Consider the following 54,775-nt stretch of genomic DNA (forward strand, 5'->3'; position numbering starts at 1 on the left):
GAACCCGGTCCCCGTCCAGCCCGGACAGCTCGATCCGCTGGTGGTCGTACAGCCCTTGCGGCTCGTCGAGGAGGCCGCGCTCCGCCCAGAGCAGTTCGGCCGGGCAAGGCAGCCGATGCACGGCCCCGGCCGCCTCCCGGTCCAGCAGGACCTGGGCACCGTCGGTCTGCACGGCCTCCAGCACGCAGGAGGAGCGCAGTTCGGGCTCGGCGCCGACGAGGTCGCGCTGGGTATAGGCGTCGATCCCGTCCGACCAGCTGCCGTCGAAGGCCGGATGACGCTGCCAGAACTCCCGGTAGGCGGCCCGGTCCGGGAAGGTCATCGACAGCCGGGCCAGTGCGGGGCCGAGCACCGCTGCCAGGGCGTCCTCCTCCCGGACGCCCTCCGGGAGCGGGAAGCTCAGCGCACCGTCCACCAGCAGAACCCGGCGCACGAGTTCGGGGTACCGGACGGCGGTCAGGGCGGTGACCCAGGCCCCCATCGAGTGGCCGACGACTGTCACGGGCCCCGCGCCCAGGGCGGCGACCAGCGCGGCCACGTCGTCGGCGTGCCGGGCCAGCCCGTACGGTCCGGCGACCGAGCGGCTGGCGCCGCGGCCCCTCAGGTCGGGCGCGAGCAGGGTGACCCGACCGGCGAGCCGGCGGGCGATCTCGTACCAGGCCAGGCCGTTGGCGGTGATGCCGTGCACCGCCACAACGGTCGGGGCCCCCGGCTGGTCGGCGGGCCACCGCAGGACGGCGAGGTCCCCGCCGGGTACGGGGACGGTCAACTCCTCGGGCTTCAGGGGCGGCTGGCTCACGCGGGGGTACCTCCGGTGGGACGGGCGGCGGGCACGCCGGTCGGCGTGCGGACCGAACGGGCGGATCGGGCGGCACGGATGCGGGCGGGCAGCCCGGCCAGGCCGCCGGGGAGCAGGTAGACAACGGCGACGAACAGGGCGCCCAGCAGGAACAGGGGTTGGGAGAGCGGCACGCGCAGCACTGCGGGCAGGTCCGCGACGGCGTTCGAGTTGGCCAGGTCGCCGAGCCGGTGGCCGGCCCACGTGTAGAGCACCCCACCGAGCAACGGCCCCCAGCGGGTGCCGGTGCCTCCGAGGACCACCATGACCAGCAGAGCGAGCGTGGCGTCCGAACCGGCGGCCTGCGGGGTGGCCCCGCCGGTGAGCAGCAGGTAGACCACGCCGCCCACTCCGGCGAGCGCACCGGACAGCACGAAGGCGACCAACTTGTAGCCGTAGGGCCGCAGTCCGAGCACCTCGACCCGGCGCTCGTTCTCCTTGATGCCCTCCCAGACCCGGCCCGCCGGTGAGTGGACGGCCCAGTGGACCGCGGCGACCGTCAGGACCAGGTAACCGACGGCGATCCAGTAGAGGTTGGCGGTGTTCTCGATCCCGAGCAGGCCGGAGGGCAGCAGCTCGGCCGGGGCTGACCGTCCCTCCTCGCCGCCGGTGACGCCACCGGGGTTGCGCTGGACGAGGATGGCGCCGGCCTGGGCGAAGGCGAGGGTGACCATGGAGAAGCCGATGCCGGTGACCCGCAGGCTCACCGAGCCGAGCAGCAGGGCCAGCAGCGCGGTGCAGGCGACGCCGAACGCCGCGGCGGCGGCGAAGGGGAGTCGCAGTTCGAGCATGCCGAGGTCGGTGCCGTAGAGCCCGGTCGCGAAGTAGAGCGCGTGGCCGAAGGAGAGCAGTCCGGTGCGACCGAGCAGCAGGTCGTAGCCGGTGGCGAGGGCCCCGTAGAGCAGGCACAGGGCGATGAGTTGGAGGCTTCCCGGGCTGCCGAGCGGGCCGTCGAGCAGTCCCGGGACGGGAAGCGCACTGTATGGGGCGACAAGGAGCGTGATCAGCGGGGCGATCGGCCACCAGCGTAGCGCTGCGTGCATCCGTGTCCAGCGGTTAGTGGCCGAATCACCTGTTCGAGGGATGGCGCCGGTCTCGTCCGTTTGTTCACAATGGGTTCCGGCAAGGCTGGTGTCAGTCCCCCTTGCCACAGTGGCGGTGTCGGTGGAGCTGGTGTCAGTCCCCTCTGCTGACAAGGTGGTCACGGCAGGGCTGGTGTCAGTCCCCCCTGCCGAGATGGCGGCGCTGCGGGCGGCCGCTGGGCCACCGGTGCTCGTGATCGGAGTTTCGGCGCTCACGCGAGCCTCCCGGTGAGTCCACGGGGTCGGACCAGAAGCAGCACGGCGAGCAGGACGACGACCGAGAGGTCGCCGAGCCCGGTGCCGGTGTAGTAGTTGGCGAACTGCTGGACGAGGCCGACGCCCGCCGAGGCGGCGGCGGCCCCGGTTACGGATCCCATGCCGCCCATCACCACGACGACGAAGGCGAAGATGAGCAGGCTGGTCCCCTGACCGGGATTGACCGAACCGAAGTAGAGGCCGCCGAGGGCGCCGCCCAGCGCGGCGGCCGCCCCGCCGATGGCGAAGACGAGGGTGAACGCCCTCCGGACGTCGATGCCGAGCGCCGTGACCATCGCCCGGTCCTCGACGCCGGCCCGGACGATCAGCCCGTAGCGGGTGCGGGCGAGGAACAACCGAAGAGTGAGCAGCAACAGCGCGGCAGCGGCCAGGAGCACGAAGCGGTTGACCGGGACGGTCGCACCGAGCACGTGCCAGGTGCCGGCCAGCAGGGCCGGCTGGGGAAAGGGGCGGGCGTCCGCGCCCCAGATCCCCATGAGCAGGGCGGGTACGGCGAGCCCGACCCCGACGGTGGCGAGGATCTGGTCGCGCGGGCGGCTGTAGAGCGGCCGGATCAGGAAGAGTTCCAGCATGACGGCGGCGGCCGTCCCGACCAGGGTGCCGAACGGCACTGCGAGCCAGAAGGAGAAGCCGGCCTCCGTACCGGCCCACCAGGTGGCATAGGCGCCGATGGAGAGCAGGGCGCCGTGCGCGAAGTTGAGCACGTCCATCAGACCGAAGATCAACGAGAGACCGGAGGCGACCAGGAAGTACAGCGCACCGAGACCGAGTCCAGTACAGGAGAGGAGAACAACGGTGTCCATCAGGGCCTCACCTCCGTGGTGACGACAGGGGTGGCAGCCGGGGAGGCCGCCGACGAGGTGGAGGACGACCGGGGTCCGCCGGCGAGCGGATGACGGGAGCCGACGCCGAGCAGGCGGCGGGCGGCCTCCTCGTCGGCCAACAGCTCAGCGGTGTCGCCCCGGTGGGCGGTTCGGCCATCGGCCAGGACAGCACAGGTGCCGGCCAGTCGGCGGACGAGCGCGAGGTTCTGCTCGACCAGGAGAACGGGCACGGCCTCGGCCGCTCGCGCCAGTACCTCGGCCACCTCGGAGACGATCTTCGGCGCCAGGCCCTTGGTGGGCTCGTCGGCGATGATCAGCCGGTTCCGGTTGAGCAGCGTCCGGCCGATCGCCACCATCTGCTGCTGACCGCCGGAAAGCGTCCCGGCCAGCTGTCCGGCCCGCGCCTTGAGTTCGGGGAAGAGCTCGTGGACGAGCGCGTAGTTCGGCTCACCCGCCTCGGCTCCACCGCGGACTTCGCGCTCGGCGAGGCGAAGGTTCTCGGCCACCGTCAGGCCGGCGAAGATCCCCCGGTCCTCGGGCGCGTAACCAATGCCATGTCGGACTACCAGATGCGTGGAGAGCGAGGAGATTTCAGCACCGGACAGCCGAATGCTTCCGGTGCGCGGCACCAGGCCCATGACGGCCTTCACGGTGGTGGTCTTGCCGGCACCGTTGCGACCCAGCAGTGCGGTGACTCCGGCGGAGGCCACGTCGAAGTCGACGCCGTGCAGGATGTGCAGCCCGTCGATGACCACCCGCAGGTCACGGACGGAGAGGAGGGGTTCGACGGCGGACGAGGGCGAGGACGACGGCGAGGGCGACGAATGGGCAGTGGCAGAGGAGGACGGACGCGTCGAGGACGACGGAGAGGAGGTCACAACGCCTCACCAAGATAGGCCTGTTGAACGGTCGGATCGGCCATCACGGCCTCGGGGGTGTCCAGGGCGAGCAGGGTGCCGTGGTGCATCACCGCCAGGCGGTCGGCCAGGCCGAGCAGGACGTCCATGTGGTGCTCGACCATCAGAACCGTCCGGCCGAGGCCACGGTGCACGGAACGGATCAGTTCGGTGAGGGCCGGCACCTCCTCCGCGCTGACACCTGCCATCGGCTCGTCCAGCAGGATCAGCCGCGGATCGGAGACGAGCAGGACGGCGAGTTCCAGCTTGCGCTTCTCGCCGTGGGAGAGCGCTCCGGCCAAGGTATCGGCGCGGTGGCTGAGTTCGGTGCGGTGCAGGGTGTCGGCCACCTGCTCCGAGTAACGGTCGGCGCGGCGCCAGAGGCGGTACGAGGCTCGCGGTCCGGCTGCCGCCTGGGCGGCCAGCCGGACGTGGTCGGCGACGGTCATCCCCGGCCAGAGGGAGGAGGTCTGGAAGGTGCGGCCGATTCCACGCCGCGCCCGGGCGTGCACGGCCTCGGCGGTGACGTCCGTGCCGTCGAGGTGGAGGCTGCCGTGGGTCGCCGGACAGATGCCGGAGATCAGGTTGAAGAGGGAGGTCTTGCCGGCCCCGTTGGGCCCGATGAAGGCGATGAACGCGCCTTCGCCGACCGAGAAGGAGACGTCCTCGACGATCGGCACACCGCGGACGGACCAGCCGAGGCCGTCCAGTCGCAGCACCGGAGCGGAGGGATCCGGAGAAGGAGGACCCAGGGACGAGGAACGTGGCACGGAGGAGCGCCGGGCAGAGGCAGCAGAGACGGAGGTCGGAGGAGTCGAGGCCGGAGGAGTGGACGCGGCGGGAGCGGGCATCGGGATCAGCCGGCCATCGGGGTGACCGGGGGCGCCACCTCGTCGGCGGTCAGGGTCTTCTCCACCGAGGGCTTGGCAGCGGCCCCGGCTCCGGTCAGCCGGACCTGGAACATCGGCTGGAGGAGGGCGTGGTCCTCCGCCCGGACCGTGGTCCGGCCCTTGACGCCGTCGAAGCTCCAGCCCTCCAGCGCCTTGACCAGCGCCGAAGTGTCCTCGGCGGAACCGTGGTTGGACTCGACGGCGTGCACGATCATCTGAGCGGCGGTGAAGCCGTCCGGAGTGAAGATGTCGGGCCTGCCGCCCCCGGCGGTGACGGCCTCGGTCATGGCCTTCTCCACCGGGGTGCCGGCGGCGCCGTCGAAGTAGTGGTTCAGGAAGGAGATCTTGTCGCCGGCCGGGCCGAACAGCGGGTAGGAGGCGGCCAGGTCCAGGCCGGTGACGACCTTGGTGTCGGCGAACACGTCCTGCTGGTTGAGCGCCGTCCACAGGGCCGACGCGCTGTCGCCGGCCCAGGCGACGAACAACAGGTCGGGCTTGGCGGTCTTGGCCTGGGTCGCGAACGGGGTGAGGTCGGTGGCGCTCGGCGGGGCGAGCACCTGCTCCACCGTCGCGCCCTGGGAGCCGAGCACGGCCTTCACGGCGGCCACGTTGGCCTGCCCGAAGGCGTTGTCCTGAGCGAGCACGGCGACCTTCTTGCCCTTGGCGTCACCGATGAACGAGGCCGCCGTCCTGATGTCCTGGTAGGACTGGCGGCCGGAACGGAAGGTGTACTTGTTCAAGCCGGTGACCTTGTCGGCGGCGGCCGGTCCGCTGATGAAGAGCACTTTGTTCTGCGAGGCGATCGGGCCGACCTGGAGGGCGACGCCGGAGGCGGTGGAGCCGGCCAGGACCTTGTAGCCCTTGCCGATCAGGTCCTTGGCGGCGGACACCGCCTTCGCCGGATCGCCCGCGTCGTCCTGCTCCTCGAACTCGATCCTGTGCCCGTCGACCTCGCCGGTGCCCTTGGTCGCGTAGCTCAGACCGGCCTTGAAGCCGTCCAGGTACTGCTTGCCGTAGGCCGCGAGCGGACCGGTCCTGGAGTACACCAGGCCGACCTTGACCGGGGTCTTCGCGCCGCCTCCGCCCCCTGAGGCGGTCCCGGCGGTCCCGGCGGTACCGGCCTCGGCGCAGCCTGCGGCGAGCAGGGCGCACGCGGCCACCGCGGCGAGCTTCCGGGCCGGTCCGTCGGGCAGTGCCGCGCCCGGGCGGGCGCCGGAGGCGGTCCTGGTGAGGGCTGTGGTGCTGCGCATGGTGACCGACTCCTGGGGATGCGGCGGGGTGGATGCCGGAACCGTAGGTGTGCGGTGGGACCGGCAACATGTGCCCGGTCGACGTAGCAGCCCGCCGCGATGTGGCTCCGGTCGACATACCGCCCGCCCGGTGCCACGCTCCGGGCGTCCGGATGTGGCCCGCCGACACGGGTCCGCCCCCGTCCATGGCGGTGGCCGCCATGGCTGCGGCGCCGCGTGCCCGGCCACGGTGGAGAGGGCGCGGTGCCGGTTGGGTGCAGCCCCGGCCGCCAGCCCCCGGGGTACAGCCGTCGCCGCCCCCGCCCCCGCCGTCGCCCCCCCCGTCGCCCCGATCCCGATCCCGACCCCGCCACATCTTCCTCTCTCCCTCCCAGTCCCTCATGAGGTGATCCCTTGGACAAGGTCCTCGACTCCCCCGCCGCCGCGGTCGGCGACATACCCGACGGTGCGGTGCTGGCCGTCGGCGGCTTCGGCCTCTGTGGCATCCCGAGCACCCTGATCGGCGCCCTGGTGAGCGCCGGCACCACCGGTCTGCGCGTGGTGTCGAACAACTGCGGGGTGGACGACTGGGGGCTCGGCCTGTTGCTGCGGGCGGGCCGGATCTCCCGGATGACCTCCTCGTACGTCGGGGAGAACAAGGAGTTCGCCCGGCAGTACCTCGCCGGGGAGTTGGAGGTGGAGCTGACCCCGCAGGGCACGCTGGCTGAGCGGTTGCGAGCAGGCGGTGCCGGCATCCCGGCGTTCTTTACCCCGGCCGGGGTCGGCACCCAGGTCGAGGAAGGCGGGCTGCCCTGGCGCTACGCCGCGGACGGCTCGGTGGCGCTGGCCTCACCGCCCAAGGAGGTGAGGGAGTTCGGCGGTCGCCGGTACCTGCTGGAGGAGGCGATCACCGCGGACTTCGCGCTGGTCCGGGCCGAGGTGGCGGACCGGCACGGCAACTGCGCGTTCCACGCGGCCGCCCGGAACTTCAACCCGCTCTGCGCGACGGCGGGCCGGATCACCCTGGTCGAGGCGGACCGGATCGTCGAACCGGGCGAGCTGGACCCGGATGCGGTGCACCTGCCCGGCGTGTACGTCGACCGGGTCGTGGCCGCCGATCCCGAGGACCGCCGCATCGAGCGCCGGACCGTCCGCCCCGCCCTCCAGGAGGTCTGAACCGATGCCGGCCCCCAGCAACCCCGCCCTCGCAAGCACCCGCGCCTCCGCCCCCACCCCCACCCGCGCGAGCACCTCCGCCCCCACCCCCGCCCACGCGAACACCTCCACCCCCACCGCAACCTCCGCCTCCGCCCCGCTCGACCCGCGTAACGCCCTGGCCGCCCGCGCCGCCCGAGAGTTGCGCGACGGGCAGTACGTGAACCTGGGCATCGGTCTGCCCACCTTGATCCCCAACCACCTCCCGCCGGGCGTCCGGGTGGTGCTGCACTCGGAGAACGGCGTCCTCGGCGTGGGCCCGTACCCGGTGGAGGGTGCCGAGCACCCCGATCTGATCAACGCGGGCAAGGAGACGGTGACGGTCACGCCCGGAGCCGCCTACTTCGACTCCGCCTTCTCCTTCGGCATGGTCCGGGCCGGTCGGATCCACGTCTCGGTGCTCGGTGCGATGCAGGTGTCCGCCACCGGGGACCTCGCGAACTGGATGATCCCCGGCCGAATGGTCAAGGGCATGGGCGGCGCGATGGACCTGGTGCACGGCGCCCGACGGCTGATCGTGGTCATGGAGCACACCGCCAGGGACGGCTCGCCGAAGATCGCCCGGGAGCTCTCGCTTCCCGCCACCGGCAGGCAGGTGGTGGACCGGATCGTCACCGATCTGGCGGTCGTCGACGTGACCCCGGAGGGGCTGCGCCTGGTGGAGACGGCCCCGGGTGTGAGCCCTGCCGAGGTACGGGCGGCCACGGACGCTCCCCTTCTGTCGCCGCACTGACCGCACGCCGGCCCCCGTTTCCGGAATTCCGCCGCATTAGCACCATCACGGACCAGAATGGCCGGGAACCGTGGCAACTTCACGCTTGAGCGGTGATCGTTGCGCGGAGCTGTTGCCATCAGCGTTACGCTCCGGGAGAGTTGAGCAAGCCAAGGATCCCACCGCATCCGGAGGGGAAGCTGGACGGTGCACCGGGATCCCGCATTCGAAGCCGCCGCGCAGGCCCACAACTGAACCGGTCGCACACACTCCACGGGCCGGGTTCCGCACGGTGGATTCCCGGCACCGGAGTGCGTGTTGGACAGCCCGGAAACTGTGGGACGGCCCGCAGTTCACCGGGCCGCGTTCTATCGGCACGGCTCCGGAGCGAGGCGGACAACGCCGGGCACAGCATCCCGCAACACTCCGGGGGGAGCACGCCATGACCACGCCGTCCTCGCCGTCCCAACCGTACAAGCCGCCCTCGCCGTCCAAGGCGCCCAGGTCCAGGCCGCCCAAGCCGCCGTCGCGTCGAAGGGACGCCGAACCGGCCCAGCGGAGCAGGGCGCGCGAGGCTGTGCTGCGCGACGTGCCGGTGCCCGAAGCGCCCTATGACTACGGTCACTTCAGCCGGCTGGCCGGCCCTGCGGTCGATCCGGACGAGGACCGGGAGCTCGGCGGCGGTGTCTACCGGCCGGACCCGGGCAGCCCCCGGGACCCCACCGGCACGGAGCCGGCCACGCCGTACCGGGTCCAGTACCGCAGCCTGCTGCGCCACGAGCCGCACCGGATCCGGGCCGGCCTGCTGCTGGTGACCGCCCCGCTGGTGGAGGCGATCCTGCTGGTCTGGCTGCTGCTGCCGGAGCACTGGCCGGAGCGCGTCGACGAGACCGACGTCCTGGTGCTGCTCGGCGACAAGGTGATGATCGGGATCATCGCGGTGGTCGAGGTGTTCCGGCTGGTCAACGTGGTGTCCAACACCCACGCCACCCTGGTCGCCCGCGATCCGGTACCGGTGACGCCGGAGCCCGGCACCCGGGTCGCGTTCCTCACCACCTGCGTGCCGGGCAAGGAGCCGCCGGAGACGGTCCGGGCCACGCTGGTGGCGGCCCGGGCCGTCCGGCACGAAGGGCCGTACGACGTCTGGCTCTTGGACGAGGGAAACGATCCTGCAATGCGGGCCCTGTGCACCGAGCTGGGAGTCCGCCACTTCAGCCGCTCCGGCCGCCCGCACTGGAACCAGCCGAAGGGGCGGTTCCGTGCCGGGACCAAGCACGGCAACTACAACGCCTGGCTCCAGGCCCACGGCGACGACTACGACTTCTGGGTGTCCGTCGACACCGACCACGCCCCGCTGCCCGACATCTGCGAGCGCATGCTCGGCTACTTCCGCGATCCGGACGTGGCATTCGTGGTCGGCCCCCAGGTGTACGGGAACTACCGCAGCTCCGGCTCGGCCGTCACCAAATTCTCCGAGAGCCAGCAGTACCTCTTCCACGCCCTCGTCCAACGCGCCGGAAACCGTTACGGCGCACCGATGTTCGTCGGGACCAACAACGCCGTCAGAATCCGCTCGCTCCAGTCGATCGGCGGGTTGTACGACTCCATCACCGAGGACATGGCCACCGGTCTGGAGTTCCACCGGAGCCGGAACCCGGAGACCGGAGAACGCTGGAAGTCCGTTTACACCCCGGACGTGCTCGCGGTGGGCGAAGGTCCGTCCTCCTGGACCGACTTCTTCTCCCAGCAACTGCGCTGGAGCCGCGGCACCTACGAGACCCTGTTCACCCAGTACTGGCGGGTGCTCTGGCGGTTGTCGCCCGGCCGTCTGCTCAACTACTCACTGATGGTGGGCTTCTACCCGATGGCGGCGCTGACCTGGCTGCTCGGCGGCGTGTCCAGCGTGCTCTACCTGGGCTTCGGTGCCTCGGGCGTCCACGTCTCCTCGGAGATCTGGATGATGCTCTACAGCGACGCCGCCGCGCTCCAACTCCTGCTCTACACCTGGAACCGCAAGCACAACGTGAGCCCGCACGAGCCGGCCGGCTCCTCCGGGATCGCGGGCATGGTGATGTCCGCGGTCTGCGGCCCGGTCTACGCGGCCTCGCTGCTCCAGGCGCTGTTCCGGGTGCGCAGCCGCTTCGTGGTGACACCCAAGGGTCGCTCCGCCAGCGCCGACCGGATCGGCACCTTCCGCTACCACCTGTTCTGGGCGGTGGTGTTCGGCGGCGCCGTCGCCGCGTCCTTCCACACCGGCTACGACCACGTCGCGATGCGCACCTGGGCCTGCATCGCCCTGGCCCTGACCGTGCTGCCGCTGCTGATCTCGACCGGCGACGCCGTCCGCCGCCGTCGTACCCGGCCCACCGCCACCCTCACCGTGACCGGCGGCCCGTCCGCCACCCCGACGGTCGTCCTGGAGAAGCGCCGCCCTCGCCACGCCCGCCCCGCGCCCACCACCGACAGCGGCATCACGACGAACAGCGACACCCCGACGCCCGGCACCACGACGAACAGCGACACCGCCGCGCTCGACAGCCCGGTACTCGACAGCCCGGCACTCGACAGCCCCACGCTCCAGCTCCGCCTGACGCCCGCCCCGCCCGACCACGCCGGGAGCGGCACGCCCACCCGCTGAGCCACTCCCGCCCGCCTCCCGAGGGGAGCACCACCGTGAAGATCCGCAAGGCCGGCCGCACCAAGCGCCTCGCCCTCGGCAGCACCGTCGCGCTGACCGTCGCCGGGATGAACGCCCCGGCCGTGCTCGGCTTCGCCGGCGCCCAGTACCACCAGTACGTGATCAACCGCCCCGAGTACAAGGGACAGTACGGCCACTGGCAGACCCTGGCCCTGCCCGCCGAGTTCCGGGTCAACGCCGTCCACGCCACCCTCCTGCGCACTGGCAAGGTGCTGATCGTGGCCGGTTCCGGCAACGACGAGAAGCAGTTCAACGCGGGCACCTTCAAGAGCCTGCTCTGGGACCCTGCGAAGAACACCTACAAGCTGATACCCACCCCCGCCGACATGTTCTGCGGCGGTCACACCTCCCTCCCGGACGGCCGGGTACTGGTGGCCGGCGGCACCCAGCGGTACGAGAAGCTGGACGGCGCGGTGAAGAAGGCGGCCGGCGTGATGCGGGTGCGCAACGAGAGCCCGGAGCGCTCCCGCACCTTCCCCAAGGGCACCGTCTTTGTCGCCCCCAACGGTCGCGAGTACACCAGCACCGTCGAGGTGACCGTGCCCGCGGCGACCAAGACCGGCGCCGGGAAGCAGACCGTGGTCACCGCCGGCGAGCAGCACGTGTTCGTCGAGGCGGTCGGCGAGGGCCCGGACTATGTGACCAACTCCCCGGCCCAGTACCGGATCAAGGGCCTGACCGGGGCCGACGCCCACAACCTGTACGGGCAGAGCGAGAAGCTGACCCTGGACAAGCAGGACTACCAGGGCATCCGCTCCGCCTTCGAGTTCAACCCGGACACCGAGCTCTACGAGCAGGTCACCGACATGTCGCACGCCCGCTGGTACCCGACCCTGACCGGGCTGGGCGACGGCCGGGTGGTCACCGTCTCCGGCCTGGACGACACCGGGCAGATCCTCGACGGCAACGACAACGAGGTCTACGACCCGAAGTCCAGGACCTGGGCCAAGGCCCCCGACCACTACTTCCCGACCTACCCCTCGATCTTCCTGACGGCCACCGGCAAGCTCTTCTACTCCGGTTCCAACGCGGGCTACGGCCCCGCCGACAAGGGCCGTGAGCCCGGCCTCTGGGACCTGTCGAACAACTCCTTCCGGCCCGTCCCCGGCCTGCGCGACCCGGGCCTGACCGAGACCTCCTCCTCGGTGCTGCTGCCGCCCGCGCAGGCGCAGAAGGTCATGGTGCTCGGCGGCGGCGGGGTGGGCGAGTCCCCGCTGTCCACGGCCCGCACCGACATCGTCGACCTGTCCGCGCCCGGGCCCGCCTACACCCCGGGCCCGGACCTGCCGGCCGGCGGCACCCGCTACCTCAACAGCGTGATCCTCCCGGACGACACCGTGTTCACCACCGGCGGCTCCAGCGGCTACCGCGGCCGGGGCGGGAGCGACCTGCTCAAGGCGCAGGTGTACCACCCGGATTCCAACACCTTCAGCACCGCCGCGGAGCCCACCGTAGGCCGCGACTACCACTCCGAGGCGCTGCTGCTGCCGGACGGCCGGGTCGCCGTGCTGGGCTCCAACCCGCTGTTCGCCGACAAGGCCGAGACCCAGCCCGGCGGCTTCGAGCAGCGCATCGAGATCTACACCCCGCCGTACCTGTACCACGGCGACCGCCCGGAGGTGACCGCCGCACCCCAGTCGGCCAAGCTCGGCGGCACCCTGCGGGTCGGCGCCGCCCGGCCGGACGCGGTGACGACCGCCAAGCTGATCCGCCCGAGTTCGGTGACCCACGTGACCGACGTCGAGCAGCGCTCGGTCGCCCTGGACGTCACCGGGCGCACCGCCGACGGCGTCTCGCTCACCCTCCCGGGCAACCCGGATCTGCTCCCGCCCGGCTGGTACATGTTGTTCCTGACGGACGCCGCCGGCACCCCGTCGGTCGCCCGCTGGGTCCAGGTCACCGGTTGAGCCCGACCACCACTCAGTGCGCCGCCTGCGCCAGCCCGAGCGCGTACGGCAGCCAGAACTGGCCCGCCGGGGGTTCACCGCGCCCGCACTGGCCGTCCGACTCCCCCGGGTTCTTGATCCACAGGTAGGCGTCGACCCCGGGCCGGCCGGTCTCGGTGGTCGGCGCCTCGCCGAGCGCCCGGCCCGGCGGGTTGCACCAGGAGTCGGCGCCCGCCGAGCCGTTGCCGCTGCGGCTGGTGTCGATGACGAAGTGCTTCCCGCCGAGGGCGGCGGAGAGCCGGTTGCCGTACGCCGCGTTCCGGTCGGTCGGGTAGAAGTTGGCGACGTTCACCGCGAAGCCGTCGGCCACGGCGATGCCCGACTTGCGCAGCGCGGCAGCCAGGTCCTCCGGGTCCTGGGCCCAGCCCGGGTTGCCCGCGTCCAGGTAGACCCGGACGTTCGGACGCTTCTTCAACTCCTGTACCGCGAAAGCCAGCAGGCCGTACCGCTCGGCGGCCAGGTCACCCTTGACCCCGCAGCTGTCCAGGGTGTGGGCGACGGCGTCCGGCTCCAGCACCACCCAGGCCTTGCGGTCGCCCAGGGCTTCGGCGACGCCGGTGATCCAGGAACGGTAGGAGGCGGCGTCGGGGGCGCCGCCGGCCGAGTACTGGCCGCAGTCCCGGTGCGGGATGTCGTACGCGACGAAGACGGCCGTCCGACCCGCCTCGGTGGCCCGTCGGCTCACCTGGTCGGCGATCTCCCGGGCGCCCTGGTCGCCGAGCCACTGGGAGGACGGCTGGGCGGCGATCCGCAGCAGGGTGTCCGCCTCGGCCGACCGGCCCTGGCTGCGCAGCACGCCGACCTGCTGGGCGGCGTTGGTCCGGTCGGACACGTAGAAGGCCTGCCCCGGAAGCTGGTTGAGGACCACCGGCCCGGCCGCCGGGCTGCCCGCGGGTGTACTGGTAGGAGAAGCCGACCTGGCGCCGCTCGTCCCCCCGGCGCCGCCCGAACCGCTGCAGCCGGGCACGGTCAGCACCAGCCCCGCGACGGCCAGCGCCGCCCAGCGGGAGGCCCTGGCGCTCCGAAACGTTCCTGCCCGTCCCACCCCGCGCACGTACCGCCCCTCCGAAGCCCGCAACCGCCCCCGCCCCAGGACCGGTCCGGCCACCGGTCGGCACCAGCTAAGCACACCCGCCCCCGACCGACGGCAGCCATCGGTGAACGGCAAGTGGCCGTGGGCGAACGGGGATCCGACCCCGCCCACCCACGGCCACTCACCGCCCCCCGACGCCGGATCCCGGCCCGGCTCCCCCCACCACCGGGCCGGCACCGGCTCGGCGTCAGCCCTGCTTCAGGTCCGGCACCCGCCAGTCGATCGGCTCTCCACCGAAGTCGTCCAGAGCCGTGTTGATCTGCGAGAACGGACGGCTGCCGAAGAACAGCTTGGCGGACAGCGGCGACGGGTGCGCGCCCTGCACGACCACGTGCTTCCCGGTGTCGATCAGCGGCAGCTTCTTCTTGGCGTAGTTGCCCCACAGCACGAAGACCACCGGCTCCTCGCGCGCGCTCACCGCCTTGATCACCGCGTCGGTGAACTTCTCCCAGCCCTTCGCCTTGTGCGAGTTGGCCTCGTGGGCGCGGACCGTGAGCACCGCGTTGAGCAGCAGCACGCCCTGCTCGGCCCAGTGCATCAGGTAGCCGTTGTCCGGGGCGGGGACGCCCAGGTCGGCGTCCAGCTCCTTGAAGATGTTGCGCAGCGAGGGCGGCGTCTTCGTCCCGGGCAGCACCGAGAAGCTCATGCCGTGGGCCTGGCCGTTGTCGTGGTACGGGTCCTGCCCGAGGACGAGCACCCGGACCTTCTCGTACGGGGTCGCCTCCAGCGCCGCGAACTCCTGGCCGCTCGGCGGGAACACCTCGTGCTGCGCGCGCTCGGCCGCCACGAAGGCCGCCAGCTCGGCGAAGTACGGCTTCTCCGTCTCGGCGCCCAGCACCTCGCGCCAGGACTCGGGCAGCTCCAGCCCGCCGCCCCCGCCGGCCTCGACCACGCCCGCCTCGACCGTGTCCGTCACGACATCTACCTCCCACACCGCGGCTGCTGCGCCGCCCGCCCTCTTACACCCCGAACGCTACACAGCCCCACCGACAACTCACTCCACGGGAGCCGAGCCAGCAGCCGACTCGGGAACCGAGCCAGCAGCCGACTCGGGAACCGGCGAGGCAGGAACCGACGGAGCAGGAGCGGGAGCCGAAGCGGCGGAAGCACCCGCCGCCCGCACCACCCGCAGGTACTCCACCCCGTTGAGCGCCACCAGCAGCACCGCCAGCACCCCCAGCACCACCAGCGCAGGCAGCCGCACCATCGCGGGCAGCAGACCCAGCACCACCACCGCCGCGGCGATCCGGGTCGTCGACATCCGGCGGAACATCATCCAGCGGGTGTACCCGAAGGTCAGCAGGTACAGCCCGCACCCGCCGTACAGCAGCGCCACCGACCCGGCGCCGAGCGCCCGCCACGGGTCGGCCACTGTCTCCTCGAAGCCGACCGCCACCCCGATCACCCCGGCGGCCAGCGCCAGGTGCCCGTACTGGAAGATCCGCCGGACCACGTCCCGCCGCGAGTCGGCGACCTCCACGGCGTGCCGCATCGCGTCCGCCGCGAACACGAAGTACTGCCACCACAGGCCGGCCGAGATGGTGAACGCGGCAGCCACGGCGAGCAGTTCGGGCACGTCCAGCCGGGCCACGGCGGCCGAGCCGCCGATCCCGACGACCGACTCGCCGATCGCCACCAGCAGGAACAGTGCGAACCGCTCGGGCATGTGCGACGGATGGTAGGCCACGTCCGCGAGCCGCCGCCGGAACACCAGCGGCGCGGAAAGGTCGCAGAGCGCGGCCGCCGCCCACAGCACCAGCCTCGGGCCGTCCGGCAGCAGCCCGCCGACCAGCAGCAGCGGCCCGCTGGCCAGCACGCCCGCCCCGTACGGACCGCGCCAGACGCCCGGGACGCGCACCAGCAGGAGCAGCAGCACCACCCGGGCCAGCCAGTACGCGGCGCCGAGCAGCACGCCCCGGCGGCCGTACGCGCCGGGGACGGCGAGCGCCATGAACAGGCCGGTCAGTCCGACCAGCAGGATGCCGAGCCGGTCCCGCAGGTTGTCGACGTCCCGGATGTTGGCCTGCACGGTGGTGCCGACCCAGCACCAGTAGACCGGCACGAACACCACCAGTGCCCGGACCAGCCCGGTGAGGTCGTGCTGGTGGTGCAGCAGTCCGGAGACCTGGGTGATCGCGAAGACGAAGACCAGGTCGAAGTAGAGCTCCGCCCAGGTGACCCGCTTCTCCCCGGAGCCCGCAGCCTCCCCCGCCGCCGCGCCCGCCGCCGCGCCCGCCGCTTCCCCCTTCGCTTCCCCCGTCGCACTCATCCGCGCCCTGCCTCCCCGCCCTGCGGCACACCTACGAGACGAGCCCCGCCCCGGCGCTCGGCCGGAACGGGGCTCGCGACTGCACCGCAGAGGCTAGACCAGCTCGACCAGGTCCGCGATCGACTTGACCACCCGGCTCGGCCGGTACGGGAAGCGCTCCACGTCGGCGGCGGAGGTCAGGCCGGTGAGCACCAGGACGGTCTCCATGCCGGCCTCCATGCCCGCGACGATGTCGGTGTCCATCCGGTCGCCGATCATCACGGCGCTCTCCGAGTGGGCACCGGCGGTGTTCAGCGCCTCACGCATCATCAGCGGGTTGGGCTTGCCGACGAAGTACGGCTCCACGCCGGTGGCCTTGGTGATCAGGGCCGCGACCGAGCCGGTGGCCGGCAGCACCCCCTCGGTGGAGGGGCCGGTCTCGTCCGGGTTGGTGCAGATGAACCGGGCGCCCTGGTTGATCAGGCGGATCGCCTTGGTGAGCGCCTCGAAGGAGTAGGTGCGGGTCTCGCCGAGGACCACGTAGTCGGGGTTGTTGTCGGTCAGGACGTACCCGGCCTGGTACAGCGCGGTGGTGAGGCCGGCCTCGCCGATCACGTACGCCGTGCCGTTCGGCCGCTGGCCCGCCAGGAACTTGGCGGTGGCCAGGGCGGAGGTCCAGATGCACTCCTCCGGCACCTCCAGGCCCATCCCGGCCAGTCGGGCGCTCAGGTCGCGCGGGGTGTAGATGGAGTTGTTGGTGAGGACCAGGAAGGGCTTGCCGGACTCCCGCAGCCTGCGCAGGAACTCCTCCGCGCCGGGGATCGGCGTGCCCTCGTGGATGAGGACACCGTCCATGTCGGTCAGCCAGGACTCGATGGGCTTGCGGTCTGCCACGTGCGTGTCTCCCGAGGTGTTGCAACGTCTTGCGTGGGGCCCTGACCCGGCACAGCCTAATCCGCGCGGGTGACCGGGGACAGGACGTCCCGCTGGGCGGAATGCGGCGACCCGGCGGCGGGCGGGCAGCGACCCGACAGCGGCCGAGCAGCGGCCGTACGACCGCCGGGCGGCGTCCGTACGGCCGAACCGGGAGCAACCGGGCGCCTCGTGATTGAGTAGGCGGCATGAATCCGCAGACCCCCCGCGCCCCGCACGACCGCCCGCTGCGCGTCGGCCTGATCGGCTACGGCCTGGCCGGCTCCGCCTTCCACGCCCCGCTCATCGCCACCACCCCGGGGCTGCGGCTGGACGCCGTGGTCACCGCCAACCCGGAGCGCCGCGAGCAGCTGCGGCAGGAGCACCCCGACGCCCGCGCGGTCGACACCCCGGAGCAGTTGCTCGCGGACCCGGACGCGCTGGACCTGGTCGTCATCGCCTCGCCCAACCGCACCCACGCCCCGCTCGCCCGCGCCGCCCTGCGGGCGGGCCTGGCCACCGTCGTGGACAAGCCGCTGGCCGGCACCTCCGCCGAGGCGCTGGAGCTGTGCCGGCTCGCCGACGAGCGGGGCGTCCTGCTCTCGGTGTTCCAGAACCGGCGCTGGGACGGCGACTTCCTCACCGCGAGCCGACTGGTACGCGGCGGGGCGCTCGGCCGGGTGCACCGCTTCGAGTCCCGTTTCGAGCGCTTCCGTCCCAAGCCCAAGCCGGGCTGGCGCGAGCTGGCCGACCCGGCGGAGATCGGCGGCACCCTGTACGACCTGGGCAGCCACCTGGTCGACCAGGCGCTCACCCTGTTCGGTCCGGTCGAGACGGTGTACGCGGAGATCGACGTGCGGCGCGACGGCGCGGTGGTGGACGACGACGCCTTCCTGGCCCTGACCCACGCCTCCGGCACCCGCTCCCACCTGTGGACCAGCGCCATCACCCCGCTGATCGGCCCCCGGCTGCGGGTGCTCGGCGACACTGCCGGGTACGTCAAGCACGGCATGGACCCGCAGGAGGCGGAGCTGCGGTCGGGCCACCGCCCGGACGGCAGCCACCCGTGGGGCGCCGACCTGCCCGAGCACTACGGCACCCTGGGCAGCGACGAGTCCGCGATCTCCCTGCCCACCGACCCGGGCGACTACCCGGCCTACTACGCCGGCATCGCCGCCGCCCTGGCCGTCCCCGGCACCCCGCCCCCGGTCGACCCGCGCGACGCGGTCGCCACCCTCACCGTCCTGGAGGCGGCCCGTACCTCGGCCGCCACCGGCACGACGGTCCGGCTGGACTGACGGCCGCAGACGGCGGGGGCTCACAGCCCGATGATCTCCACCGCCGAGCCCAGGCCCCGGAAGTCCGCCACGTTGCGGGTGTACAGCGGCAGTCCGTGCGCGGAGGCGACGGCGGCGATCATCAGGTCGATCCGGCGGGGGCGCGGCTGGCGACCGGCGGCGATCGTCAGGGTGACGAGGGTCCCGTAGCGGGCGGCGGCGGCCGCGTCGAAGGGCAGCGGGTCGAAGTCGGCCATCGCCGCGCCCAGCACCTCCAGCCGGGCCGCCCGGCTGACCGGGTCGCGGGCCATCGAGACGCCCTGCTGGAGCTCGGCGAAGGTGATCGCGGTCAGCTCGGGCACGGCGGGCAGGTCGGCCGGGTTCAGCAGCGCCAGGTCGATGTACACGCAGGTGTCCAGCACCCCGGCGGGCCGCCGTCGGGGTGCTCTGCGGCGCTCAGCCACGCCGCCGCTCGAACGGGTCGTCGCCCTCGTCCCCCACCAGTTCCTCGGGCCCGAAGTACTCCTCGGCCTCCTTGCGCATCTCCTGGTAGTCCACCCGCGGCAGCTTCACGTGCCGGGCCACCAGCTCCTCCGCCGTGAGCCTCCGGCGTCCGGACACCGGCCGCAGCTCCGCGACCTCGACCCCGTTCCTGGTGATGTGGAAGGTCTCCCCGGCCTCCACAGCGTCCATCACCGCGGCGGAGTTGTTCCGGAACTCCCGCTGGGTAATCGTCTTCATGGATCCACGGTAGCCCCGTGTAGCACGGGTGGCTACGGCTCGCGCGAGCACTCCTCCGCTACGCCGTGCGCCCGTCCGCCCCTTCGCCGGGAACCCGACGCACCGTACGATCGTCCTGCTGTACGACCGGGAGCCCGGAGACATCGAGAGGAGCGTGTGCCGTGGGCGTTGTGGCGTTCCTGCTCGGCCTGCTCCGGATGTTGACCGGACAGCTGGTGACCGACGGCGGCGCGCTCACGTCCGTAGCCGCCGTGGCGGCCGTGGCCCTGGTGGCCGGTGCGGTCGCGGGCGCCCTGGCCGGGGCGCGGCTGTTGGGGGCCCGGGCCCCGGCGGCGGTGCGCAGCGGAGTGCTGCGGCGCCGGGCGTTCCGTACGGCGTTCCTTCCGCAGCGTGATCCGGACGCCCGGGGCAGGCGACGCCCCAGGGCGCCGGGAGCGGCCCCGGCGGCCGCGTAACCTCTCATCGCTCCATCGCCGTGGGTTCTTCGCGGCCGTCCTCCGCCGATCACTCATGTCCTGAGACCCCGGAGGGCTCGCTCAACCATGTCCGTTCTGTCCGTTCTCGACCCGGCCGTCACCGTCGCCCACGCCGTGGTCTCCGCCATCGCCCACGTCCTGCCGACCGCGCTGGCGATCGTCCTGTTCGTCCTCGCCGTACGGCTGTGCCTGCACCCGCTGGCACGGGCGGCGGCGCGCGGGGAGAAGGCCCGTTCGAAACTCGCGCCGAAGGTCGCCGAGCTGAACAAGAAGCACCGGAACAGCCCGGAGAAGGCTCGCGAGGCGCTCGCCGAGCTGTACCGGAAGGAACAGGTCTCGCCGTTCGCGGGCTGCCTGCCGATGCTGGTCCAGATCCCGTTCTTCTCGGTGATGTACCGGCTGTTCACCACCCCGAACGACCTGCTGGACCACACCCTGTTCGGGGTGCCGCTCGGCCTGCACGTCGGGAACGCGCACGGCGCCGGGCAGTTCGCGGTGTTCGGCCTGCTGTACGCCGGGCTGGCGGCGGTCGGGTACGTCAACTACCGCCGGGCCCGGCGTGCGGCGGCGGCGGCGCAGACCACCCCGCAGCCGGGGGCGGCGCTGCTGCCGTACCTGTCCTTCGCCTCGGTGCTGTTCGCGGTACTGGTGCCGGTGGCCGCGGGGCTCTACCTGCTGACCACGAGCGTGTGGTCGGCCTCCGAGCGGGCCTGGCTGTACCGGGGTACGAACCAGGCCCCGGCGGCGGCGCTGGCGCTGTAGCGCGTCGCGGTCGCCCGCGCGCTCGCCGCTCGCCGCGCGCCGCGCGCCGCGCGCCGCGCGGCGCTGTGACTGCGGGGCCTCAGAAGTGGCGCAGCAGCTCCGGGAAGGCCGTGAGCTGCAGCGTCGCCTCGTCCGGGCCGAGGTCCACGTGCTCCAGCACCCAGGTGTGCTCGTGCGGGATGAACACGGTGCGCAGGCCGGCCCGGCGGGCGGGGGCGATGTCGGACTTGGGTGAGTTGCCGATCATCCAGGTCCGGTCCGGGTCGAGGCCGAGCTCGGTGGTCAGCTGCCGGTAGGTGTCCACGGACTTCTCGGCCACGATGTGGATGCCGCGGAAGTGGTGGTCGATGCTGGAGGCCGTCACCTTGGCCTGCTGCTCCTCCTGGTCGCCCTTGGTCAGCAGCAGCAGGTGGTGGCGGCCGGCGAGGGCGGTGAGGGTGTCGGCGACGCCGGTGATCAGCTCGACCTCGCCGCGGCGGGTGAGCGGGGCGAGCAGTTCGTCGATCCGGGCCAGCTCGGCCTCGGTGGGGGTGCGGTCGTCGTTCAGCTGCCGCAGGCAGTCCGCGAGGCTCTGCCGGAAGACGGTGGCGCCGTAGCCGAGGGCCGCCGCGTTGGCGGCCTCGATCCGGTCGAGCAGGGTGCGGGTGGCCTCTCGCTCGACCGGGGTCGCGACCCAGTCCAGGAAGCCGGCGATGACCCGCTCGAAGAGGACGTTGTTCTCCCAGAGGGTGTCGTCGGCGTCGAAGATGAGGGTCTGGTCGGTGTGCATCGAGGGTCCTCAGGGGTCCTTGGGTGGCGGGGCGGGATCCTTGGGCGGCGGGGTGGCTCAGCCGAGCAGGCGGGCGGCGCGGTCGAGGGTCTCGCGGAGGTTCTCCTCGGTGGTCCGCTCCCTGGCCTCCTCGACGGTGAGCCACTCCAGCGGGGAGGCGGGGTTCTCCGGCCTGGCGTCGTCCGGGGTGCCGGTGGCCAGCAGGAAGCGCAGGTCCGCGTGCTCGTGGGCGGGTTCGACGGGCGAGGCGGGGACGGGCACCACGGCGAGGTGGACGAGGGCGGCGTCGGGCCAGGGGGTGAGGTCGGTCAGGCCGGTCTCCTCCAGGCCCTCGCGCAGGGCGATGTCCAGCGGCAGGGTCTCCCCGGGGTCGCCGTGGCCACCGACCTGCAGCCAGGCCTGCTGGCGGACGTGCCAGCGCAGCAGCACCCGGCGGGTCGGCGGGTGGACGATCAGCGCCGAGGCGGTGAAGTGCAGCGGGGTGCCGCGGTCCCAGGCGTCGGGGGCGTCCACCAGGGCGCGGGCCCGGGCGTGGTCGGCGGTCTCGACCGGGCCCTGCGGCCGGTGACCGGCCAGGAGTCGGGCCAGGTCGGGGCTCTGCGGTGCGGTGCCCGTGGTCACCATGATGCTGTGCTCTCCTCGTTCCGCCCCGGGGCCGGGTCGCGCCGCCTTCCGTCCGACCGCGTCACGTCGAGGAACGCCAACGGGCTTGCGGGAGCGGGCGATCGGGGCCGGGGGCTCCGGTTCCGGTGAACCCGGGAAGCCTAGCCCGGGGAGGGTGGGGCGGCCCACCGGTTTTCCCGCTCCCCCTGGGCCGTACCTGCCGGTCGGGGTGCCTGCCCGGAGGCCGTAGCCTGTGGTGATCGTTTCGGGACAGGTGGAGGGATGTCGTCATGGTGGCTGCTCCGGCGCTCGCCGAGCTGCGCGAGGTGTGCCAGCCGCAGGCCAAGCTGCAGAGCCGCAACGGTGAGCACTGGGCGGGTCGGATGTACATGCGGGCGATCTCGCTGCGGACCACCCGGCAGCTGGTGCGCACCCGGGTCTCGCCGAACACCCTGACCTGGGTGATGGTGGTGTGCGGGGTCGGCGGCGGCGCGGCCCTGCTGATCCCGGGCCCGACCGGGGCGGTGCTCGCGGCGGTGCTGTTCCAGCTGTTCCTGCTGTTCGACTGTGTGGACGGCGAAGTGGCGCGCTGGAAGCGCCAGTTCAGCATGGCCGGGGTGTACGTGGACCGGCTCGGCGCCTACCTGGCGGACGCCGCGCTGATGATCGGTGCGGGCGTACGGGCAGCCCGCGGCGGTTCGGAGCTGTGGGTGTCGGCGGGTCTGGCGGCGGCGCTGGGCGTGGTGCTGCTCAAGGCCTCGACGGACCTGGTGGACGTGGCCCGGGCCCGCAGCGGGCAGCCGCCGGCGAACGAGGAGTCGACCCAGCCGCGTTCCCAGGGCATCGCGACGGCCCGTCGGTTCGCCTCGATCTTCAAGATCCACCGGGTGACGAACGGCATCGAGGCCTCGCTGGTGCTGCTGGCGGCGGCCGCGGTGGATGCCGGGCTGCACAACCTGGACGCCACCCGGTGGACGCTCGCCGGGATCACGGTGATCACCTGGGGGATGGTCGTGGCACACCTGGCGTCGATCCTGTCCTCCTCGCGGCTGCGGTGACGCCCGGCGGCCGCGATCGGCCTGCCCGGGGCTGAGACGGTCCTCCCCCACCAGGGGGAGGGGTCCGGCACGAGCCCGCCGCCGGGCGGACGCCGATGCGGCGGCCCGCACGGGAGGGTGGACGCATGACGACGCCCCGTACCGCCGCGCCCGCGACCTCCGCCGCGCCCGCCCCGCCGCGCTGGGCGGTCCGCGCCGCCCACCTGGCCGCGGTCACCGCACTGCCGGCTGGACTGTGGCGGCTCGGGCTGGTCCTGGGCTGGCACGGCGGGTACACCGACGCGGGCTACCACGCGGTGGGCTTCACCGGCTGGGACGCCGTCTGGCCGCTCACCCTGAGCGTGCTCACCGAGGCGCTGGCCCTGCTCACCCTCGGCCTGGTCCGGCCGTGGGGCACGGTGTCGCCGCGCTGGATCCCGCTCCTCGGCGGGCGCCCGGTCGACCCGCACCGCGTCGTCCTGGCGGCCTCGCTGGGCGCCGCCGCGCTGACGGTGCTCTGGACTCCGTTCCTGGCCTGGTGGGCGATGCCGCACCCGAACATGACCCCGCTCGGGCACCTGCTGGTCGGCTTCCTCTATCTGCCCGCGGTTGCCTGGGGCCCGCTGCTCGCGGCGGTCACCGTCTCGTACCACCGCCGGCACCGCGCGACCGGCGCCTGACTCCGGCCTCCGCTACCCGTGCCGGGCCTTGTCGGAGCCGGGCTCGTGGCCGGACTCCTCGCCCGCCGGGCCGCCGCCGGGCTCGTTGCGGGCGAGCGCTGCCAGGACGGTGTCGAGCAGTCCGGGGAAACGCCGCTCCAGGTCCACCGTCCGCAGGGCGGAGAACCGGCGGTTGGCCTCCTCGCGCTGGCTGATCACGCCGGACTCGCGCAGCACCTTGAAGTGGTGGCTGAGGGTGGAGGGCGCGACGTCCACCGGGAAGGTGCCGCAGGCCCGTTCGGGCTCGGTCCGCAGGACGCGCACGATGGTCATCCTGGTCGGGTCGGAGAGCGCGTGCAGAACGTCGTACAGGTCGATCTCCTCGGTCGCCGGGTGTGCGGGCGCCGGTCGGCGGCGAGTGCTGCGGGCCACGCTGGACCTCCTCCGATCTGCGATGTTCGACAAACGACGAACGTAGCTGCTACCACTGTGCCACGGCAGTTTCGCCGTTCGTCGAACATCGTAGTCGAGGGGGCCGACATGCGCGCACTGGTGATGACCGCACCCGGCGGAGCCGAGAACTCCGAGATCCGGCAGATCGAGGCACCGCATCCCGGACCCGGCCAGGTCGCGATCGACGTCGCCTGGGCCGGTCTGAACTTCGTGGACGTGATGGCCCGTCGGGGCGACGCGGGCTACACCGCCGAGTGGCCGTACCTGCCGGGCAAGGAGGTGGCCGGTACGGTCCGGGAGCTCGGGGAGGGCGTCACCGGGCTGGCCGTGGGTGACCGGGTGGTCGCCGCACCGGTCGGCGGCGGACTGGCCGAGGTCGTGGTCGCCGACGCCGTACTGACCCTGCCCGTTCCGGACGGACTGGAGCTGCGCACCGCCGCGGCCGCCCCGCTCGGCCTCGCCACCGCCGTCCTGCTGCTCACCGACGCGGGCCGGCTGACCGCCGGGGACAACGTCCTGGTGCACTCGGCCGGCGGCGGCGTCGGCAGCGCGGTGGCCCAGCTCGTCCCGCTGCTCGGCGGCGGCGGAACGCTGATCGGCACGGTCGGCCGCCCGGAGAAGGCCGCGGCTGCCGTCGACCTCGGCTACCACCACGCCTTCGCCCGCGACGAGAAGCTCGCCGACGCCGTCCGTACCGCCACCGGCGGCCGAGGCGTCGACCTGGTGCTCGACCCGCTGGGCACCGCCGCGCTGGAGCTCGACCTGACGGTCGCCGCGCCCGGCGCCAGGATCGTCCTGTTCGGCAACGCGGGCGGCGGCGAGGTCGGCGCCCTGCCCCCGCTCGGCCGCCTGATGGGTGGCAACCTCTCCGTCACCGGGTTCAGCCACCGCGCCTTCGCCGCCACCGCCCCCGAGCGCCTGGCCCGGGCCATCCGCACCACCCTCGACCTGCAGGCCAACAGCGGCCTCGGCATCCCGCTCACCGAACTGCCGGGCCTGGAGGCCGTACCGGCCGCACACGACGCGATGCAGGAGGGGCGGGCCACCGGCAAGTACGTGGTGCGGATGGGCGAGTGAGCGGCCGAGCCGCCCAGCGGCCCTGCCGCTCAATTCACCCGCCAGTACGGACAGTTTCGGTCCGGACCGGTCAATAGGCCGCACCCACTTGTGATCAGTACGGTCCGGTCCCGATGCTGTTGACCGCCGGAGTCCGCTGCACCGCGCCACCACCACCTGGAGAGGCAGCCGTGATCAGACGAGGACGAATCCACCGGATCCCCGCATTCGCCGGCCTGCTGGCCCTGTCCCTCGGCAGCGCGGTGGTCACCGCCGCGCCCGCCCACGCCTCCACCGCCGGGATCAACTGCACCGGCTGGAGCTACACGACCTACGCCCCCGGACTCACCGACACCGTGCGGCCGACCACCGTCGTGGTCGACGGCGACCTCAACGTCATCGACGCGCACAGCCCGACCGGCAGCTGCCTGTCCGCCAACTCCACCGCCACGGCCGGGGAGCGGGACGTCACCGCCCAGCTCGATCTCAGCTGCAACCAGCTGATCGGCGAGAGCGGGGTCGAGACCATCCGCTGGAACAACGGCACCACCAGCAGCTTCCCGTTCACCGCGGCCGTCGTCCGGGGCCTGTCCACCACCGTCCTCACCGAGACCGGCACCGTCACCTCCGGCGAGTTCGCCGGCGGCCACGTGGTCGAGACCTTCACCGCCGCCAACCTCGACCTCCTCGGCTGCCTCACCCCCGGCGGGGTCACCAGCCTGAACTTCGCGACGGTTCTGACCATCACCCCGGCCTGACCGGTACCCGTTGTGCAGGAAGTCGGCCCGGTGGCTGGCCCGGCAGGCGGGACTCGCGGACGACGGGCAGGTGGAGGAGGGCTGGTAGCCGGCACGGGCCGGGCACAGGTCGGGCATAGGCCGGGCCGGGGCGGCGTTGGGCCCCGCATGACCAAGATTCTGGTGATCGGCGCGAACGGCAGTGTGGGCAGGCACGTCGTGGCCTCGTTGACCGAAGGCGGCCACGAGGTAAGGGCGTTGGTGCGGAACGCCGCCGAGGCCGCGCTGCCCGTCGGGGTGGAGGCCGTCGAGGGCGATCTGGCGGCGCCCGAGAGCCTGGCGGCCGGCCTGAGCGGCGGGGTGCAGGCCGTCTACCTGATGTGGCCCGGGATCCCGGTGCAGCCGCGGGTGGTGGAGCTGATCGCCGAACACGCCGAGCGGGTCGTCTACCTCTCGACGGACGTTCCGGACCTCGCCGACGACGAGCCGCCCGTGATCTTCCACCAGGAGATCGAGCGGCTGATCCGCCGGTCCGGCCTGGCCTGGACCTTCGTCCGGGCGATCGACTTCGCGGGAAACGTGCTCGGCTGGGCCGGCCAGGTCCGCGAGGGCCTCGTCCGCTGGCCGTACGGGCAGGCGCGCCGCTCGCTGATCCACGAGCGCGACATCGCGGACGTGGCCGTTCGGGCGCTCATCGAGGACGGCCACGAGGGAGCCAAGTACCTGGTCACCGGGCCCGAGTCGATCGCCCACGCCGACCTGGCGCGGATCATCGGCGAGGAGCTCGGCACCGAGGTGCGCTGGGCGGAGCTGGCGCCGGAGACGGCCCGTGAACAGCTGACGGCGGCCTGGGGGAACGCGGCGTTCGTGGAGTCCAGGCTGCGCGCCTGGGAGTCGTTCACCCGCGAGCCGGAGCGGGTGACGGCCACCGTGGAGCAGGTGCTCGGCCGCCCGGCCCGCACCTTCCGCTCGTGGGTGCGGGACCATGCGGAGGACTTCCGGTAGTCCGCCGTTCGCCGCCTCCGCTCGGGGCCCGTACGGCGGCCCTGGCCCCGAGCGGAGGCGGGGCCTGGTCTCAGGCGTCGAAGGTCAGCACCGCCTTGCCGTGGAGCCGCCCGGCGAGCAGGGCCTCGACGGCCTGCGCCGCGTCGTCCCAGCTGCCGCGCCAGGTGATGCCCGGGTCCAACTCCCCTGCCGCGACGCGGTGGGCGAGCCAGCCGAGGTCCCGGCCGAGGCCGGTGCACCCGAGCAGGAAGAAGGTCACCAGGCTGCGGTCGTGCCGCTGCTGGTCGCCGAACAGCGCGCCGAACGGGAAGTCCTCGCCCTTGCCGGCGATGTGCCCGGTGGCGACCAGCGTGCCGCCCTCCCCCAAGGCCTCATAGGCCTCCACCAGTTGGGGTCCGCCGACCAGCTCGATCACGCCGTCGACCGGGCGCGAGGCCTGCCCCGGCGCACCGACCACCTCGTGGGCGCCCAGCCGTTCCAGCAGCTCGCGGTTCTTCTCCGGTGCGCCGGTGGAGGCGATCACGTACGCCCCTGCGGCACGGGCGAGTTGGACGGCGTACCGGCCGACGCCGCCGGTGGCCGCCGTGACCAGCACGGTGCGGCCGAGCAGCGGCCCGACGCGGTGCAGGGCGCGCAGGGCGGTGAGGCCGGCGACCGGGACGGTGGCGAGCGCCGCCAGGTCGGCTCCGGCGGGCGCGACGCCGATCAACCCGGTGTCGACGGCCCGGAGTTCGGCCCAGGCGCCGGCAGGCATCAGGGTGACCACCGGAGTCCCGGCCGCCGGACCGGAGCCGTCGGCGGCGGCACGCTCCACGACTCCGGCGGCGTCCCAGCCGAGGACCGTGCCGTCGGGGGCCGAGTCGAGACCGAAGGCGGCCTCACCGTAGTTGAGCGAGGTCGCGGCGACCCGGACCAGCGCCTGGTGCGGCGCCGGTTCGGGGTCGGGAGCGGTGCCGAGGCGCAGGCGGCCGGGGGCCGAGCGGTCGACCAGAAGCGCACGCATGGAGGATCCTCCCCTAGATTCTGCCACTGAGTGGCACAAGCCTACAGGTGGCAATAGCTGCTTGGATACACTGGCCTCGATGACTCCCGAGAACCCGGTGCTCCCGCTGCGCGAGCGCAAGAAGCTGCGCACCCGCCAGGCACTGATCGACACCGCGCTGGAGCTGTTCGGCGAGCACGGCTTCGACCGGGTGACCCTGGACCAGCTGTGCGAGTCGGTTGAGGTCTCCAAGCGGACGTTCTTCCGCACGTTCAGCAGCAAGGAGGACGTCGCGGCGGCGCCCACCCAGGACCTCTGGACCGCGTTCCTGGAGGTGCTGGAGGACCATCCGCCGCAGGGCCGCCCGCTGGTCTCGCTCTACGAGGAAGCACTGGTCGAGGCGATCGGCCGGATGCCCAGCGACACATGGGCCCAACGCGCCCTGGCCAGCCGGAGGTTGGCCGCCAGGACGCCCTCGATGGATGCCCACGGACTGGCTTTCTGCAACCGCGTCAGCCGGGAGGCGGCGGCCGTCACCGAACGGCGGTTCACCCTGGACTCCGCCGAGAAGGGCACCGCCGAAGAGGGCATCGCCGCCCTGCGCGTCCGGCTCGCGCTGGACATGCTGCTCTCCGCCTTCCACCAGGCCCTCGCCGCCTGGGTGGCCCAGCCCGCCGGACACACCCGCGAGGACCTCACCCGACGCCTCCGAGCCGCCTGCGCCGAGCTCCCGGGCGCCCTCGCCGCGACGGCGGAGCCGCGCGGCGAGGAAGCCGTGCGCTAGCGGGCCGCGTCAGTCCCGCTCGACGGCGAGCTCGATCTCCCGGTGCGTCTCGTCGCCCGGCACCGGCACGGACGCGCCGGAGGGCTTGAAGCCGGCCCGCACGTACATCGCCTCGGCGCGGGCGTTGGACTCGTGGACGAACAGCCGCACTCGCCGGAGCCGGGGCTCGCTGAGCGACCAGGCCCAGTCCTGGGCGGCCTCGATCAGCTCGTGCGCGAGGCCGGTGCCGCGAGCCTCGGGGCGGACGTAGACGCCGACGACGTGGGCCTGCGGGACGGTGATGACATCGCCGCCGAGGGCGCCGTTCCCGCCGGGCCGCTCGACCAACACGGTCATGGTGCCGAGCCAGCGCCCGTCAGGGGCCTCGGCGACGGCCTGCCACACGGATTCGCCCTCGGCGGCCCCGGCGGTGCGCTCCTGCCAGAAGCCGTCGGGCTTGGCGGAGGCGTTCTCGTAGGTGTCCAGGAAGGCGAGGTGCGCGACCGGGTCCTGCAGCGCGGCGAGGCGGATCTCCTTGACCCGCTCCCACTCGTCGGTCCGTACCCGTCTGATGATGGTGCTCATCGCACGATCATCACGACCGCCCGACCGCGCCGACAACCCCCTTTTGCGAAGCGGGCGGAGCGGCTGGCGCCGTTCACGGATCCGGACACGCCGTTGACCGTGAACTGGTACTCGACCGGGTTGTTGAGCGAGTTCGGACCAGCTGGGCGAGTCCGGCGGCTGTGGCGCGCGGGGTCAGACGGTCTTGAGGGTGCCGCCGTCGACGACGTGGTCGGCGCCGTGGATGTCGGCGGCGCGGTCGGACAGCAGGAACACGACCAGATCCGCCACCTCCGCCGGCTCGGTGAGACGCCCCGAGGCGATGCCCATCCGACCGGGCAGCCCCGCGAGCAGGTCGCCGTGTCCGAGGCCGGACGCGGCGGCCACCTTGCCGCCGAAGCCGTCGGGGTCGGTCCACAACGGACCGGCCACGACGCCCGGCGAGACGGTGTTCACACGGACACCGCGCGGCGCCAGCTCCTCGCTGAGCCGCTTGCCGAACACGGTCAGCGCTGCCTTCGCCTCCGCGTACCCGACCGGCGAACCGGTGGGCGTGCGGGCGTTGCCCGAGGAGACGTTCACGATCGCACCGCGGCGGTCCAGGATGCTCGGCAGCGCCGCCCTGGTGGTCCGCATCGCACTGAACAGGCTTGTAGCCGAAGGAGTGGTAGAGGCTGCCCTTGGGCACCCCTGTCGCCTCCGCGAGGTCGGCCGGGGAGGTGTCACCGTAGCCCTTGGTCCAGAAGGTCTCCATCGCCCGCGCGATGACCACGTCCGGCTCGAAGCTCATCGGTCTGCCCACGCCGCCGCCGTAGTGATTATTTGACCCCGAGGTCAACTGCTCGGGGCGAACAACACGTCGGGGCCCCGACCGACCGAGGGTCGAGGCCCCGCCGGGCCGAGGACGCGCCGGCCCTAGAAGTTCGGCTTGAGGAAGCTGCCGTAGGTGTGGGTGCCCTGGGAGAGCCACCGCGATGCGCGCAGCGTCTTCGGAGCCGAGGTGCTGCCGTTGAGCTGGAGCGTCGAGTTCAGGAAGTCGTAGTCCACGCTCACCGCCAGGCAGTCGGTCCACGTGTAGCTTCCCGCGGCGACCGTGATCGTGCTGCTCACGTAGGGGGCCGAGTCGTAGAAGCCCCAGCCGTAGGAACCGGCGGCCAGGTTGACGGTCCGCGACGTGCAGGTGTTGGACAGGCCCGCACCGACCGTCGCCGTGCCCGTGTTGTAGAGGGTGGTGGACGCGGACGCCGATGTGGCGGTGGCGAGGACACCTGCGGCGGCCACGGCGACCGCTGCGGTGGCGATCTTCTTGGTGAGCATGAGAAACCTACCCCGTTTCGATGAAAGAAGCTTCGAACTCGGCTTCGTGGGACTGGAGTTCGTGCTGTCGTCGACTCTTCCAAGAGTGAAGATCGAACGTCAAGTGCCCTGTGGGGCAAGGAATGCGCCATGTCACGTCCGTTGTCCACGAGTTGACGGATCATTGTTGCGGCGCGATGCGGTGCAGGTGCACTCAGGAAGGCGGTCGGGCCGACTTCCTGTGTTCGAGGCCGAGTTGGGGGCGAGGCCGGCGCGGGAGGTGGACGACGGCCCGACGGGGCGTTGCCTGGCCAGGCCCCGCCGAAGGCCGGAAGCCCGGATCCTGCGGAGCGCGCGGGAGCAGGCGGTGAGGGGATCGGCGACCAGGAGTCGGGGAATCGGTGGTGACCGCCGTCGCGGTTGCGCTTGCACTCACGCAGGAGCGCGAGGAGGTTGATGCCTCGATACCGTTCAGCTGGACTCCGTAGGATCACCAGCGTTTCTGACCCAGATGAACCAGCTGGAGAACTACCGGAACATCATCGGGATGAGGCGCGATCGCTCGCTCGATCCGTCAGCCTCCCGCGATGCGATCTCCAGCATCATGAACAGCCTGTGAGGTCCTGGTGGAAGAACTCGCTTGGCAAAAGCCCACCGCGTGCGGCGACGGCAACAACTGCCCCGAAGTGGCAATAGCTCCCGATGCCGTCTATGTCCGCAGCAGCCTGCTCCCCGACGCCGTCGCCCGACTCACTCCCACCGAATGGCGCGACCTCGTCTCCGCCATCCGAAACGGGGAGTTCGACATCTGACGGATCCTCCTCCCCGGCACCGGCCGGAGGTGCCGGCCGGTGCGCTCACGATTCGGATCACGGGCGCTGACCTGCTACTGTTCTTCTCGTCGCGAGGGAGACGATTCCTCGTCAGGCGTCAGCGGTGCTACCAGAGCACGTCCTACTTTCAGTAGGAAGAGTCCGTGCAACCCGGGCCTGGCGCTCCAAGCCGGACGGGCCCGGCACCTACCAAGGTGCCGGGCCCGTCCGCGTTCGCACCACCCACCACTCAGGACGGCGTGACATCCCACAGCTGGCGCGGGCTGTTGACCAAGAGCATCTCCCCCACGGGCTTGCCAATCGGGGCCGCTTCGATGACCCGATCCTGGTCGAGCTACTGGGCGATGGAACGACCCACGACCCCAACAGGCCGGGCTCCCCCGGCACCCCTCCCCGGTTCGGAGCACAGCCGCTGAGCTGCTAGTCTTCTTCTCGTCGCGAGGGAGACAATCCCCCGTCAGGCGTCAGCGGTGCTACCAGAGCACGTCCTACTTTCAGTAGGAAGAGTCCGTGCAACCCGGGCCTGGCGCTCCAAGCCGGACGGGCCCGGCACCTACCAAGGTGCCGGGCCCGTCCGCGTTCGCACCACCCACCACTCAGGACGGCGTGACATCCCACAGCTGGCGCGGGCTGTTGACCAAGAGCATCTCCCCCACGGGCTTGCCAATCGGGGCCGCTTCGATGACCCGATCCTGGTCGAGCTACTGGGCGATGGAACGACCCACGACCCCAACAGGCCGGGCTCCCCCGGCACCCCTCCCCGGTTCGGAGCACAGCCGCTGAGCTGCTAGTCTTCTTCTCGTCGCGAGGGAGACAATCCCCCGTCAGGCGTCAGCGGTGCTACCAGAGCACGTCCTACTTTCAGTAGGAAGAGTCCGTGCAACCCGGGCCTGGCGCTCCAAGCCGGACGGGCCCGGCACCTACCAAGGTGCCGGGCCCGTCCGCGTTCGCACCACCCACCACTCAGGCGGACGTGACATCCCACAGCTGACGCGGGCTGTTGTCACGCCAATGCTCGTTGAAGCAGCGGACGTTCTCCGAAGCGGCGCGGACACCCGCCGAAGCAGGCGCTGCGGTGGCCATGACGCCGGAGGCCGCCGGCGCCGCAGCAGTGATGGCGGTGGCCTTCTTGGTGGTGAACAAGGGATTTCTCCTTCTGCGGTGTTCCCTCGCATGCGCGTGACGGTTCGTTCGGTCACGACCGCGAGGCGATGCGCATCGGATTGCCTCGAATCGCCGCACCCGAGGGAGCTGAGTTCCTTGAGTTCTTCCGTGAACCACCCCTCGTCGTTCACCCGGCCCGCCCAGGCCCCGAGGACCGGGCCCCGAGGACCGGGGGTCCGGGGCCGGCGGACTAGGACCAGCGCCCGATGGCACCCCCTCGCGTGATCCCTAGGCTCACTGCCACCGGGAGCCCGCCCTCCCCTCCCCCCGCACCTGGAGTCAGAACCATGCCGGCCGACGCCACCGCGCACCTCCGCATCGCCCGCCCATCGCTGGACTTGGCCGCAGCCGAGCGCTTCTGGGTCTCGGGCCTCGGCCTCGACGTCCTGTACCGGCACACGACGGACGGCGTCCCCGGCGAGCACTCGCTCCTCATGGTCGGCTGGCCCACCGCCGCCTGGCATCTGGAGCTCGTCCACGACCCCGCCGCGCCCGTTCAGCCGCGGCCCACCGCCGAGGACCTGCTGGTCGTCTACCTCGGCGAGCCCGTGAGCGACGCGCTGGTGGAGCGGCTCGAACGGCACGGCGGCAAGCGGGTGCCGGCGCACAACCCGTACTGGGACACCTGGGGCGTTACCGTCCAGGACCCGGACGGCTACCTGCTGGTGCTGTCCACCCGGTCCTGGTCCAACGCGTAGGCCTGCCACGGGCACGGATTCCGGCAGCGGGCTCCCCTACGGAGCCGGTCCGGGAAAGGGCGCGTCCTTCCGGTCCGACGATACGAATTCCCCGGGTCCGGAGAACGGCCGGATCCCATCGCTTCCGAACGAACCCGCCGGAATCCGGTTTTCCGCTCTCGGTGGCCGGGGTAGTGCGGAGACGTTCGCGCTCCGACGATTCCCAAGTCCGACGCGGAGGCGAACCTTTGGAATTCTTACGGAAGGATTTCGCATGAACAGGCTCGTCCGCAACGCCCTCGCCGCGGTCGCCGTCGCCGGCGCCCTCACCGCCGCCGTCGCCCCCGTCGCCACGGCCGCCGAGCAGACCCGGTCGGCGGCCGGGGTGCAGGCCCAGGTCCGCAACCCGAAGACGGTCAAGGCCGCCGCCTACAACCAGGCCCGCAGCATCCTCGCCCAGGCCGGCAGCCAGACGGCTGCCAAGTCCCACCCGGCCCACGGCACCAACGATGTCCCGGTCTCCTACGGCACCAGCCTGCTCGCCGCCGCCCGCGACGAGTTCCGTGCCGCCGACAAGCACCTCCCGGCCGGGCAGAAGAAGTCCGACATGTCGATCCCGCACTACAACGCCATTCACAGCGCCGCGAACACCATGGGCATCGACCGCTGGTGACCCAGCCGACGTGAGGTGCGCACGCCCTCCGGACGGGGCCCGGCTCTCCTCCCGAAGACGGAGAGCCGGGCCCTTCGCCGGCAGGAGCACTCTCACGACCGACCGGGTGCGAGCACCGGCGCCAACCGGCTGCTTCGAGCTGACCCTCGGGGCGCACGGCAGGGCCGACGGGCCCGGTGAGCTCCGGGGGGCGGCGGGCTCGACGGGGTCGCCGGGCTCAGGCCGGTCGGATGCGCGGGGCCCGGTCGGCGCTGCGGAGCGCCCGGCGGAGCGGGGCCGCGGTGGCGAAGACGAACAGTCCGAAGAGCGTCATCACCGGCAGCCCGACGAACTGGAGGTAGTCGAGTGGATGGCGCATCAGGCCGTCCCAGTTACCCCACCAGTTCGCCACCAGGTCGGCGACCATGATGCAGGCGCCGAGCAGCGGCCCCGCCGGGCGGGCCCGCGCCACCAGCACGGCGGCGAGCGGATCGAGTACCAGCATGGCGTGGAACAGCAGTTGGCTCGCCGGCGGCCACGCCCGGTACGCGTGCAGTCCGCCGCTGAGCACGTCGACGGCGTGCACTCCGGCCCCCTCGACGAACCCGGCCACGTACACCGCCGCCACCCACCACACCCAGCGCGGCTGTGCTCCCCACCGCTCGCGGATCGCCTGCCGCATCGGGCCAGCCTAGACGGGGACGGGTTCGGCTGGAGCTAGGACTCCGCTCCGGGGTCGGACTGCTTGGGCAGGACTCGGGGTTCGCTCAGGCTGCCGTCGGGGTGGACGTCGAAGACGGTGAGCTTGTGGCGGCCGGTCACGGTGATCTGGTCCGGGCCGGACCAGTCGATGCGGACGAAGTCTCCGCCCCTGGTGTTCCAGGTTCCCAGGCTCCAGTGGCGGGCGGACCAGCCGCTGCCGGTCTCCAACTCCACCTGGTAGACCGGGTCGATCGAGAAGGCGACGTTGGTGACGCTGAGCACCCGGTTCGAGCGGTTCGGGCTGACGAAACGGTCCTCCCGGCCCCCGTGGCCGCTGAACACCAGGGACACGGACAGCACCGGTACCGCGGCGACGACGAGGGGCACCAGGAGCACCGCACAGCCGATCTGCGAGAACCGGGTGCGGAACTCCAGCTCGACCACCAGCGAGAGCACGACCAGCACCACCGCTGCGCCGATCAGCAGCCTCGGACGGTTGAGCCAGTGCTCGACCATCACCAGGCCGCCCGAGCGGGAGGCGTGCCAGCCCGGCAGGTACGCCAGGAGCGCGGCGAGGGCCGTCCCTCTCAGCCCCCAGGCAATCCGTCTACGACGCCTCGCCGCCATCCGCCCCCCCGGCCGGTCTTTTGCCGATCTTTGCGCGGACTTTACTACAGGAAGCGCCCGCGTCCGGCGGCTGTTGACGGCCCGTCCCGTTGCCCCGGGGACGGCGGGGCGGCCCGGGAAGGCGGGTTTCTCCGCCTCCCCGAGCCGCCCTGGTGGCTACCGGCCGCACCCCTGTTACCGCCGGTAGAAGACGCTCCGCGACCAGACGTAACCGAGCAGCGTGAGGCCGGTGCACCAGGCGAGGGCGATCCAGCCACTGTTGCCGATCCCGGTGCCCATCAGCAGGCCGCGCAGGGTCTCGATGATCGGGGTGAAGGGCTGGTACTCGGCGAACCACCGCAGCACGGTCGGCATCGAGTCCGGCGGGACGATCGCGCTGCCGATGAACGGCAGGAACGTCAGCGGCAGCGGCGTGTTGCTCGCGCTCTCCGGCGTCTTCGAGACCAGCCCGATGCCCGCCGAGATCCACGTCAGCGTCAGTGTCACGAAGAGCAGCAGCCCGGCGGCCGCCAGCCACTCCACCGGCCCCGCGCTGGACCGGAACCCCATGGCGAAGGCCGCGCCGATCACTAGCACCAGTGCGACCAGGGTCTGTATCACGCTCCCGACCACGTGCCCGGTCAGGAACGCCGACCGCGATATCGCCATCGTCCGGAAGCGGTTGACGATCCCCTCGGTCATGTCGACGCAGACACCCACCGCCGTGGCGACCGAACCGGCCGTCGCCGTCATCAGCACGATCCCCGGCGTCACGTAGTCGATGTAGCTGCCGCCCCCGATGCCGGCTCCCAGCGCGCCGCCGAAGGCGTAGTTGAAGAGCATCAGCATCATCACCGGCATCACGACGACGGAGAAGGTCATCGCCGGATAACGCTGGGCGCGCTTGAGGTTCCGTCGCAGCATGGTCAGCGAGTCGCTGACCGCGTAGGTCGTCGCGCTCATCGCGCACCCTCCCCGGTGAGTTGCAGGAAGACGTCGTCCAGGTCGGCCGTCTCCACGACCAGCGACTCGGCCCGTACGGAGGCGTTGTCGAGCGTGTCCAGCACGGCCTTCACGGTGATCACCGAGTTGTCCCCGGGGATGTCCAGTCGCAGGGCCTCCGCATCGGCGGTGGCGTAGTCGAACAGCGCGGCCGCGGTGTCCAGTTGGCCGGCGTCCGTGAACTGGAGCCGGATCCGCCCGCCGGGGACGATCCGCTTCAGCTCCTCGGCCGTGCCCTCGGCGACGATCCGGCCGCCGTCCAGGACGGCTATCCGGTCGGCGAGTTGGTCGGCCTCCTCCAGGTACTGGGTGGTGAGGAAGATCGTCACCCCGTGATCGGCGACCAGCCCCCGGATGATCTCCCACATGGTGCGCCGGCTGCGCGGGTCCAGCCCGGTGGTCGGCTCGTCCAGGAAGATCACCTTCGGGTCGCCGACCAGGGTCATCGCCAGGTCGAGCTTGCGCCGCATGCCGCCGGAGAAGGTGACGACGGGCTTGCGCGCGGCGTCGGTGAGGTCGAAGCGCCGCAGCAGTTCCTCGGCCCGCCTCCGCCCCTCCCGACGGCGGAGGTGGTTGAGGTCGGCCATCAGCATCAGGTTCTCCTCGGCGGTGAGGAGGTTGTCCACCGCCGAGAACTGGCCGGTCACCCCGATCGCCCTCCGCACCCCGTCGGCCTCGCGGACCAGGTCGTGGCCGGCCACCTGGACCGAGCCGGCGTCGGCCGGGATCAGGGTGGAGAGGATCTCCACCGTGGTGGTCTTGCCCGCGCCGTTCGGCCCGAGCAGGGCGAACACCGTGCCGGCCGGGATGGACAGGTCTATGCCCCGCAGGACCGCCTTGTCCCCGTAGGACTTGGTCAGTCCGACCGCCGAGATCGCCGCCATCAGGCCCTCCGGATGGTGATGCTGCCGACCTGAGTGGTGCCACGGACCTCGACGGTCTCCCGGGCGTCGCCCGGGCCCTGCGCCGGGCCGAGGTCGTTGCGGATGGCACCGAACTTGCTGTGCACGTCGAGCCAGGCCGCCGTGCCCTCCGCGATGCCGACCTCGACGTCCCCGACACCGGCCTGCAGGTCGACCCTGCCCCGGACGACCCGGCCCAGCCGGATGTGCCCGTTCGCCGTCTTGGCCTGCACGCCCGCCTCGGCGGTGCCGACGTGGATCCGGCCGTTGGAGGAGTTGGCCGTCAGCTCGCCCCGCGCCTCGTCGATCTCGGTGTCGCCGTTGCTGTTCTTGACCGTCAGCCGGCCCCCGACGGTGCCGACCTCGATCCGGCCGGAGCCGGTCACCTCGGCGTCCCCGGCGGCGTTGCCGAGCCGGATGTCGCCCATGTCGGTCTTGATCCGCACGTTCTCGGCCCGGTCGAGCTGGATCCGGCCCATGGAGGTCTTGATCCGGCAGTCGCCGAGCGGGCCCTCGGCGACGAAGTCCGACATCGGGGACTCCGCGTGCACCTCGGAGCCGGCGGGCAGCTCGACCGTGATCTCGACCGAGCCCTTCCGGCTGGAGAAGACGGTGCGCTGCTTGGGGCCCTTGAGGGTGAGCCGGCCGCCGGAGAAGTCGATCTGGGTCAGCTCGGCGGCCTTGATGTCGGCGTCCCTGGTCGCGCTCGTGGGCCGGACCTCGACCACCGCGTCGGTGCGCTTGCTCGCCCGGATCCACACCGAGCCGATTTCGAAGTCCAGGGCGACGGAGATCGGTCCGTCGGTCTCGTACGTGGGCATGGCTGTCCCGTCCTCTTGGCTCGTGTGGGTGTTCCCGCTGGTCGGAGCGGGGGTGACGTTGCAGGGGCAGATGGTCGGTGGAGCGGAGGTGTCAGTCGCGCGGAGGTGTCAGGGGCGCGGAGGTGTCAGTGGACCCAGCCCGTGAAGCCCTGGCCGCCGACGCTGCGCGTGGTGCGGCTGCCGAGGGCGGCGGCCGGGCGGGCGACCGGGCGGCCGCCCTCGACCGCACCGGCGACGGCCCGGACCAGCCAGGCGTTGAGGGAGAGGCCCTCCTGCCCGGCGGCCTCCTCCGCCCTCGCCTTGAGGTTGGCGGGCAGGCGCAGGTTGATCCTGGCGGTGCCCGCCTCGTCGGCCTCCGGCACCACGGGCGACGCGGATGGTGCCACTGGTGGCGCCACTGACGGCGCCATCGGCGGCTCGGCGGGCGAGCCCTCACCGTGGAAGGCGTCGGCACCTGGCGGTGCCGTCACCACGAACTCGGGGTCGAGGCCGCGCAGCCGCACGTCCACCGAACCCGGGGCGAGGTCACGGGTGACTTCCCCCATGGCGGCCGAGAGGGCGTTGAGCAGGGTGAGCCGCACGGCCGACTCCAGCGGGAGCGTCAGCCGCTCGGCCAGCGCACGCGCTTCGTCCCCGCCGGTGGCGGCGGCCACCGCGAGCTCGTTCCGGAGGTTTTCGACGTACGGCGTGAGGTCCATGACCCAAGGATGGCACGGACGTGGTGCCATGTCGAGTCATTTGTGGCACCACTTTGGCACCATCTCGCAGTTGCGCTCGGCACCCACAACGGAACCGCCCCGCCGACCGAGCGTCGACGGGGCGGTTCACCTGCGGAAACTCAGCCCTGCTGCCAGCCCGCCAGGTAGGAGTCGATCTCGCCGACCAGCCGTGCCTTGCCCGCCTGCTCCAGGAAGGAGGCCTCGACCGCGTTGCGGGCCAGCGCCGCCACACCGGTCTCGTCCAGCCCCAGCAGCCGCGCCGCCACCGCGTACTCGGTGTTGAGGTCGGTGCCGAACATCGGCGGGTCGTCGCTGTTGACCGTCACCAGCAGGCCGGCGTCCACCATCCGCTTGATCGGGTGGTCCTCGATCCGCTCGACGGCCCGGGTGGCGATGTTGGAGGTCGGGCAGACCTCCAGCGGGATGCGGTGCTCGCCCAGGTGGTCGAGCAGCGCCGGGTCCTTCACCGCCTGGGTGCCGTGCCCGATGCGCTCGGCGCCGAGCTCGCGGATCGCGTCCCAGACCGTCTGCGGCCCGGTGGTCTCACCGGCGTGCGGCACGGAGCGCAGGCCGCTCGCGCGCGCCCGGTCGAAGTACGGCTTGAACTGCGGGCGCGGCACGCCGATCTCCGGACCGCCCAGGCCGAAGCTCACCAGGCCCTCGGGGGCCAGCTCGGTGGCGAGGCGGGCGGTGACCTCGGCCGCCTCCAGCCCGGCCTCGCCGGGGATGTCGAAGCACCAGCGCAGCACGACGCCGAGGTCCTTCTCGGCGCGCAGCCGGGCGTCCTCGATCGCCTCCATGTAGGCCACGTCGGGGATGCCGCGCCTGACCGAGGAGTACGGCGTGAGGGTCAGCTCGGCGTACCGGATGTTCTGCCGGGCCATGTCCTCGGCCACGCCGTAGGTGAGCGCGCGGACGTCCTCGGCGTCGCGGACCAGGTCCACCACGCTCAGGTAGACCTCGATGAAGTGCGCGAAGTCGGTGAAGGTGAAGTACTCGGCGAGCGCCGCCGGGTCCGTCGGCACCTTGGAGTTCCCGGCGTGCCGGGCGGCCAGGTCGGCGACGATGCGCGGCGAGGCCGAGCCGACGTGGTGCACGTGCAGTTCCGCCTTGGGCATCCCGGCGATGAACGCCTCGATGCTCCGGTCAGCGGCGCTGCCGCTGCCAGTGGGGCTTCCGATCCGACTTCCGTCCGGCTGGACCACGGTGGTTCCCTTCTCCTTCTGCTCCGCGCCTCTACGCGCGTACCGCGAACATCGGCCAAGGATAGGCGCAACCCAGGGCCGCCGGGCCCGGAGTCACCCCCCGAGCGCGACCGCGACGGTGTGGATCAGCAGCCCGGCCAGCGCGCCGACCACGGTGCCGTTGATCCGGATGAACTGCAGGTCCCGTCCGACGTTGGCCTCGATCTTGCGCGAGGCCTCGTCGGCATCCCAGCCCGCGACCGTCTCGGAGATCAGCGAGGTGATCTCCGCCCGGTAGGTGTCGACCAGGTACTGGGCGGCGTCCTGCAGCCAGCCGTCCACCTTGGCCTGGAGCTTGGCGTCGGTGGCCAGGCGCTCGCCGAAGCGGCGCACGCCCTCGCGGATACGCCGGCGCAGTTCGCTGTCCTCGTCCTCGGCCGCGCCCATCACCAGGGTGCGCACGGCCGCCCAGGTGGAGTTGATCAGGTCCTGCACCTCGGGACGGGCCAGCAGCTCGCCCTTGGCCCGCTCGACCCGGGCGATGGTCTCCGGGTCGGTCTGCAGCTCGGTGGCGAAGTCGGCGAGGAAGTTGTCGATCGCGCCGCGGGCCGGGTGGTCGGGGTCGTCCCGGATGTCGGTGACGAAGCGCATCAGCTCCTTGTAGACCCGCTCGCCGACCTGCTGGTCGAGGAACTTCGGCGTCCAGCCCGGGGTCTTCTGGGTGACCTTCCGGACCACGTCCTCGTGGTTGGCGGTCAGCCAGCCGTGCGCCCGGACGGCGACCAGGTCCACCACCCCGCGGTGCCCGCCGTCCGCCACCACCTTGCCCAGCATCCGGCCCATCGGCTCGGCCACCGAGGTGGCGGCGGCCCGCCTGGTCACCGCCTCGGCGACCACCGCCCGCACGTCGTCGTCGCGCAGCACAGCGAGCAGGCCGCGCAGCGCCGCCGAGGCCTCCTTGGTGACCCGCTCGGCGCTGCCCGGCGCGGCCAGCCACTCCCCCAGCCGACGGCCGATGCCCAGCGCGGCAAGCCGGCCGCGCACCACGTGACCGGCCAGGAAGTTGTCGCCGACGAACTCGCCGAGCGAGCGCCCGAAGGCGTCCTTCTTGGTCGGGATGATCGCGGTGTGCGGGATCGGCAGGCCGAACGGACGGCGGAACAGCGCCGTCACCGCGAACCAGTCGGCCAGCGCGCCGACCATGCCCGCCTCGGCGGCGGCCGCCACGTACCCGGCCCAGGCGCCGGCGCCGGCCGCCTTCGCCCAGGTGGACAGGGCGAAGACCAGGGTCGCGAAGGCCAACAGACCGGTCGCGATGGTCTTCATCCGGCGGACGCCGCGTTTCTTCTGCTCGTCGGCCGCGGTGAACCGGACCCCGGGGCCGGTCCCGCTGAAGGCTTCGTCACTCACCCCGCCAGTCTGCCCGGTGTCCGGCGCGGACGGGGGCGTGCCCCGTGATCACCCGCGCCGGTTCGCGACCACACGCGACCACACAGACGCTCGGGCAGCCGTCCCCCCGGACGTCCCCCTGGACGTCCACCGCGGCCGTTCCCCCGGGCGTCCGGGCAGCCGTCCGGACGGTCAGCCGCGGCCCGCACTAACCGAGTTGGCGAGCCGGCGCCATGCCGGGTGTCGCCGCAGCCGGCGCCGCAGCTGCTCCGGGACGGCGCCGCGCCACAGCTGCTGGGCGAGGTTGAGCGGCGGCGCTGCCTCGAACACCGGCTCCTCGCGCAGCAGGAACAGCTCGTCCGGCAGGCCGAGCCGGGCGTCCCGGAACGCCGGGAAGCCCGCGTAGTGCCGCCGCCCGTCGACCACCACCGGCGGTTCGCCGTGCGCGGCCTCGTAACGGATCTGGTCGCGCAGCGCCCCGGGCCTTACGGCGGCGGCGAGTTCGAGCCGCAGGCGCGCGGCGACCGGCAGCCGGTGGTACACCTCGCGGGCGCCGAACCGCTCGACCATCCGGCCGATCTCGGCGCACACCCGCCGCTGCAGCCCGTCGTCCAGCAGGAGGAAGTCGGCCCGGAGCAGCCGGGGCACGTCCCAGGCGAAGGTGCGGGCCCGGATGGCTTCCGACTCCTCGCCGGATTCGGCCAGTTCGTCGGCGACCTGCTGCAGTGCGGCGATCCCGCGCAGCCGGTTCAGCACCGGGGCCCACTCGGTGCTGTCGCCCCGATCCTCCTCGCGCGGCACCGGGCAACAGCAGTCGTAGTCGGCGAGGACGGACACCCGGTCCGCCCGCAGGCAGGCCTCCGGGGTGAACGGCTGGTCCGGCTGGTGGACCAGCCGGACCAGTCCGGGGTGCCAGGCGGCGTACTCGTCCAGCAGCGCCTCGCCGCCGTCCGTGGAGCCGTCGTCGACGACCACCACCTCCAGCCGCTCCCGTGCCAGGGGCTGCCCGACCAACGAGTCCAGGCAGGTGGGGAGGTGCGGCACGGTGTCGTGGACCGCGACCACCACGGTCACGTCGGGTGCGGTCATCGGGCGGCGGGCCTCCGGGATGGGGTCGAGCGGAACCTCGCACCGTCAACTCGGCCGCCCGCCGGGGAGTCACGTACCCTCCCCGGACGGGTGGCCGAATCCGAACACCGATCCGGACGGACCGGCCGGTCGCGACCTCCGCGTGCGCCCGCCCGGCAGCGCTACCCGATCGCGCCCCCTGCGTACGCCCGCCCGGCAGCGCTATCCGATCGAGACCTCCGCGTACATCCGCGCGATCACGTCCTCGATGGCCGGCTCGCGCACCGAGAGGTCCACCAGCGGGTACCGCGCCGCGACCTCCGCCACGATCGGTGCCGCGCTCTCCCGGGCCGGGAAGGCCAGCCACTGGCGCGGCCCCTCGACCTTCACCACCCGCGCACCCGCCACCTCGATCGGCGGCCGGGCCTCGGCCAGGTCGACCACCAGGGTCCGCTCGCTGCGCCCGGCGGCGTGCAGCCCGTCCAGTCCGCCGTCGTGGACGACCCGGCCGTGGTCGATCACCATCACCCGGCCGCAGAGCTGCTCGATGTCGGTGAGGTCGTGGGTGGTGAGCAGCACCGTGGTGCCGCGGTCGCGGTTGACCTCGCGCAGGAACTCGCGCACCTTGCCCTTGCTGACCACGTCCAGGCCGATGGTCGGCTCGTCCAGGTAGAGCACCTGGGGGTCGTGCAGCAGGGCGGCCGCGAGGTCGCCGCGCATCCGCTGGCCGAGTGAGAGCTGCCGTACGGGTGTGTCCAACAAGCCGCCCAGGTCGAGCAGTTCGACGCATCGGCCGAGGTTCTCGCGGTACCGCCGGTCGGGGATCCGGTAGATCCGGCGGGCGAGTTCGAAGGAGTCGCGCAGCGGGAGGTCCCACCACAGGGTGGTGCGCTGGCCGAAGACGACGCCGATCCGGCGGGCCAGTGCGACGCGTTCGCGGGCCGGGTCGACGCCGGCCACGCGCAACCGGCCGGAGCTGGGGACGAGGATGCCGGTGAGCATCTTGATGGTGGTCGACTTGCCGGCGCCGTTGGGGCCGATGTAGCCGACGCACTCGCCGGCCTCGACCGTGAAGCTGAGCCCGTCCACCGCACGCACCTCGCGCCTGACCCGGCTGAACCGGCCGGTGCGGGCGCGCACGGTGAAGGTGCGGTGGACGTCCTGGAGTTCGATCAGTGCCATGGTGGTTCTCCTCCCCACGGAGTACGGAGTACGGAAGTTCAGCTGCCGGTGCCGCGGTAGGCGCGCAGCCCGGCCCGCCAGGCCGCCCCGGCGGCGGCGACGCACAGCGCGGCGGCGACCGGGGAGGCGTACTGGAAGGCGGTGGGCAGTCCGAGCGGGTCGGGCCGGTCGAGGATGCGAAGGCTGGGCAGCCAGTTGACGAAGGCCAGCGGGACGCCGAAGACCACTCCGGCGACCAGTTCCTTGGCGAAGATGGTCGGCGGGTAGTGGAGCAGGGTCGCGCCGCCGTAGGTGAAGGAGTTCTGGATCTCCTTGGACTCGCCCCACCAGAACTGGACGGTGGCGCCGCCGACGTAGATCGCGCCGAAGATGACGCTGCCGCAGACCAGCAGGACGGGCACCAGCAGCACCCGGTCCCAGGTCCAGCGCACGTCCAGGGCGGCCAGCGACCAGGCGAGCACCATCAGGGCCTGGAGGGGGCGGCCGAGCCGGCGCAGGCTGAAGCGTTCGGCGCACAGCTGGGACAGCGCGGGGGCGGGGCGGATCAGCATGGTGTCCAGCGATCCGCTCATGATCCGCACGCCGAGGCCGTCGGCCGAGCCGACCAGCAGGTTGGCCATGCCGAGGGAGAAGGTCGCGGTGGCGTAGAGGAAGGCGATCTCCGGCAGGCTCCAGCCGCCGAGCCGGTCGGTGTGCTCGAACATGATCACCAGGACGACGAAGTCGAGGGAGTGGGTGACCAGACTGGCCACCAGGTTCAGCAGGAAGGAGGCCCGGTAGGCCATCATCGAGCGCATCCACATCCGGGCGCACAGCCACCAGGAGCGGACCGCCCAGGACGTCCGGGCGAGGAACGGCTCGGAGGCGAACGGCTCAGCGGTGGCCGGCTCAGCGGTGGCCTGCTCAGCGGTGGCCGGCTCAGCGGCGCACGGCTCGGTGGTGAACGGCTCAGCCACCCTGCACCACCACCCGGCGGGTGGCCAGCCACTGCGCGCCCCGCCCGGCGAGGAGCAGCACGGCCGCCCAGCCCAGCTGGAAGCCCAGCGCGCCGAGCAGTCCGGCGCCGTCCGCCCGCTCCAGGAAGACGTCGGTCGGCACCTTGACCAGCGCCGCCCAGGGCAGCAGCGGGGCGAGGTCGCCGAGCCACCCGGGGAAGAGCGCGATCGGCAGCAGCATCCCGGAGAAGAACATCGAGACCACCAGCATCACCGCGCGCACCCCCTCCGAGTCGTGCAGCCAGAAGCCGGTGATCGAGACCAGGAACCGCAGCCCGAAGCTGACCAGCACCGCCAGCAGGGCGGAGAGCAGGAAGAAGACCCAGGTCAGCGGGTGTTCGGGCATCCGGGTGCGGAACACCAGTGCGCCGACCAGCATCGGCACGGTGCCGCGGACCAGAGCCTGGAAGGCGGCCCGGCCGAGGTCGGTGGCCAGCCACCAGGCCTGGAAGTCGACCGGCCGGTAGAGGTCGACGGCGATGTCGCCGCTGCGGAAGCGGTCCTGGAGGTCGTCCTGGAAGCCCCCGCCCCAGACGGCGACGGTGACCAGCAGTGCCTGGCTGACCCAGATGTAGGTGACGGCCTGGCTCTGGTCGTAGCCGCCGAGGCTGGGCCTGGCCTGCCAGAGGGCGAGGAAGGAGGAGGCCAGGATGATGCCGAAGACGGTGTTGGTGAAGGTGCCGGCCAGGGTGGCGGCCCGGTAGGTGGAGTAGCGGCGGAAGGCGCCGCGGGCGACGGCGGCGTACAGCCCGGGGGCGGATCCGCCGAAGGCGGCCCCGCGTGCGGAGCCACCGGAGGTATCAGGGGGCCTCGCCCCGACCAGCGCAGCGTTCTGCATATTGTCTCCTTGTCGACAAATACGGGCGGGCGGCTGCCCGCAGCCGTCCGCGCACGCCCCAGCGGCTCCGACCGGCCGCACCCGGGGGTACCGGGCGGGCGGGCGGAGCTGTCGGAAGGCGGTGCGCTATGCGATTTGCACCTTTCACCGTACCGCCGGGCCCCAACCCCCGCACCCGGTTTTCCGACGCACCCCGGGGCGCGCGGCCCCACCCGCACAACCGCGCACCTCAGACCCGGACCTCCGCTGAGCCCACGTCAAATAGCAGATAATCCCGTCATGACCTTGAGCACCCGACGCCAGGCCAAACGGGCCGCCCGCCGCGAAGCCCGCCGCGCCCTCCCCCTCTGGCGCCGGATGCTGCCCACCTGGCGGATCACCCTCGGCACCCTCACCGCGCTGCTGCTGCTCGCCGTCGGCGCCTTCGCCGTGCTCTACGTCATCGTCCCGGTGCCCGACCCCAACGCCCACGCCGTCGCCCAGAACAACATCTACCTCTACGCCGACGGCACCACCGAGATCGCCCGCACCGGCGCCGTCAACCGCACCGACGTCACCATCGACCAGATCCCGCTGCAGACCCAGCAGGCCGTCGTCTCCGCCGAGGACCGCACCTTCTACCAGAACCGCGGCATCGACCTGAAGGGCATGCTCCGGGCCGGCTGGAACACCCTGCTCGGCAAGGGCATGCAGGGCGGCTCCACCATCACCCAGCAGTACGTCAAGAACTACTACCTGACCCAGGACCAGACCTTCGAACGCAAGGGCCGCGAACTCTTCATCGCCCTCAAGGTCGACCAGCAGCGCAGCAAGAACGAGGTCCTCGCCGGCTACCTCAACAGCAGCTACTTCGGCCGCGGCGCCTACGGCATCCAGAGCGCCGCCCACGCCTACTACGGCGTCGACGTCTCCCAGCTCACCCTCGGACAGGGCGCCTACCTCGCCTCCCTGCTCCAGGCCCCCAGCCTCTACGACGTCAGGACCGCCACCCCCGCCAACCGGGAGAAGGCCGTCGCCCGCTGGAACTACGCCCTCGACGGCATGGTCCAACTCGGCTTCCTCACCACCGCCGACCGCAACGCCGCCACCTTCCCCGAACCCATCGACCCCCAGCCCGCCACCGGCCTCGCCGGCCAGGCCGGCTACCTGGTCGGCGTCGCCGACGACTACCTCATCTCCTCCGGCACCATCGACGCCGCCACCCTCAAGGCCGGCGGCTGGCGGATCACCACCACCTTCGAGAAGCCCAAGCAGGACGCCTTCGTCAAAGCCGTCCAGGACGAACTCACCGGCGAACTCGACCCCAAGGCCCGCCCCACCACCGACACCGACGTCCGGGTCGCCGGCGCCTCCGTCGAACCCGCCACCGGCCGCGTCGTCGCCGTCTACGGCGGCCCCGACTACGCCAAGCAGCCCTTCAACGACGCCCTGCGCCAGGACAACCAGATCGGCTCCACCTTCAAGCCGATCGACCTCGCCGCCGGCCTGATCGCCCAGCACACCGTCGACGGCCGCCCCATCACCACCGAGACCCGCTACGACGGCACCAGCGAACGCCCCGTCACCGGCGGCCCCACCCCCTACGCGCCGCCCAACGAGGACGACGTCGACTACGGCAACATCACCCTGCGCTACGCCATGGTCAAGTCCGTCAACTCCGTCTACGCCCAGGAGGGCGTCGACGCCGGACTCGCCCGCGTCCGGGACACCGCCGTCAAACTCGGCATCCCCGACAGCGTCCGCGGCATGGACCCGGCCAACACCTCGATGACCCTCGGCACCGCCACCCCCAGCGCCCTCGACCTGGCCGGGGCCTACGCCACCCTCGCCAACCACGGCCAGGCCCACACCCCCTGGTCCGTCCAGAAACTCGAACGGGTCAACCCCGGCGGCGCCGTCGACGTTCCCAAGATGCCCGACCACAAGGCCACCGACGCCGTCGGCCGCAACATCGCCGACTCCGTCACCGACGTGCTGCGCGACGTCGTCAGCCCCCGCGGCACCGGCTCCGCCGCCCTCGACCTCGACCGCCCCGCCGCAGGCAAGACCGGCACCACCGACGCCAACCTCTCCGCCTGGTTCGCCGGCTACACCCCCGAACTCACCACCACCGTCGGCCTGTTCCGGGAGAACCCGAAGAGCCACGCCAAGGAACCGCTGGCCGGCACCGCCGGCCTCACCCGGATCAACGGCGGCGCCTTCCCCACCAAGATCTGGACCGACTACATGACCGCCGCCCTCAGCGGCACCCCCACCCGGCAGTTCGACCTGCAGACCGGCCACACCGACCCCGGCCCCGACAACTGGCCCACCACCGGCGCCCCCACCAGCAGCTCCCCCAGCGCCACCCCCACCACCACCGCCACCGCCACCAGCGCCCCCGCCACCACCCCCAGCCACGCCCCCAGCGCACCCGCCGCCACCGACCAGCCCAACCCCGGCCCGGTCGCCCCCAGCCCGCAGAACCCCCGGCCCACCCCCAGCCAGGACCAGCCCAGCCCCAGCAGCCGGCCCACCCAGACCCGGTCCGCCCGGCCCAGCGACCCGCCCACCGCCACCGCCGGCCCCAGCGGTACGGCGGTCGCCCCCGCCCCGGCCCGGTGAACCCGCGACGGGGCCCACACGGCTACCCCTTCGCGACCAACTCCCGCTCCAGCGGCGTCCGGAAGCGCGGCGTCACCCGCACCTCCCCCAACCACGCCGCCAACCGCCCCGCCTCCACCGCGACCGCCCGCTCCGCCTCCACCCCGACGTCCCGGAACAGCCGCCACACCACCTCGCCGTCCGCCCGCTGCGCCCAGCCGCCGACCACCTCGCCGCACCACCACACCGTCGGCCCGGCATTGCCCGCCCGGTCGAACAGCGCCGGCACGTCCTCCGGCCGCAGGTACCAGTCCCGCCCCCGCCAGCCCATCACCGCCGGGTCCAGCGCCGGCAACAGCGCCGCCCACGGCTCCGGGGCCGCCACCGGCCCCTCGTCCCCCGGCAGCACCAGGGCCGCCGCGCCGTCCGCCAGGGCAACGCCCCGCGCCCCCACGTCCGCCAGCGCCGTCCGGACCTCCCCCAGCGTCCAGCCCGTCCACCACTTCACGTCCTCGACCGTGCCGGGCCCGTACGCCGCCAGCCAGCGCCGCACCACCTCCGCCTTCGCCTCCCGCACCGGCACGTCCGGCCACTGCGGCACCAGCGCCCACGGATAGCTGCTGCTCAACCAGGACCCGCGCGGACGGCACCGGCGCACGTGCCCGTCCGAGGCCAGCAACCGCATCAGCCGGCTGCCCACGCTCTGCTTCGCCTCGTACGCCTTGCCCGCCGACATCAGCATCGTCTCGCGCAACTGCGGCACGGCCTCGCCGAGTTCCTTGGTCGTCGCCTCCCCGCGCACGGCCAGCGCGGCCAGCACCTCGCGCTCCGTCTCCGCCAGCCGGGCCGCGTCCCAGCCCTCGGCGTGGTCCCGCAGGTGCTTCAGCAGCGTCGCCCGCTCCTTCGCCGCGATCGCCCGCGCCGCCCCCGCACTCACGTACGGGGCCAGCCCTTCCGTCACCGCGAAGATCGTCCGCCGCATCGACAGCAGCTTCACCAGCGAGACGTCCCCGTACAGCGCCCGGTCCACCTCCGCCGCCGAGGGCTCCGCCAGCCGCGCACAGGCCGACAGGTACACCGTCGCCGCGTCCGTCGCGTGCAGGCCGACCACCGCGTCGGCCACGTCCTCCACCCGCGCCGCCCGCGCCGAGGGCGCCAACAGCTGCCGACGCCCCAACCGGGCCCGCCGCTCCCCAACACCGATCACCGGGACACTCATGCCCGGACCCTAGCGGTCACCACCGTCGAACGGGTCCGCCGGCCACAATCCGGCCGACGGACCCGCCACACGGAACCCCCGCGGCCGCACCGCGGCCGCGGTCACAGGTACAGGCCGGTCGACCCCTCGGTGTCCCCGAAGCGGCTCGCCGCCACCGCGTGCAGGTCGCGCTCACGCAGCAGCACGTAGGTCGCGCCCCTGACCTCGACCTCCAGCTTGTCCTCCGGGTCGTACAGGACGCGGTCACCGGGCTCCACCGAGCGCACGCTCTGGCCGACAGCCACAGCTTCCGCCCACGTGCACCTTTTACTTAGCTCCGCGGTCGCCGGGATCAGGATGCCGCCGGTCGAGCGGCGCTCGCCCTCGCTGCCCTCGATGCGCACCAGCACGCGGTCGTGCAGCATCCGGATCGGCAGCTTCTCGCCCAGCCGGTCGTGCCGCGTGGACTCGTGCCCGGGGTCGGAATGCGTCGGGTTGTCGTTCGTACTCACGATCCCGAAGGTACCGCCCCGGAGCGCCGCGCGTGACGCTGGCCCGGCATGCGGAAGGGCCGGCCCGCCCACGGCGGTCCGGCCCTGCGGGACCCCTGACCGGTCCTCGCGGCCCTCGTCGGTCCTCGCGGCGTCCGTCAGTCCTTGCGGCGCTTGCGGGAGGAGGCGATGAGCAGCACCAGACCGACGCCGACCAGCGCCGCCGGGACGATCCGCTCCTTGCGCGGCTGCCCCTTCTCGTCCACGAACTGCGCCCTGGCCTTCTCGACCAGGCCGCTCGCGGCCACGTACGCCTTGGCGGTCTTCTCCTCGACGGCGGCCATCGCCTTTGCCTTGACCTGCGCCGAGATGGTGCTCGGGTGGATCCGCACGGCCAGCTCGTCCAGGTTCACCGCGAGCCGCTCGCGGGTGCGCTCGATGTCCGCCTCGATCTGCGCAGCCGTCCGCTCCGGCTTGTCCTGCGTGCTCGCACCGCCCACTCGGGCCACCCCATTCACTTGCCGATGTCGTCCTGTCGTCCTGTGCGACCAACCCAGTCTGTCAGCTGCCGGGCACGGACGCGCGGCCCCACCCACCAACGGGGGTAGGTTTGCCGTGGTACGACCGCCCGTCCCAGCCTCCAGGAGAGTACGACCGTGACTGAGCGCCTCCAGCCCGGCGACACCGCACCCGCCTTCAGCCTGTCCGATGCCGACGGCAACCAGGTCTCCCTCGCCGACCACCTGGGCCGCAAGGTCATCGTCTACTTCTACCCGGCCGCCCTCACCCCCGGCTGCACCAAGCAGGCCTGCGACTTCACCGACAACCTGGAGGTGTTCGCGGGCGCCGGCTACGACGTCATCGGCATCTCCCCCGACCAGCCGGAGAAGCTCGGCAAGTTCCGCGAGAAGGAGGACCTCAAGGTCACCCTGCTCTCCGACCCGGACCACCAGGTGCTGGAGGCGTACGCCGCCTACGGCGAGAAGCAGAACTACGGCCGCACCTACCAGGGCGTGATCCGCTCCACGATCGTCGTCGACGAGCAGGGCAAGGTCGAGCGCGCGCTGTACAACGTCAAGGCCACCGGGCACGTCGCCAAGCTGCTGCGCGACCTCAAGGTCGAGGCCTGATCCCTCCTCCGCACCGAACACCGAACACCGAACGCAGCGGTGGCGGCCCACCCCCCGACCGGGTGTGCCGCCACCGCCGTTCCTCACCTCCGGTGACCGCCGCCGTCAGGCTCAGCAGGCACCGAGGTCGCTCCAGACGCCCCAGGCGCCACCGGCGGCCGGGTCGTCGCCCTTGGTCCACCACTTGTTCTGGTAGTAGTGGCCCTTCCAGGACACCTTGGTCGGCGTCGCGTAGGTGGTGCCCGCGTCCCAGCCGGGGGCGGCCGTGCAGGTGCCCGGGGCCGGGGTCGGGGTCGGGGCGGGCGTCCCCGTGGGAGTACCGGTCGGGGTCGGCGTCGGGGTCCCGGTCGGGGTGCCCGTCGGAGTCGGAGTGGGCGTCTGGGTGGGCGTCGGGATGGGCGTCGGCGTACCGCTGTCCAGCGCGCCCCGGGTCAGGTCACCCTTGATCCCGTACAGCGTCCCGGCCACGTTGACCGTCCAGTTCGACGGCGTGGACACCGGCAGGTAGTAGACGAAGTCCATGTCGACCGAGGCCCCCGGCGCCAGCGACTGCCAGCCCGGCAGCTTGACCGACACCCGGTTGTAGGTGCCCTTCAGCCCGCCCGCGTTGCCCGGGCCCGGGTTGTCCTGCCGGATCACCTGCAGCCCGAAGCCGGCACGGTCCTTGGCGTTGCCCGGGGCCGAGTTGCTGTAGTCGAACTGGAACTCGGTGCCGCCCGGCAGGGTCAGCGTCGAGTTGTTGACGATGTGCAGCTTCGGGTTGATCGGGTAGTTCGAGTCGCCCAGCGCGAAGTTGGTGAACGACACGTCGATCGGCAGGGTCTGCTGCGGCAGCGGGACCGTCGAGCGGGCCGCGCCGTACGGGCTCGCCGCCTTGAACTTGTCGTACATCAGCGAGGTCAGCGTCGAGCCCGGGACGTACTCGCCCTTGCCGCCGTTGGCCGTGGTGTCCCACCTGTAGTCGCCCGCGAGTTCCCAGATCATCGCGCCGCCGGCGCCCTGGTCGACGATGTAGTCCGCCTTGGCGCCCACCGACTGCTCGTCCTCGGTGGACAGGAACACCTTCTTGGTGTCGTTCCACAGCCACGGCGCCACCAGCGAGTTGCTGTAGTTGCGGGTGTAGCTGCCCCGCAGCGCCGTGTCGGTCACGCCGTACCCGGCCAGGTAGTCGGGCAGGATGCCCTTCTCCAGGTTCTTGGCGTGCCACATCGGGTTCGACCCGGCCGGGGACTCCTTGCCGGCGTCGTCCTTGTCGTTCCAGATGTTGTCGGTACAGCCCGTCCGGCCGGCACGCCGCGTTGTCGACCGCCGCCGACGCCTGCGAGGGCGCCGCACCCAGCGTCGCCATCACCAGCCCGGCCAACGAGGCCACCGCCAACGAGGCCGCACCGGCCCGGGCGGCGGAGCTCTTTCGGATCAACACTCGGTCCTCCAGGAGAGAGTGTCGGCGCATGCCCGTGGGGGAGCACGCACGTGGGGGTTCCAATTGGCGCCGAAGCTATGTGGTCTGGACCACTTAGGTCGATAGGTCTGTACCAATTGGAGCCGCAACCCTTCCGCCCGCCGATCGTTGCCACACCGGAGAAGGGGGCTCACGAGCCCACAAGGGGAACAACCTTGCCGGTCAAGTACACCCGCGAACTGCTCGCCGAAGCCGCAGCGGCCGCAACCACGCTGGACGAGATGCTGATCGCACTCGACCGCGAACCGAACCTCGACAGGCGGAAGTACCTTCGCCGCAAACTCACCGACCACGGAATCGACACCTCGCACTTCCGCCCGATCGGAACCGTCTACACCCGGGAAGTCCTCCAGGAGGCCGTCTCGGCGTCGCACGGCGTGGCCGGGGTCGTGCGATACCTCCGCCAGCGCCAGGCCGGCGGAACCCAGGCCCACATCGGACGGCGGATCAAAGCGTTCGACATCGACACCTCCCACTTCACAGGGCAGGCCCACAATCGGGGCAAGCACTCCCGTGCCCGGATCCCAGCCGCCGACCTCCTCACCCGGCGCACCCAGGGGGCCAAGCGGATCCCGGGCACACGAATCCGCACGGCGCTGACCGAGCTCGGCCGACCGGAGCAGTGCGAGGGCTGCGGTACGGGCCCCACGTGGCGCGGACGGCCGATGACCCTGGAGGTCGACCACGTCAACGGCGACTGGTCGGACAACCGGCCCGACAACCTCCGGCTGCTCTGCCCCAACTGCCATGCCGTCACCGACACCTACTGCGGGCGGAACAAGAACGGGCGCAAGGCGCCGAATGAAATCGCGGTGTTCCCACCGGAAGCGAGGCCCTAGACTAGAGGCCAGGCGGCCTTGGCGGAGCTGGCAGTCGCGCCGGACTTAGGATCCGGTGGGGGAAACCCCGTGAGGGTTCGAGTCCCTCAGGCCGCACCAGCATTACACCTAAAAGTCGAAGGCCCGCCCCGAGAATGATCTCGGGGCGGGCCTTCGTCGTTTCGGACTTCCCGTCAGCCGATGAGGTCCTTGACCACCGGGGCGAGGGCGCGGAAGGCCTGGCCACGGTGGCTGATGGCGTTCTTCTCGTCGGCCGTCAGTTCGGCGCAGGTGCGGGCCTCGCCGAGGGGCTGGAGGATCGGGTCGTAGCCGAAGCCGCCGTCGCCGGCCGGGGTGGTGCGCAGGGTGCCGAGGAGGCGGCCCTCGACGACGCGTTCGGTGCCGTCCGGCAGTGCGAGGGCGGCGGCGCAGAAGAAGTGGGCGCCGCGGTGGGGTTCGGCGATGTCGGAGAGCTGGGCGAGCAGCAGGTCGAGGTTGGCGCGGTCGTCGCCGTGCTTGCCGGACCAGCGGGCGGAGAAGATGCCGGGTGCGCCGTTCAGGACGTCCACGCAGAGGCCGGAGTCGTCGGCGACGGCGGGCAGGCCGGTGGCGCGGGCGAGGGCGTGGGCCTTGAGCAGGGCGTTCTCGGCGAAGGTGACGCCGGTTTCGGGGACGTCCGGGATCTCGGGGTAGGCGTCGGCGCCGACGAGTTCGACGTCGAGCCCGGCGTCGCCGAGGATGGCGCGCAGTTCGGCGACCTTGTGCTGGTTGCGGGTGGCGAGGATCAGACGGGTGGACATATCGCCCACCCTACCGAGAGGACGGAACCGATCAGCCGGTGCAGACCGAGGTGAGGTTGCCCGCGGCGTCGCCGAGCGGCTTGAGGTCGGGGGCCTGCTTCTTGTCGACGGCCTGCTGGACCTTGTCGGCCTGCTTCTGCAGGTCGCTCACGGCCTTGGCGACGTCGGTGTTCTTGGAGTTCCTGCCGATCTGGTCGAGGTCGCCCCTGAGCTTCTGGAGCGCCTTCCCCCCGGCGGCCGAGTCGTTGCTGGAGTTGTCGTAGGCCTTGGCGAGGTCGGCGATGTCGCCGGTGACCTTGACGGCGGTGTTGCCGCAGTCGATGGCCTTCTGGGCGGCGGAGCAGCTGACCATGCTGAGCGGGAGGATCGCGATCAGTCCGGCCACGGCGAGGGCGGCGGGGCGGGCGATGCTCGACGGCATCCGGTCCTCCTGGTGGGCGGGGGTTCCGTGGGGAGGGACGCGCGCCACCGGGTGCGCGGTTCCCGCAGCGAGGGCGCTGCGGGAACCGTACGGGCTACGGGCCGGGCGTGTACAGCGGGCCGCACACGTGTCCGGGGAGGGGGTTCAGCCCTCCAGGGCCTTGCGCTGGATCTCGTCGAGCTCGGCGCAGCCGAGGGTGCCGAGGTCGAGGAGCTGGTTGAGCAGGTCGCGGTCGAAGGGGGCGCCTTCGGCGGTGCCCTGGACCTCGACGAAGCGGCCGTCGGCGGTGCAGACGATGTTCATGTCGGTCTCGGCGCGCACGTCCTCCTCGTACTGGAGGTCGAGCATGGGGACGCCGTCGATGATGCCGACGCTGACGGCGCTGACGCCGCCGGTGATGGGCTGGCCCTTGGCGCGCAGCAGCTTGCGTTCGCGGGCCCAGGAGACGGCGTCGACGAGGGCGACGTAGGCGCCGGTGATGGCGGCGGTGCGGGTGCCGCCGTCGGCCTGGAGGACGTCGCAGTCGAGCACGATGGTGTTCTCGGCGAGGGCGCGGTGGTCGACGACGGCGCGCAGGGAGCGGCCGATGAGCCGGCTGATCTCGTGGGTGCGGCCGCCGATGCGGCCCTTGACGGCTTCGCGGTCGCCGCGGGTGTTGGTGGCGCGCGGGAGCATGGAGTACTCGGCGGTGACCCAGCCTTCGCCGCTGCCCTTGCGCCAGCGCGGGACGCCTTCGGTGACGCTGGCGGTGCACAGCACCTTGGTGTCGCCGTAGGAGATGAGGACGGAGCCTTCGGCGTGCTTGCTCCAGCCCCGCTCGATGGTGATGGGGCGGAGCTGGTCGGGGGTGCGGCCGTCGATGCGTGACATAGCCACTGAGCGTAGCCGCTCGGATCCGGGTGCCCGGACACGCCTCGGCCCGCCGTCCCCCTGAGCGGGTCGGCGGGCCGTGGAGCCCGGGTGGCTCAGCTCACATCATGTCCTCGATGTCGGCGGCGATCGGGTCGGCGTCGGTGCCGATGACGACCTGGATCGCGGTGCCCATCTTGACGACGCCGTGGGCGCCGGCGGCCTTGAGGGCGGCCTCGTCGACCAGGGC

Annotated in this window: 57 protein-coding genes, 1 tRNA gene and 3 pseudogenes (2 of these 61 only partly in view); 20 read left to right on the plus strand and 41 right to left on the minus strand. The window is 72.3% G+C overall.

All coding sequences use genetic code 11. From position 1 onward, the window contains the following. From HS99_RS08240 to HS99_RS08265, 6 genes are all read right to left on the minus strand, one after another. Positions 1–799, minus strand: partial view of an alpha/beta fold hydrolase gene (locus tag HS99_RS08240; protein WP_030556922.1) — the 5' portion only. It extends 107 nt beyond the left edge of the window; 799 of the gene's 906 nt are visible here — the first part of the coding sequence; it begins with the start codon at positions 797–799; its stop codon lies off the left edge, out of view. Continuing rightward, positions 796–1,881 carry a branched-chain amino acid ABC transporter permease gene (locus HS99_RS08245; protein ID WP_078867681.1) on the minus strand — a complete coding sequence of 362 codons (1,086 nt, stop codon included), beginning with the start codon at positions 1,879–1,881 and terminating at the stop codon, positions 796–798. Before HS99_RS08245 ends, HS99_RS08240 begins: the two co-directional genes overlap by 4 nt. 251 nt (positions 1,882–2,132) lie before the next feature. Then, complete coding sequence (locus tag HS99_RS08250) at positions 2,133–2,999, minus strand: branched-chain amino acid ABC transporter permease (RefSeq protein WP_030290073.1); 867 nt, start codon at positions 2,997–2,999, stop codon at positions 2,133–2,135. Beyond that, positions 2,999–3,781, minus strand: coding sequence for an ABC transporter ATP-binding protein (locus HS99_RS08255; RefSeq protein WP_046387181.1), 783 nt, complete (start codon positions 3,779–3,781; stop codon positions 2,999–3,001). The genes HS99_RS08250 and HS99_RS08255 overlap by 1 nt, the downstream gene beginning before the upstream one ends. 113 nt (positions 3,782–3,894) lie before the next feature. Further along, on the minus strand, positions 3,895–4,635 hold the full coding sequence (locus HS99_RS08260; protein WP_043388915.1) for an ABC transporter ATP-binding protein: 741 nt from the start codon (positions 4,633–4,635) through the stop codon (positions 3,895–3,897). 137 nt (positions 4,636–4,772) lie between these two features. Beyond that, positions 4,773–6,056: a substrate-binding domain-containing protein gene (locus HS99_RS08265; protein ID WP_030556927.1), complete on the minus strand. Its 1,284-nt coding sequence runs from the start codon at positions 6,054–6,056 to the stop codon at positions 4,773–4,775. A gap of 393 nt (positions 6,057–6,449) precedes the next feature. Here HS99_RS08265 and HS99_RS08270 point away from each other — a divergent pair, with 393 nt between their 5' ends. From HS99_RS08270 to glxA, 4 genes are all read left to right on the plus strand, one after another. Continuing rightward, entirely contained in the window at positions 6,450–7,211 is a 762-nt protein-coding gene (locus HS99_RS08270; RefSeq protein WP_030290081.1) for a CoA transferase subunit A, read from the plus strand. A 4-nt stretch (positions 7,212–7,215) separates the two neighbouring features. Then, positions 7,216–7,983, plus strand: coding sequence for a 3-oxoacid CoA-transferase subunit B (locus tag HS99_RS08275; protein ID WP_191898880.1), 768 nt, complete (start codon positions 7,216–7,218; stop codon positions 7,981–7,983). A gap of 421 nt (positions 7,984–8,404) precedes the next feature. Beyond that, positions 8,405–10,600 (plus strand): glycosyltransferase family 2 protein, encoded by a 2,196-nt coding sequence (locus HS99_RS08280; RefSeq protein WP_078958688.1) that lies wholly within the window; start codon positions 8,405–8,407, stop codon positions 10,598–10,600. A gap of 35 nt (positions 10,601–10,635) precedes the next feature. Continuing rightward, positions 10,636–12,567 carry a radical copper oxidase GlxA gene (gene glxA / locus HS99_RS08285; protein WP_030290749.1) on the plus strand — a complete coding sequence of 644 codons (1,932 nt, stop codon included), beginning with the start codon at positions 10,636–10,638 and terminating at the stop codon, positions 12,565–12,567. A 13-nt stretch (positions 12,568–12,580) separates the two neighbouring features. Here the strand turns inward: glxA and HS99_RS08290 are convergent, their stop codons facing one another. The 4 genes from HS99_RS08290 to HS99_RS08305 form a co-directional block, all read right to left on the minus strand. Continuing rightward, positions 12,581–13,660 carry a glycoside hydrolase family 6 protein gene (locus HS99_RS08290; protein WP_232543254.1) on the minus strand — a complete coding sequence of 360 codons (1,080 nt, stop codon included), beginning with the start codon at positions 13,658–13,660 and terminating at the stop codon, positions 12,581–12,583. A 226-nt stretch (positions 13,661–13,886) separates the two neighbouring features. Beyond that, positions 13,887–14,564 (minus strand): uracil-DNA glycosylase, encoded by a 678-nt coding sequence (locus HS99_RS08295; protein ID WP_030290743.1) that lies wholly within the window; start codon positions 14,562–14,564, stop codon positions 13,887–13,889. A 129-nt stretch (positions 14,565–14,693) separates the two neighbouring features. Beyond that, positions 14,694–15,968: a low temperature requirement protein A gene (locus HS99_RS08300; RefSeq protein WP_063737811.1), complete on the minus strand. Its 1,275-nt coding sequence runs from the start codon at positions 15,966–15,968 to the stop codon at positions 14,694–14,696. Positions 15,969–16,061: 93 nt separating this feature from the next. Continuing rightward, positions 16,062–16,841 carry an HAD-IIA family hydrolase gene (locus tag HS99_RS08305; RefSeq protein WP_030290738.1) on the minus strand — a complete coding sequence of 260 codons (780 nt, stop codon included), beginning with the start codon at positions 16,839–16,841 and terminating at the stop codon, positions 16,062–16,064. Between the two features lie 227 nt (positions 16,842–17,068). Here HS99_RS08305 and HS99_RS08310 point away from each other — a divergent pair, with 227 nt between their 5' ends. Next, positions 17,069–18,157 carry a Gfo/Idh/MocA family oxidoreductase gene (locus HS99_RS08310; protein ID WP_030558058.1) on the plus strand — a complete coding sequence of 363 codons (1,089 nt, stop codon included), beginning with the start codon at positions 17,069–17,071 and terminating at the stop codon, positions 18,155–18,157. A gap of 20 nt (positions 18,158–18,177) precedes the next feature. Here the strand turns inward: HS99_RS08310 and HS99_RS08315 are convergent, their stop codons facing one another. Further along, on the minus strand, positions 18,178–18,600 hold the full coding sequence (locus tag HS99_RS08315) for a type II toxin-antitoxin system VapC family toxin (protein ID WP_037831599.1): 423 nt from the start codon (positions 18,598–18,600) through the stop codon (positions 18,178–18,180). After that, on the minus strand, positions 18,593–18,877 hold the full coding sequence (locus HS99_RS08320) for a type II toxin-antitoxin system Phd/YefM family antitoxin (protein WP_030290733.1): 285 nt from the start codon (positions 18,875–18,877) through the stop codon (positions 18,593–18,595). The genes HS99_RS08315 and HS99_RS08320 overlap by 8 nt, the downstream gene beginning before the upstream one ends. A 161-nt stretch (positions 18,878–19,038) precedes the next feature. Here HS99_RS08320 and HS99_RS08325 point away from each other — a divergent pair, with 161 nt between their 5' ends. Beyond that, positions 19,039–19,332, plus strand: coding sequence for a DUF6412 domain-containing protein (locus tag HS99_RS08325; RefSeq protein ID WP_030290731.1), 294 nt, complete (start codon positions 19,039–19,041; stop codon positions 19,330–19,332). An 87-nt stretch (positions 19,333–19,419) separates the two neighbouring features. Beyond that, on the plus strand, positions 19,420–20,115 hold the full coding sequence (locus tag HS99_RS08330) for a YidC/Oxa1 family membrane protein insertase (protein ID WP_030558056.1): 696 nt from the start codon (positions 19,420–19,422) through the stop codon (positions 20,113–20,115). A gap of 79 nt (positions 20,116–20,194) precedes the next feature. Here the strand turns inward: HS99_RS08330 and HS99_RS08335 are convergent, their stop codons facing one another. Continuing rightward, positions 20,195–20,884, minus strand: coding sequence for an HAD family hydrolase (locus HS99_RS08335; RefSeq protein ID WP_030290727.1), 690 nt, complete (start codon positions 20,882–20,884; stop codon positions 20,195–20,197). A gap of 57 nt (positions 20,885–20,941) precedes the next feature. After that, positions 20,942–21,508, minus strand: a complete 567-nt coding sequence (locus tag HS99_RS08340; protein ID WP_030290725.1) for an NUDIX hydrolase — start codon at positions 21,506–21,508, stop codon at positions 20,942–20,944. 269 nt (positions 21,509–21,777) lie between these two features. Between HS99_RS08340 and HS99_RS08345 the strand changes: the two genes are divergently transcribed. Together HS99_RS08345 and HS99_RS08350 are read left to right on the plus strand one after the other, a co-directional pair. Further along, entirely contained in the window at positions 21,778–22,545 is a 768-nt protein-coding gene (locus HS99_RS08345; RefSeq protein ID WP_030290723.1) for a CDP-alcohol phosphatidyltransferase family protein, read from the plus strand. A 125-nt stretch (positions 22,546–22,670) separates the two neighbouring features. Beyond that, complete coding sequence (locus HS99_RS08350) at positions 22,671–23,204, plus strand: hypothetical protein (protein WP_043388908.1); 534 nt, start codon at positions 22,671–22,673, stop codon at positions 23,202–23,204. Positions 23,205–23,216: 12 nt separating this feature from the next. Here the strand turns inward: HS99_RS08350 and HS99_RS08355 are convergent, their stop codons facing one another. Beyond that, a complete protein-coding gene (locus HS99_RS08355) occupies positions 23,217–23,615 on the minus strand; it encodes an ArsR/SmtB family transcription factor (RefSeq protein WP_078867755.1) in 399 nt (132 codons plus the stop codon). Positions 23,616–23,723: 108 nt separating this feature from the next. Between HS99_RS08355 and HS99_RS08360 the strand changes: the two genes are divergently transcribed. The 3 genes from HS99_RS08360 (at position 23,724) to HS99_RS08370 (ending at position 26,434) form a co-directional block, all read left to right on the plus strand. After that, on the plus strand, positions 23,724–24,713 hold the full coding sequence (locus HS99_RS08360; protein ID WP_030290717.1) for a quinone oxidoreductase family protein: 990 nt from the start codon (positions 23,724–23,726) through the stop codon (positions 24,711–24,713). 170 nt (positions 24,714–24,883) lie between these two features. Next, entirely contained in the window at positions 24,884–25,450 is a 567-nt protein-coding gene (locus tag HS99_RS08365) for a hypothetical protein (protein WP_030558054.1), read from the plus strand. 147 nt (positions 25,451–25,597) lie between these two features. After that, positions 25,598–26,434 carry an NmrA family NAD(P)-binding protein gene (locus HS99_RS08370; RefSeq protein WP_030558052.1) on the plus strand — a complete coding sequence of 279 codons (837 nt, stop codon included), beginning with the start codon at positions 25,598–25,600 and terminating at the stop codon, positions 26,432–26,434. A gap of 70 nt (positions 26,435–26,504) precedes the next feature. Here the strand turns inward: HS99_RS08370 and HS99_RS08375 are convergent, their stop codons facing one another. Then, positions 26,505–27,437 (minus strand): zinc-binding dehydrogenase, encoded by a 933-nt coding sequence (locus HS99_RS08375; RefSeq protein ID WP_030558051.1) that lies wholly within the window; start codon positions 27,435–27,437, stop codon positions 26,505–26,507. 79 nt (positions 27,438–27,516) lie between these two features. On the opposite strand from HS99_RS08375, the gene HS99_RS08380 reads away from it, so the two are divergent. Beyond that, positions 27,517–28,200 carry a TetR/AcrR family transcriptional regulator gene (locus tag HS99_RS08380; RefSeq protein ID WP_030290709.1) on the plus strand — a complete coding sequence of 228 codons (684 nt, stop codon included), beginning with the start codon at positions 27,517–27,519 and terminating at the stop codon, positions 28,198–28,200. 9 nt (positions 28,201–28,209) lie between these two features. On the opposite strand, the gene HS99_RS08385 is transcribed toward HS99_RS08380, so the two are convergent. From HS99_RS08385 to HS99_RS08395, 4 genes and pseudogenes are all read right to left on the minus strand, one after another. Beyond that, positions 28,210–28,764: a GNAT family N-acetyltransferase gene (locus tag HS99_RS08385; RefSeq protein ID WP_030290707.1), complete on the minus strand. Its 555-nt coding sequence runs from the start codon at positions 28,762–28,764 to the stop codon at positions 28,210–28,212. Positions 28,765–28,938: 174 nt separating this feature from the next. Then, positions 28,939–29,379, minus strand: coding sequence for an SDR family oxidoreductase (locus HS99_RS08390; protein ID WP_232543253.1), 441 nt, complete (start codon positions 29,377–29,379; stop codon positions 28,939–28,941). Positions 29,380–29,407: 28 nt separating this feature from the next. Beyond that, a pseudogene (locus HS99_RS47685) lies at positions 29,408–29,533 on the minus strand (TetR/AcrR family transcriptional regulator); the annotation flags it as partial. A 125-nt stretch (positions 29,534–29,658) separates the two neighbouring features. Continuing rightward, on the minus strand, positions 29,659–30,060 hold the full coding sequence (locus HS99_RS08395) for a hypothetical protein (RefSeq protein ID WP_030290703.1): 402 nt from the start codon (positions 30,058–30,060) through the stop codon (positions 29,659–29,661). A gap of 605 nt (positions 30,061–30,665) precedes the next feature. Between HS99_RS08395 and HS99_RS40835 the strand changes: the two genes are divergently transcribed. Continuing rightward, positions 30,666–30,851, plus strand: coding sequence for a DUF397 domain-containing protein (locus tag HS99_RS40835; RefSeq protein WP_157881894.1), 186 nt, complete (start codon positions 30,666–30,668; stop codon positions 30,849–30,851). Between the two features lie 984 nt (positions 30,852–31,835). Here HS99_RS40835 and HS99_RS08400 read toward each other — a convergent pair. Then, positions 31,836–32,015 carry a hypothetical protein gene (locus tag HS99_RS08400; RefSeq protein WP_050366767.1) on the minus strand — a complete coding sequence of 60 codons (180 nt, stop codon included), beginning with the start codon at positions 32,013–32,015 and terminating at the stop codon, positions 31,836–31,838. A gap of 308 nt (positions 32,016–32,323) precedes the next feature. Between HS99_RS08400 and HS99_RS08405 the strand changes: the two genes are divergently transcribed. Together HS99_RS08405 and HS99_RS08410 are read left to right on the plus strand one after the other, a co-directional pair. Then, positions 32,324–32,734 carry a VOC family protein gene (locus tag HS99_RS08405; RefSeq protein ID WP_030558049.1) on the plus strand — a complete coding sequence of 137 codons (411 nt, stop codon included), beginning with the start codon at positions 32,324–32,326 and terminating at the stop codon, positions 32,732–32,734. 253 nt (positions 32,735–32,987) lie between these two features. Continuing rightward, a complete protein-coding gene (locus HS99_RS08410; protein ID WP_197697988.1) occupies positions 32,988–33,386 on the plus strand; it encodes a hypothetical protein in 399 nt (132 codons plus the stop codon). 217 nt (positions 33,387–33,603) lie between these two features. On the opposite strand, the gene HS99_RS08415 is transcribed toward HS99_RS08410, so the two are convergent. The 12 genes from HS99_RS08415 to HS99_RS08470 all read right to left on the minus strand — a co-directional run bounded on the left by HS99_RS08415 (position 33,604) and on the right by HS99_RS08470 (position 44,773). Then, positions 33,604–34,047 (minus strand): hypothetical protein, encoded by a 444-nt coding sequence (locus HS99_RS08415; RefSeq protein ID WP_046386342.1) that lies wholly within the window; start codon positions 34,045–34,047, stop codon positions 33,604–33,606. Between the two features lie 35 nt (positions 34,048–34,082). Further along, entirely contained in the window at positions 34,083–34,694 is a 612-nt protein-coding gene (locus HS99_RS08420; RefSeq protein WP_141763680.1) for a hypothetical protein, read from the minus strand. 174 nt (positions 34,695–34,868) lie between these two features. Beyond that, positions 34,869–35,636: an ABC transporter permease gene (locus HS99_RS08425; RefSeq protein ID WP_030291231.1), complete on the minus strand. Its 768-nt coding sequence runs from the start codon at positions 35,634–35,636 to the stop codon at positions 34,869–34,871. Then, entirely contained in the window at positions 35,633–36,559 is a 927-nt protein-coding gene (locus tag HS99_RS08430) for an ATP-binding cassette domain-containing protein (protein ID WP_030291135.1), read from the minus strand. The genes HS99_RS08425 and HS99_RS08430 overlap by 4 nt, the downstream gene beginning before the upstream one ends. Continuing rightward, complete coding sequence (locus HS99_RS08435; RefSeq protein WP_030291137.1) at positions 36,559–37,398, minus strand: DUF4097 family beta strand repeat-containing protein; 840 nt, start codon at positions 37,396–37,398, stop codon at positions 36,559–36,561. The genes HS99_RS08430 and HS99_RS08435 overlap by 1 nt, the downstream gene beginning before the upstream one ends. 125 nt (positions 37,399–37,523) lie before the next feature. Beyond that, a complete protein-coding gene (locus tag HS99_RS08440; protein ID WP_030558045.1) occupies positions 37,524–38,096 on the minus strand; it encodes a toxin-antitoxin system HicB family antitoxin in 573 nt (190 codons plus the stop codon). 140 nt (positions 38,097–38,236) lie between these two features. Beyond that, positions 38,237–39,256: an adenosine deaminase gene (locus HS99_RS08445; protein ID WP_030291141.1), complete on the minus strand. Its 1,020-nt coding sequence runs from the start codon at positions 39,254–39,256 to the stop codon at positions 38,237–38,239. A gap of 159 nt (positions 39,257–39,415) precedes the next feature. Continuing rightward, on the minus strand, positions 39,416–40,711 hold the full coding sequence (locus tag HS99_RS08450) for a DUF445 domain-containing protein (RefSeq protein ID WP_037831716.1): 1,296 nt from the start codon (positions 40,709–40,711) through the stop codon (positions 39,416–39,418). 171 nt (positions 40,712–40,882) lie between these two features. After that, entirely contained in the window at positions 40,883–41,779 is an 897-nt protein-coding gene (locus HS99_RS08455) for a glycosyltransferase family 2 protein (protein ID WP_030291145.1), read from the minus strand. A gap of 201 nt (positions 41,780–41,980) precedes the next feature. Continuing rightward, positions 41,981–42,940, minus strand: coding sequence for an ABC transporter ATP-binding protein (locus HS99_RS08460; protein ID WP_030558043.1), 960 nt, complete (start codon positions 42,938–42,940; stop codon positions 41,981–41,983). 38 nt (positions 42,941–42,978) lie between these two features. After that, positions 42,979–43,896, minus strand: coding sequence for an ABC transporter permease (locus tag HS99_RS08465; protein WP_232543250.1), 918 nt, complete (start codon positions 43,894–43,896; stop codon positions 42,979–42,981). Further along, positions 43,889–44,773 (minus strand): ABC transporter permease, encoded by an 885-nt coding sequence (locus HS99_RS08470; protein WP_078938804.1) that lies wholly within the window; start codon positions 44,771–44,773, stop codon positions 43,889–43,891. Before HS99_RS08470 ends, HS99_RS08465 begins: the two co-directional genes overlap by 8 nt. Before the next feature lie 279 nt (positions 44,774–45,052). Here HS99_RS08470 and HS99_RS08475 point away from each other — a divergent pair, with 279 nt between their 5' ends. Further along, complete coding sequence (locus HS99_RS08475; RefSeq protein WP_050366766.1) at positions 45,053–47,377, plus strand: transglycosylase domain-containing protein; 2,325 nt, start codon at positions 45,053–45,055, stop codon at positions 47,375–47,377. 22 nt (positions 47,378–47,399) lie between these two features. Here the strand turns inward: HS99_RS08475 and HS99_RS08480 are convergent, their stop codons facing one another. From HS99_RS08480 to HS99_RS08490, 3 genes are all read right to left on the minus strand, one after another. Then, on the minus strand, positions 47,400–48,575 hold the full coding sequence (locus HS99_RS08480) for a winged helix DNA-binding domain-containing protein (RefSeq protein WP_030284140.1): 1,176 nt from the start codon (positions 48,573–48,575) through the stop codon (positions 47,400–47,402). Positions 48,576–48,676: 101 nt separating this feature from the next. Next, positions 48,677–48,979 (minus strand): GroES family chaperonin, encoded by a 303-nt coding sequence (locus HS99_RS08485; protein WP_232543252.1) that lies wholly within the window; start codon positions 48,977–48,979, stop codon positions 48,677–48,679. A gap of 224 nt (positions 48,980–49,203) precedes the next feature. Then, positions 49,204–49,545, minus strand: a complete 342-nt coding sequence (locus HS99_RS08490) for a DUF3618 domain-containing protein (RefSeq protein ID WP_030284111.1) — start codon at positions 49,543–49,545, stop codon at positions 49,204–49,206. A 156-nt stretch (positions 49,546–49,701) separates the two neighbouring features. On the opposite strand from HS99_RS08490, the gene bcp reads away from it, so the two are divergent. After that, entirely contained in the window at positions 49,702–50,175 is a 474-nt protein-coding gene (gene bcp, locus HS99_RS08495) for a thioredoxin-dependent thiol peroxidase (protein ID WP_030284109.1), read from the plus strand. A 111-nt stretch (positions 50,176–50,286) separates the two neighbouring features. Here bcp and HS99_RS08500 read toward each other — a convergent pair. After that, a pseudogene (locus HS99_RS08500) lies at positions 50,287–51,465 on the minus strand (chitinase C-terminal domain-containing protein); the annotation flags it as partial. A 327-nt stretch (positions 51,466–51,792) separates the two neighbouring features. Between HS99_RS08500 and HS99_RS08505 the strand changes: the two are divergent. Continuing rightward, a complete protein-coding gene (locus HS99_RS08505) occupies positions 51,793–52,476 on the plus strand; it encodes an HNH endonuclease signature motif containing protein (RefSeq protein ID WP_046385594.1) in 684 nt (227 codons plus the stop codon). Positions 52,477–52,488: 12 nt separating this feature from the next. Then, a tRNA-Leu gene (locus tag HS99_RS08510) sits at positions 52,489–52,575 on the plus strand. A 74-nt stretch (positions 52,576–52,649) separates the two neighbouring features. Here HS99_RS08510 and rdgB read toward each other — a convergent pair. From rdgB to HS99_RS08530, 4 genes and pseudogenes are all read right to left on the minus strand, one after another. Beyond that, positions 52,650–53,255, minus strand: a complete 606-nt coding sequence (gene rdgB, locus HS99_RS08515) for an RdgB/HAM1 family non-canonical purine NTP pyrophosphatase (protein WP_030284104.1) — start codon at positions 53,253–53,255, stop codon at positions 52,650–52,652. 31 nt (positions 53,256–53,286) lie between these two features. Next, positions 53,287–53,676, minus strand: coding sequence for a hypothetical protein (locus HS99_RS08520; protein WP_030284101.1), 390 nt, complete (start codon positions 53,674–53,676; stop codon positions 53,287–53,289). A 144-nt stretch (positions 53,677–53,820) separates the two neighbouring features. Next, positions 53,821–54,546, minus strand: a complete 726-nt coding sequence (gene rph / locus HS99_RS08525) for a ribonuclease PH (protein WP_030284098.1) — start codon at positions 54,544–54,546, stop codon at positions 53,821–53,823. A 100-nt stretch (positions 54,547–54,646) separates the two neighbouring features. After that, positions 54,647–54,775: pseudogene (locus HS99_RS08530) on the minus strand (PTS sugar transporter subunit IIB); its annotated part runs 135 nt beyond the window's last position; the annotation flags it as partial.

Origin of the sequence: Kitasatospora aureofaciens (assembly GCF_001188955.3) — a bacterium.
GTDB classification, from domain to species: domain Bacteria; phylum Actinomycetota; class Actinomycetes; order Streptomycetales; family Streptomycetaceae; genus Kitasatospora; species Kitasatospora aureofaciens.

What these genes read in the sequence shown, in the direction of transcription:
- HS99_RS08245 (WP_078867681.1), bottom strand. Translation starts at nt 1,881, where the DNA reads ATGCACGCAGCGCTACGCTGGTGGCCGATCGCCCCGCTGATCACGCTC.
- HS99_RS08250 (WP_030290073.1), bottom strand. Translation starts at nt 2,999, where the DNA reads ATGGACACCGTTGTTCTCCTCTCCTGTACTGGACTCGGTCTCGGTGCG.
- HS99_RS08265 (WP_030556927.1), bottom strand. Translation starts at nt 6,056, where the DNA reads ATGCGCAGCACCACAGCCCTCACCAGGACCGCCTCCGGCGCCCGCCCG.
- HS99_RS08275 (WP_191898880.1), top strand. Translation starts at nt 7,216, where the DNA reads ATGCCGGCCCCCAGCAACCCCGCCCTCGCAAGCACCCGCGCCTCCGCC.
- HS99_RS08280 (WP_078958688.1), top strand. Translation starts at nt 8,405, where the DNA reads ATGACCACGCCGTCCTCGCCGTCCCAACCGTACAAGCCGCCCTCGCCG.
- HS99_RS08300 (WP_063737811.1), bottom strand. Translation starts at nt 15,968, where the DNA reads ATGAGTGCGACGGGGGAAGCGAAGGGGGAAGCGGCGGGCGCGGCGGCG.
- HS99_RS08310 (WP_030558058.1), top strand. Translation starts at nt 17,069, where the DNA reads ATGAATCCGCAGACCCCCCGCGCCCCGCACGACCGCCCGCTGCGCGTC.
- HS99_RS08320 (WP_030290733.1), bottom strand. Translation starts at nt 18,877, where the DNA reads ATGAAGACGATTACCCAGCGGGAGTTCCGGAACAACTCCGCCGCGGTG.
- HS99_RS08330 (WP_030558056.1), top strand. Translation starts at nt 19,420, where the DNA reads ATGTCCGTTCTGTCCGTTCTCGACCCGGCCGTCACCGTCGCCCACGCC.
- HS99_RS08335 (WP_030290727.1), bottom strand. Translation starts at nt 20,884, where the DNA reads ATGCACACCGACCAGACCCTCATCTTCGACGCCGACGACACCCTCTGG.
- HS99_RS08340 (WP_030290725.1), bottom strand. Translation starts at nt 21,508, where the DNA reads ATGGTGACCACGGGCACCGCACCGCAGAGCCCCGACCTGGCCCGACTC.
- HS99_RS08345 (WP_030290723.1), top strand. Translation starts at nt 21,778, where the DNA reads ATGGTGGCTGCTCCGGCGCTCGCCGAGCTGCGCGAGGTGTGCCAGCCG.
- HS99_RS08350 (WP_043388908.1), top strand. Translation starts at nt 22,671, where the DNA reads ATGACGACGCCCCGTACCGCCGCGCCCGCGACCTCCGCCGCGCCCGCC.
- HS99_RS08360 (WP_030290717.1), top strand. Translation starts at nt 23,724, where the DNA reads ATGCGCGCACTGGTGATGACCGCACCCGGCGGAGCCGAGAACTCCGAG.
- HS99_RS08370 (WP_030558052.1), top strand. Translation starts at nt 25,598, where the DNA reads ATGACCAAGATTCTGGTGATCGGCGCGAACGGCAGTGTGGGCAGGCAC.
- HS99_RS08375 (WP_030558051.1), bottom strand. Translation starts at nt 27,437, where the DNA reads ATGCGTGCGCTTCTGGTCGACCGCTCGGCCCCCGGCCGCCTGCGCCTC.
- HS99_RS08380 (WP_030290709.1), top strand. Translation starts at nt 27,517, where the DNA reads ATGACTCCCGAGAACCCGGTGCTCCCGCTGCGCGAGCGCAAGAAGCTG.
- HS99_RS08385 (WP_030290707.1), bottom strand. Translation starts at nt 28,764, where the DNA reads ATGAGCACCATCATCAGACGGGTACGGACCGACGAGTGGGAGCGGGTC.
- HS99_RS08390 (WP_232543253.1), bottom strand. Translation starts at nt 29,379, where the DNA reads ATGCGGACCACCAGGGCGGCGCTGCCGAGCATCCTGGACCGCCGCGGT.
- HS99_RS08395 (WP_030290703.1), bottom strand. Translation starts at nt 30,060, where the DNA reads ATGCTCACCAAGAAGATCGCCACCGCAGCGGTCGCCGTGGCCGCCGCA.
- HS99_RS08405 (WP_030558049.1), top strand. Translation starts at nt 32,324, where the DNA reads ATGCCGGCCGACGCCACCGCGCACCTCCGCATCGCCCGCCCATCGCTG.
- HS99_RS08410 (WP_197697988.1), top strand. Translation starts at nt 32,988, where the DNA reads ATGAACAGGCTCGTCCGCAACGCCCTCGCCGCGGTCGCCGTCGCCGGC.
- HS99_RS08415 (WP_046386342.1), bottom strand. Translation starts at nt 34,047, where the DNA reads ATGCGGCAGGCGATCCGCGAGCGGTGGGGAGCACAGCCGCGCTGGGTG.
- HS99_RS08420 (WP_141763680.1), bottom strand. Translation starts at nt 34,694, where the DNA reads ATGGCGGCGAGGCGTCGTAGACGGATTGCCTGGGGGCTGAGAGGGACG.
- HS99_RS08425 (WP_030291231.1), bottom strand. Translation starts at nt 35,636, where the DNA reads ATGAGCGCGACGACCTACGCGGTCAGCGACTCGCTGACCATGCTGCGA.
- HS99_RS08430 (WP_030291135.1), bottom strand. Translation starts at nt 36,559, where the DNA reads ATGGCGGCGATCTCGGCGGTCGGACTGACCAAGTCCTACGGGGACAAG.
- HS99_RS08435 (WP_030291137.1), bottom strand. Translation starts at nt 37,398, where the DNA reads ATGCCCACGTACGAGACCGACGGACCGATCTCCGTCGCCCTGGACTTC.
- HS99_RS08440 (WP_030558045.1), bottom strand. Translation starts at nt 38,096, where the DNA reads ATGGACCTCACGCCGTACGTCGAAAACCTCCGGAACGAGCTCGCGGTG.
- HS99_RS08455 (WP_030291145.1), bottom strand. Translation starts at nt 41,779, where the DNA reads ATGACCGCACCCGACGTGACCGTGGTGGTCGCGGTCCACGACACCGTG.
- HS99_RS08460 (WP_030558043.1), bottom strand. Translation starts at nt 42,940, where the DNA reads ATGGCACTGATCGAACTCCAGGACGTCCACCGCACCTTCACCGTGCGC.
- HS99_RS08470 (WP_078938804.1), bottom strand. Translation starts at nt 44,773, where the DNA reads ATGCAGAACGCTGCGCTGGTCGGGGCGAGGCCCCCTGATACCTCCGGT.
- HS99_RS08475 (WP_050366766.1), top strand. Translation starts at nt 45,053, where the DNA reads ATGACCTTGAGCACCCGACGCCAGGCCAAACGGGCCGCCCGCCGCGAA.
- HS99_RS08480 (WP_030284140.1), bottom strand. Translation starts at nt 48,575, where the DNA reads ATGAGTGTCCCGGTGATCGGTGTTGGGGAGCGGCGGGCCCGGTTGGGG.
- HS99_RS08485 (WP_232543252.1), bottom strand. Translation starts at nt 48,979, where the DNA reads ATGCTGCACGACCGCGTGCTGGTGCGCATCGAGGGCAGCGAGGGCGAG.
- rdgB (WP_030284104.1), bottom strand. Translation starts at nt 53,255, where the DNA reads ATGTCCACCCGTCTGATCCTCGCCACCCGCAACCAGCACAAGGTCGCC.
- HS99_RS08520 (WP_030284101.1), bottom strand. Translation starts at nt 53,676, where the DNA reads ATGCCGTCGAGCATCGCCCGCCCCGCCGCCCTCGCCGTGGCCGGACTG.
- rph (WP_030284098.1), bottom strand. Translation starts at nt 54,546, where the DNA reads ATGTCACGCATCGACGGCCGCACCCCCGACCAGCTCCGCCCCATCACC.